Raw genomic sequence first — 54,135 nt, forward strand, 5'->3', positions numbered from 1 at the left:
AGATAATATCAAATATCATCTCGTTCAATACAACTTATAATTCTATAGGTGGTGGATTGTATGGTAGTAATACAGTGAGGTTAGTTGTGGAAAGTAATCGGTTTGTATCGAATGTGACAGCAATTACTTCAAAGACAATTACACTGCACTCAAATATATCATCTCCATGGTCTAACTTCGTAATTAGTCGCAATACATTCATAGGTGGTGGAATCAATCCAGTTGCGATATGGGAACACGGTTCTAATCCTGATGACATAAAAGAACATAGTATTTTAAATAATACTTTTGTTACTAACAGTTATGATAGGTTGTACCGAGACATATTTGGATTTCCAGGGGATATTAGTTCAGATCTCTTAGGGATTAATATTTTGAATACTACTCTAAATATTAATCACGATGCTTCTCAGGCTAGTGGAAATGTTGGAATGTAGTTTGGTTGTCATGTTATGACGATAATTTGCTTATGTACTATGAATATCTTGACATTTTCTTGGACTATATAAAGTCAAATAGGAAATACTCTGAAAACACTCTTGAAGGTTATTCTAGGGATATTGTATGTTTTATAGACTTTCTTGAGGGTAGGGGTATTTCTTTTGAAGAGGTAAACTCAAAGGTGATGAGGGATTTTTCACTCCATCTCAATTCAACCAAAAATCTTAAATCAAGTAGCCTTCGTAGAGTCTTCTCGTCAATAAAATCTTTCTCAAAGTTCCTATACAGAAATGGTATTGTATCAAAAAACTTCGGTAAATACATCGTCTATCCTAAATTGCCAACAAATTTACCAAAGTTTCTAGATGAGGATAGAATTATTCATCTGCTGTCAGAATTAGAAAGCCTAGTTCTAAAAACTTCAAATGAGTACAAAAAACTCGTAAGGGTTAGAAACATAGCCATATTGTTTTCACTTTACCTAACTGGTATGCGCGTTTCAGAATTAAGGAACTTGAGAGTGAGTGATGTTAGTTTGAGTTCTTCAACTATACTCGTAAGAGGTAAAGGGGGTAAGAGAAGAGTAATTCCTATACATCCAGTATTACAAGATAAGTTGAAGAACTATCTTTCTGTAAGAGATAGCCTAAGGTTAAGGAATACTGACCTTTTTTTTGTTGGCAAAGCAAAAGATGGTGGAATAAGTGTAAGACAGATTAGGAACTTGGTTTATAGATACACATCTCTTGTTGGAAGTAGGGTAAGCCCTCACGGAATAAGGCATACATTCGCAACACACCTTCTAAACGACGGTAGCGATATAAGAGTTATACAGGAACTTCTAGGACACTCATCCATAGGAACGACACAACGCTACATCCATACCTCCCTAAAAAGACTCAAGGAAGTCTATAACAAATACCATCCTCACGCCTAGATTTGTTGATGTTTCGTTCTATATACATTAGTTCAGGGTTTCAAATTTTCTTTAAGTTTTTCATCTCCTAAAATAGTTATGTTAACTTGTTTGTTGAACAAAACACTTTTATCTCAAGAAATTCAAACTTTTTTAACTTCCTTTTCTTTACTTAATTATGTTAACTTGTTTGTTGAAAAAAATTGATCACAAAACACCCTAAACAAACACACGAAATTTGAAACTTACATTTAACAGACTTTAATCTAATGGAAAACCGAGGTATGGTCATAGTATTGTTTTTAATGCTTATTCTACTTCTTGTAGGTTGTTCAGGAATAACGGATCTACTGATAAAGATAGATCCGATTGTAGAAGATGTTTCTAGTAATTTTCTAGGTGCTATTATTCCAATTTATTCCTATCCAACTCAAGGTAATCCAGAGTATCAGAATTTGGAGAGTGTTTATGTTTCAAAACGAGTTTATGTTGTGCTCAATCCGAACAACGGTCCGGGGTCTTCAGTTGACACAAACTATGAGAATTTGATAAACAGGTTAAAGTTTAGAAATTACAAACTGATAGGTTATGTCTATACTACTTACGGGAGTAGGAATATAGGTGATGTTACTAACGATATAAATATGTGGTATTCCTTCTACTCTAATATAGACGGTATTTTTGTTGATGAAGCGAGCGATAGTAGTAATCGAATACCTTTTTATCAGGTCATATATGACTATGTTAAGTCCAAAGATTCTTCAGATGTAGTTGTATTAAATCCGGGTGTAGTGCCACATAGTGGATACTTTGGAATCTCAGATATTATTATTGTTGCTGAAATCAATCAGAGAGTATTTTTGGATAGTTGGTCATCTCAAGGTTCTGAAGGAGAGAAGTCTGCCATACTGATATACAATGTAGAAGACAAGGATAGAGTTATAAATAAGGCTATATCAGAAGGTGTTGGTTATGTCTACATAACTGATGAGGAGACGAATAGTTGGTTTAGGATTAGTAGATACTTAAGAGATATAGTCAAGTAATTTAATTTTTGATGTTTAGCATTGGGACTGAAAATCTAATCCTTTCTTCTTTGTATCTAGTGTGTAATCTTTTCAGGAACTCGTGTTTTAGTGGATACTGGTATGTGTATTCTGTAACACGGAGGATTACATTAAATTTGACTGAGTAATCTGTAAAAGCATTATACCTTATGAGTGGTTCCCAGTCCTTTTTTGCTCCTTCAACGGTTTTTTGAACTTCTCTTGCTACTTCCAGAGTTATCGCTTCAACGACTTTTAGGTCATTTTCAATCAAAACCTCAACGGGAACTGCTATTGACATTTCCTGGTCGGGAAGGTAGAAGTTTTTTACTATGCTACTTATGAATTTTGAGTTAGGTATTATGATAATGTTATTGAAGATATCTTTTATCGTTGTGTTCCTCCAGTTAATATCAACTACATATCCTTCTTCACCAGCATCAAGTTTTACATAATCACCAACTCTCACTTGATGGACAAGTAGAACCTGTATACCTGCAAAAAAGTTTGCTAATGTATCCTGTAATGCTATAGCAACTGCTAAACCTCCTATACCGAGAGTAGTAATTAATGGTATCAATGATACGTTCCATATCGCTAAGAGGATTCCAATACCAATTATGACGAACAAGATACTTATTATGTTTGACATTATCGTTACAGAAAACGATATATCAGTTGTTCCTGTTATTTTTCTTACTCTCTCTGCTATCAGTGGATAAACTATGCTACTAATAATCTTACCTAGAATTATTGAACCTACAAATACATAGAGGGATGTAAAAACTTTTGAGACAACTTGAGATGTTTCTTGTGGTAGGGAAGTGGTAAAGTTCATAAGTATATTGATGTAAAGAGTGTATAGAAGTATTCCGACCCAGAGCATTATTGAAGATAATAACTTAGATAAGTCTTGGAAAAGCTTTTCATCTTTTCTTATGAGTATTTCTATTATCTTTCTTGTTGCTTTTACGAATATGAATGCTATTATTACTCCAAGAAGCCCTAGTGGTATCAGCAAAGAATAGTTTATCATATTGAACTTTGATTATTAATGATTTGCAAACTTCCTTGTAAGTTAATTGTAAGTTAATTGTAAGTTAATTTAGATAACTATAATAAATTTCAGGTTGTCAGTGTTTAGTGTTGAAGAATGAACAAAATTATGTTAACTTATTTGTTTAACAAAAAACAACACAAAAAACTCAAAAACCACAAACCAATAGAAACAACAAGAATACTTGTGATTTGACTGAAGTCCTGAGTATAATAACGAAAGTATGAAAATAGGAATCGTCGGATCTGGTAGTTGGGGGCTTGCTTTGTCAATAGTTTTATCCGAAAAGAATGATGTCAGGCTCTGGGTTAGGAGGAAAGAAGTTTTGGACATTTTAAACTCTAGTCGTGAAAGTCCTGACTACCTAAAAGGAGTTAAAATACCAGAATCAGTCTTCTTAACCAACGATCCAGATGATTTCTACGATAGGGAGGTTATATTTTTTGTTGTTCCATCAAAGTATCTTAGAGATGTGGTAAGTATGTTTAGGTCTCGTATAAGTAGTTCTATACTTATAAGTTGTGTAAAGGGCATAGAGATTGATACACTATCTTTTCCAACTGATATTCTCAAAGAAGAGTTTGGTAGTAGTGTTGTAGGAGTCTTATCAGGTCCTAGTTTTGCTGAAGAAGTTGCTAGAAAACTACCTTGTGCTATAACGCTTGCTACCGAGGATACTGGTTTAACGAAAAGAATACAGGAAGCTATAAGCACACAATACTTTAGAGTGTATGCCTGGGATGATGTTAGAGGAGTTGAACTTGCTGGTGCGTATAAGAATGTCATAGCAATATCTGCCGGCATAATAGATGGTCTTCAATTAGGTAATAGCGCTAAAGCTTCTTTAATAACCAGAGGGCTGAATGAGATGTCGAGATTAGGTAAATTCATAGGAGGAAAAGTTGAAACATTCTACGGGTTGTCCGGTGCTGGAGATCTTATACTTACCTGCACTGGGGTATATAGCAGGAATAGGAAACTAGGTGAAGCATTGGCAAAGGGTATAAAACCAACAGACTTTGTATCCTCTTCAAAAATGGTTGCTGAAGGGTATTACACATCAGTATCGGTAAGGAAGCTATCTGAGAGGTATAAAATTGAATTACCGATAGCAAACGAGGTTTTTGAGATACTGCATAACAATAAAGACCCTCTACAGTCTCTAAAAGACCTTATGTCCAGAGATCTAAAGCAGGAATTTTATGTATAACAACCAGAGAACTTTTGTTAAAAAATTTAATAATATGGATTTAGATAAAATAACTGACTTGATCAACAGGACATTCAGCAACAAATTACTACCTTCAGAACCAAAAAGCACTTACGAATTTTCTAGGTTTGTATCACCTTGTGGTGTTTTAGTAGTTTTTAAAAGCGGCAAAGTGTTACTTCAACACAAGGGGCTTGATGATGTTGAAGAATTCCTAATCTCAATAAATAGTTATGGAAACTATAGTATTATGATAGGAGCTGATGAAGTAGGGAAAGGAGAACTATTTGGCGGCATATTAGTTTGTGGAGTCAGGATACTAAGCGATACTTACAAAAAATTGGAAAGATTAGCTTCTGGTATGGACACGAAGAGAAATGCACATCTTGACAGGTTAGAGAAATTTGTTTCGGAAATCAAATCTTTGGGAGTTGAATATGCTTTAGATGAAATACCTGTAGAGAAATTGGAGCCAAGGTCAATGAATAAGCTGCTGACACTGTCATATGTTAAAGTAATAAAGGAAGTTGTAGATAATGTATCACCTGATACTTCTAAAGGTAGCACTAGGATTGTGATAGATGACTTCGGAATGAGTAGAAATGACAGGAACAGCGTATTAGCTAGTTTTAGTTTTGCTGACGTCGTGATTGAACCAAAGGCTGATGATAACTACCTTGAATGTAAAGTTGCTTCTTTGATCTCAAGGTACTATCGTGAAAAATTCTTAGAATACATAAATAGCAAGTATGTAGTTGATGGTATCAAACCAGGCAGTGGCAATCTGTCAGACACTAATACCATTAAATGGATTAGAAAATGGTATGAGAGTTATGGCTCTATACCACCTTTTGTTAGAAGGTGGAAAATTATAGATAACATTCAAAAATCAAGTTAATCCTAGTTAGAAAGGTAAAAGAAAAGTTTTTTTTGAAAGTATTTAAGGAATGTATTATTATATTCCATAGATAAGGGAGGTATCTTATGAAAAGATCAATTCTCATTTTGTTTGTAGCGATGCTAACTGCGTCGTTAATTTTTGGAGGTTGTCCTCAACCTCAGAAGGGGCCCGAGCCTGTAACAAAGCCTCAAGAGTCAAAGGTTAGGTACGAGGTGATACAGGATCAACAGAGTGCATTTACTGGTAGAACAATGCCTCTTCCTGACTGGTTGTTAAATGCTCTACAAGGAAACTTATTGCAGTTCGGCTCTGATCAAGAAGGGAAGAAAGTTGTTTACTTTGTAGCAATACAAAGAGAGAAAAATCTTGAGTCAGCTAAAGTTAACGCTAAACTTAACATCAATGCTAGAGTAGCTGAATCAGTTCAAACTCTTGTAACCTCTGAAGCTGCCAAAGTCTTTGAAGGTGATCAGGATGTTTATGCTCAATACATACAGGGTGCGATAGGTGTTCTAGCAAAGAATGTTAAGGTAGTAGGGCTTGTTCCTGTTAATGAGTACTGGGCTGAGCTCCAAGAATACCTTGGAGACGCTCCAAGAGACAAGTACTTTAGCTATGCCATAAGGTATCAGATGGATCTTTCTACTTGGAAGCAAATGTTATCAGGAGCCTGGCAAGAGACAAAGAAACAACAACCAAACATTCCTGAAAAAGCAAGACAAAAGATGGATAACCTTATTAACAGTTTGTCAGAGGCGTCTCAGTAAATCATCTAGGGGGTTAATCCCCCTTCCATAATAAAAGGAGGTAGTAATGATTAGGAATTTGGTATTCGTTTTTGTTTTTTTGTTTTCTTTGTCTTCAACACTACAATTGTTTTCTCAACAAAACATGCCTGAATGGGTTACAAAACCTACATTCAAGAAGGGTAAAGACATCTATTATGTTGGTATGGGGTCTGATAAGGACATAGTTTCGGCAAGGAATAAAGCAGTTGATGATGTAAAGACAAAAGTTATTGAGTCTATACTGGTTGATGTTGTAAGTGAGACGAGAGGAGAAACATTAATAACTTCACAAGGAGGGGAAGTTGATGTAACTGAGAACATTAGAAAGGATATACAGGTTAAGGGTAAGGCAAGAATATTCGTTCCATCGCCTGATGACGAGGCTTCGTTCAAAAACTCTTCTGGGGAATACGTTGTATATATTCTCGTTAAATTCCCTGAAGCTAAGATACTTGAAGAAAGACAAAGAATAGAGCAGATGTATAAGGATATGATAAGGTCTGTTGACAAGTTTGTAGAAGAGGGAGATAGATTTGTAAAAGAAGGTAAACTCGTTAATGCTATCGGCTCTTTCACACTAGCAGCCAAAAATTCTCTCGCAGTTGAAGAGAGAAAGATGTTTTATCCAGAAATAATCAAAAAGATTGACGACATACTTTCTAGATTAAGTATAGAAGTTGTTGAAGGAAATAACAAGAAAGTTGGAGTAGGGGACAGCGGTGTTATTAAGTTCAGAGTCACATACAACATTGAAGGGCAGAAGATACCTATAAGAGATGCTAACCTTATTTTCAGGGTTTCTAGTGGAGGTGCAGAACTTGATAGCTCAGGAACCACGGATGAAAAAGGTATTGCGACCTGTAAAGTCTCAAGAGTTGCTAGGTTTGATAATAGGAAACTCTCGGTAAGATCATTCCTCAATATTGACTTTTCGTCTCTCTCAGCAGTTGGTCAGGAAGCTAAAAGAGATACAGCGAAGCTGATAGGGAAATCAAGACTCATACAAGCCGAGGCTACCTGGTATATGAGTGAAGCGAAGGCAAAAAGTGCTGTTATTATGCCTCTCAAAGCCAAGGGAGATGGATACTCTTATGATGGAAGTTTAGCATCTTCATTGAGTAGCTATGTAATGAAAAAAGGCTATAAAATCTCCAAACCTACTTCAACATCAATAAATAGCGATGACATTGATAGAATAAGGAAGTTCATTCCAAAAGACTCTGTTGTTGTTCTTGTCAAAATTTCTGAAGCAAGACAGAAGGTTGTTGATTTTGGTGGAGAAAAAATAAACAGAGTAGAATCTGAAGTATCTGTTGAAGTATATGATGAAGAAGGTAATTTGGTTAACTCGCAGTCAAAAAATCTATCCAGTAGCAGTATAAACACTATGAACGCAAACCTACCAAACAACATCGGAGAGATGATTGAGGAACTTGAATTCTAAACATTAGGGTTATTCTATACAATTTTCAGTTTTAGAGTTAATACTAATATGTTTGGAAGCAAGTGGTAAAGTTAGTGTAGAAACCTTGTGAGTGAGTTTTTGGTTTTTCAATGGGTTTGTTATTTATCTATATTTATGCTCTATCATTTTGCCTTCTATTATATAAACAGTATCTTCGGCTATGTTAGTTAGCAAATCTCCAATTCTCTCAAGATCTTTGAAAACAAGAAGTAGAAGAACTGTTTTTTCTGTTGAGTTTTCTTTTTGATTCTCTTGAATTATTCTTCTTATACCTTTGTTTCTTAGTTCGTCAACTTCTTTGTCCATAGTTATTACTTCTCTTGCTAGTTCAGAGTTGTGATCTACGAATGCTCTAACAGTCTTATTGAGCATTACCGTTAGAACATTGAACATCTTATCAATTTCTTCTGGGAACTCTATCTTACCGAGATCTAAAGATTTTATCGTATTGCTTGCTATGTTTACTGCATGATCTCCTATCCTCTCAATATCTTTGTTTATCTTAACCGCCATAACTAGTTTTCTTAACATCTCTGCTTCGGGCTGGTATAATGCTATTGCTCTTATTATCCTACTCTCAATGTCTATCTCCAAGTTATCAGCTTTCTCATCCGACTTTATAACTTTTTCGCAGATACCCTTATCAAAATTTCTAAGTCCTTTTATGGATTGGTACAGCATCTCGGTAACGAGTGAAGCATTGTTTATTATCTCTTCTTCTATTTGTGTTAGTTCTCTCTCAAGTTTTATCATAATCAAACCTCCTAATTAATACTTAATATGATATACATTAACCAAATTTACCTGTTATGTAGTTTTCTGTTCTTTCATCTCTGGGAGATGTAAAGATATCCTCAGTAGGACCAAACTCTACTAACTCACCATTTAACATAAACCCTGTATAATCAGATATTCTTGATGCTTGTTGCATGTTGTGAGTTACTATGACTACCGTGTAGTTTTTTGACAATTCTACTATAAGCTCCTCAATTTTTGCTGTTGAGGCGGGATCAAGTGCTGATGTCGGTTCATCCATAAGTAGAACCTCTGGTTGAACTGCTAAAGCCCTCGCTATACAAACTCTCTGTTGCTGCCCCCCTGAAAGGGATAGAGCAGGTTTGTTAAGTCTGTCTTTGACTTCATCCCATATCCCTGCACCCCTTAGTGATTTCTCTACTATCTCGTCAAGATGACTCTTGCTCTTTATTCCTCTGAGCCTTGGACCAAAGGCAACATTATTGTATATTGAGGTATAGAATGGATTCGGTTTTTGAAAAACCATTCCTATCTTACTTCTTAACTCAAAATCATCTATAGTTCCCTCTTCAACTATGTTTATGCCTTCAAATATTATCTTGCCTTCAACTCTGGCGTCTTCTGATAGCTTATACATCTTGTTGAAGGTTCTAAGCAGAGTAGTTTTCCCACATCCGGAAGGTCCTATAAGTGCGGTTATTTTGTTTTTCTTTATATTCATGTTGATAGATTTTAGAACCTGAAAATCTCCATACCAAAAGTTCAGTTCTTCTGTTATTATTATGTATCCGTTACTCTTATGATTTTTATTGTTCTCTTTCATGTGTTACCTCCGTTACATACTTTGAATTTTTCTTAGTCTTCTTCTTAGGAAGATTGCAAGAAGGTTAAGTATAAATGTTAATAAGAGTAAGACGAGTGTCGTAGCAAACTGTATTGGTAGGGTAGCATCAACATCGACAGATTGAGTGGACATTATGTATATGTGATAACCTAACTCCATAAATTGGTCATTTAGTGATGTTGGAAGGTATGGTAGGAAGTATGCAGCACCTGTGAATAGTATCGGTGCAACCTCTCCACTACCTCTTGATACAGCAAGTATTGAACCTGTAAATACTCCTGTCATAGCTCTTGGGAGAACTACCTTGAAGACTGTCTCGGCTTTCGTAGCGCCGAGTGCAAATGATGCTTCTCTCAGTGATACTGGAACGGCTTCAAGTGCTTCCTTAACAGACACAATAACAACAGGTAGTGTCAGAACTGCCATAGTTATACCCGCCCATATTATAGCAGGCTTGCCCCATACTAGCTTCCCACCATAGAATAGTTTATCAATTCCACCACCTACGAAAACAATGAAAAATGAAAAACCAAATAATCCTATCAGGATTGCTGGTATTCCTGCTATCGTGTTTATTGAGAAATAAACTATCCGGTAAAAAAGAGAATCTTTCTTTGAGTATTCACTTAAGTATATAGCGGTTATAACTCCTATCGGAATACCAAATATAGACATCACTATTACAAGAAAAACTGTTCCGAATATAGCAGGAAATATTCCTCCTTCTGTCATTCCTTCCTCGGGAGCCCCCGTTAGAAACTCCCAAGTTATCCTCTCATAGCCACCTATGAATATTATTACAAGTATGATAGCAAGTATTAGAACAACTATCAGCGCAGACAATCCTAGAAGTATATGTGTAGATATGTTTCCTATTTTGTAGACATTCTTGAGACTTTTAGATTCCTTACTCAGAGATTTGGAAATTTCAGTATCTTTTATAGCAACGTCTTTCATATTTGACCCCCTAGCTAATACCTATTTTTCTTTTTATCCTAGCGGATATATAATTGGCAAGTATATTGAACACCACTGTAACAGTAAGAAGAATTGAACCTATAAAGAATAAAACTGCATAGTGTTCATCACCTATTGCTACCTCTCCCATTTCTGAACCTATAGTCGCAGCCATACTGCGAAGAGGGAGTAGGAAATCAAAACTTAACACAGCAGCATTACCAGTCGCCATCAATACGATCATTGTCTCTCCAAATGCTCTTATCCCTCCAACTATTATTGCGGAGAAGGTGTAGTTTATAGAAGAGGGTAGAATAACCTTCCAAGCAATATGATGTTTTGATGCTCCTAAAGCATAAGCAGATTCTTTCAAATGATGCGGTATGGTATTCATTCCATCTTCAGTTATTGTGAATATAACAGGTAGTATTGCTATGCTAACTCCTATTCCACCTACTATAGCGTTCAGCCTGTAATCCCACTGGAAGATTTCCTGTAAGAAGGATGCTACAACCATCAACATAAAGAAACCAATCACAACAGTAGGCAAGCCTGCTATTAACTCAATTACAGGCTTTATGAACTCTCTAATCCTTCTAGACGCATAAACTGTTACATAGAGAGCAGAAAGCACACCTAAGGGTATCGCTATTATAAGTGCTACTATCGCAACCTTTAGAGACCCTACTATCAAAGGTAATATCCCATATTTAGGTTGAGATGAAACAGGTTGCCATATGCTTGAAAAAAGGTTGTTGAGGTTTGCATATTCGTTAATGTAACCCTTTGAAATTATAAGAAAACTCTCTCTAAATATGAAGAATATTATGAATATAAGCAAAAGTATTGCTAGAAAAGCAACAAAATATATACCTAGTCTAGAAAAAATATCAAACCCTTTTCTTACAGACCTCATAATGACTAAAATTGTGACTGACTAATGTAAAATTTTTGTAAAGGTATTGTAAAGTTTGTAAAAATTTTATACTCGTTTTGAAATTTTTGTTCAAAAATACTTTAACTTAACATAATTAAAATTATGGGAAATAAATTTTGTGTTATTTATCAGAAATTCTCGCTCTAGAACTCTGAAAAATCAGAATTTTCATTTCATAAGTGCATCTAAGGATAGTTATTCAACTAGGTTTAAGGTAGCATCTGGTGTTTTGATCTTCAAGTGAAATCTCTTTTTAAGTATTTAGATTTTGAGTAAGGACTCTATTTCTACCTCTTGGTATGTTTCAATTACGTCCTCAACGAGGATAGGAATTCTGTAGTTTAGTTTTGACATTAGTCTATCTATAAATTCAAAGTCTTCTTTTGTATCAAGTGTAACTCTGTAGTTTTGATAGCTCTTAAGGGCAAATTTAGGTTCTAGCACCTTAAAGGAATCAGGATTTTTGTATATATAAGGAGTTACGTGTTCCCTATCGTAGTTTTCATGTGCCAAGTTTGAAGCTTTGAGTAATGCCACAGGGTTTATGACTTCAACTCCAGTTCCAAGAGGTATTCCCAGAAAGTGAGTTAAATCTGCTTTTTTATCCTTATGGATTCTTAATGCAAGATCAAGCGCCCTAGGACAAGTGAGAGGATTATCAGCAGTTATTCTAATTACTGTATCAACATCATCAAAGATTTGAATAGTTCTAACAAACCTTTCTAAAACATCGTTATCAGGACCTGAAACAACACTAACATCATCAAAGAGCTTGCTAACGAAGGAAGATATTGAGTTAAAAGAGATGTAATTAGTAGCAACAACAATCTTATCAACAGTTTCAGAATACTTAACTTGCTTTATAACCCGCTCCAAAACGCAACTACCATCAGAGAACCTAGCAAAAATCTTAAATGGAAATCTATCAGAATTAATTCTAGCCTGCACTATCGCCAGAACCATTAAGCAACCCCGCTGCTACTTTACTTCTATCAGTTGTTTCATAGATACTAGGTATCCTTTCTCCGTTTTGAGGAATACTTCTCCGTTTTCATTTAATCTAACTCCAACAACCTTATCGCTGTAAGGAGTTCCAGTATCGTTATCAATCCAATCAATGACCTTTGAAATCATAGACAATGAACTGTTTATTGAATTTTGAGACACAAGTGATAGTATGTTGTTGTTTAGGACATTTAGTTCCTTCAAAGTTGTCAGTTGTGCCATTTGCGATATAAAGGTCTTATCATCAATCGGGTTCGTAGGGTCTTGGGTTTTCAGTTGAGTTGTGAGTATCTTCAAAAAGTCTTCCTGACCTAAAACATTTTTACTGCCTTGATTATTAGCCTTGAGTTCTTCATTCAATCTCCTTATCTCTTCCTTTGAAACTTTGTCATCAGATTTCTTTGATACTATGTCAAGGCTGTAGTTTGAGTTAATAATCATATCGCTTCCTCCATAAGATAGTTTCGTCTCCTAATTTTAGTTTTTTAGTTTTGATTAATAATATTTCTTTAATCCTCTAGACTAGGAGATTGTTTTTGTTGTGGCTTGGTTTTTTATGTGTTTTTTTTGGTTTTTGTGTGTGGTTTTTTCTCTTTTTTGTTCTTTTTTTACAAACAAATTAACATAATTTCATAGAGATAGTGAAAATAAAAAAATACACAAAGCACACCCGATTTTACTCACAAAAATTTCTGAATTTCTGAAGGTCAAGCCTATGTGTTATCTATAATCGGTGAGGTATTGTAGTTAGGAGACTCTTTGGTTATTATGACGTCGTGAGGATGACTCTCTCTTAAACCTGCGTTTGTTATTCTAATGAATTTTGCTTTAGTTTGTAATTCACTTATATTCTTAGCACCTACATAGCCCATAGAAGACTTCAAGCCACCTACAAGTTGATATATTATTTCCTTAAGAGGACCTTTGAAAGGAACCATACCTTCTATACCTTCAGGAACAAACTTTCCGGGAATACCTTGAGGATACCTGTTTGAACCTGACATCATAGCGCCGAGAGACCCCATACCCCTGTAAGTTTTATAACTTCTACCCTTGTATATTATCATTTCACCAGGACTTTCTTCAGTCCCCGCTAGAAGATTTCCTAACATCACACTATCAGCACCAGCAGAGATTGCTTTTGCTATATCACCCGAATACTTTATACCACCGTCTGCTATGAGAGGTATGTTTTCACTTTTTGTTGCTCTGTAAGCCTCAAGAATCGCAAATATTTGAGGAACACCTACACCAGTAACAACTCTAGTTGTACATATTGAACCGGGACCTATACCGACTTTAACAGCATCAACCCCTGCATCAACCAAATATTTAGCCCCCTCGTAAGTAGCAATATTTCCTGCAATTACATCAACGTTAAACTTACTTTTCACATACTTTACCATATCTCTAACTCTAGTTGTATGACCATGAGCAGTATCAATAACAATCACATCAACTTCAGCCTTAACAAGTTCATAAACCCTCTCTTTCTCCTGATCACTCGTTCCAACGGCAGCACCAACCCTTAATCTACCCTTCACATCCTTCGTTGAAGTATCATTACTCTTTATCTTCTCCATATCCTTCATAGTTATAAGTCCCTTTACTCTAAAATCCTTATCAACTATCGGCAGTTTCTCAACTCTGTTTTTAAGCATTATATCCCTAGCCTCATCAACTGAAATACCCTCATAGGAAAAAATCAACCTCTCTCTTGGTGTCATAACATCTTTAACTCTACCACCGTTTCTACTCGCTCTGACATCCCTCCTCGTAAGAATACCAACGACTTTACTATCATCATTAACTACTATCAAGCCCGAAATGCTATTTGCTTCCATAAGACTCACCGCAGATTCAAGTGTCTCATTCAAGTTTATAACAATAGGGTCATCTATAAGAATATTCTCAAACCTTTTAACCTTAACAACCTCCCTAACCTGCTCTTCTATACTAAAGTTTCTGTGTATTATACCTATACCTCCGAGTTGTGCAATCGCAATCGCCATCCTAGCATCAGTAACGGTATCCATAGCAGCACTCACAATAGGAATAGACATCTTTATGTTTCTAGTAAGTCTTGTAGTAGTATCAACCTCACTAGGTAAAACATCAGACTCCCCAGGCAGGATCAAAACATCATCAAAAGTCAGTGCAAAATCACCAGTATAAAACTTGTCCATACATTTCTCCTTTTAAGAATTTTAACTTCGTTAAAGATTGGTTTTCAATAACGAGAAAAAACAACTAACTTTTCAAAAACCATCTAACCGCTAACGATAGTATCACAAAAACCATCAAAACCCACCAAGATGAAATATCAATCCTAACAGTATCAACAACTTTACTTGAATATCTCTTTTTAACACTTTCAACTAAATCTCTGCTCAACTTTTCATATACAATTGAATTCCCACCTAAATTCCTCGCTCCACTAAAAGCAGTCTCAAACAAAACCTTACTACCCTCAAACCCACTATCTTTCACAAAAAATCTCAACAAACTACCGAAAAAATCACTAGCAAACGATGAATAAACCCCAACCTTCAAATTATCAACATCAACTTTAGTAATATCTTTAGCAAGAACGAAAATAAACTCTCTTCCCTCATACTTAAGATACACACTAATACCAACCTTATCAAGACTAGCAACCTCCCCAGAAACCTTCGGAAAACTATACCTAGCAACCTCATCAATAACAACTGGATAAGAAAAAGATATGTCAAAAACTCTAGCTCCCTCAACAAAAGTAAAATCACTTTCAGTCAGTTTGACATTCCTAACCTTTGAGAAAGAAAATACCTCCCTCACAAACTCGTCATCCGCTCCCACAACTACTACCTTACTACCTTCTCTAGTAATCCCAAGAATATCTCTAAATCTAAAGACACTACCTCTAGGATACCCAACAACGAGATTATCAAACACTTCATTAACCTTCATATTCTTACCCTTCTCAAAATCTAGAAGTAAATCATATGTATATCCGACCCCCTTAACCGCATTCACAAAACTTCTCAAATCCCTATTAAACTCAAACCACAAAATCAAAAGATTAGGTGTTTTCTGAACCTTGTAGTAAATGTTAGTATTAAGCGAACTTATTAAAATCTCTTCTTTAAGCCTATCAACAGGTATAATATGGTTTTCAGAAGCACCCCCCTTATACAAAACTTCCCTACTCCTGTAGTCAATTACCTTAATCTCACTCTTCGCAATCATACCAATCTTAAGGTAATCAACCTGACCTATGTTTATGATTGATATATTACTTACAAGATGGTTTGTAAATACTCTATTTCCAAGCGATACGAAGATAATGTTAGTTTTATTCTCAAGTTCCTTAGGAACTTGGAAAAGAAAATCAGAAACGACAAAAAAAACATCATTATCATTAATGTTAATGAAATCATCTGGCTTGTTGTAAGGCTCACCAAACCTTCTGATAAAATCAAACCCCATACCCTCCAAACTTCTCTCAACATTCCCAACAATACTTCTAGAACTATCAGAATAATCAAGCATCAGAACAGCGTTAGGATACCTATCAACAAGAGTATCAAAATTCACAACCAATGGCAGCGCAACTAGGAACATAATTACCAAAACAACGGCATATATAAACTCCTTTCTGGCTATAAAGAATGCGATTGATACTATTGCTAGTATGGTGCTTAAGATTATTAGTGTCATGTTTGTTTTATTTTAATTGAGTGGTTTGTTATTGTTCTAACAAACAAGTTAACATAACTTTAATCCTAAATATCCTACCAAACAAATGGGTAGAATTAACATCACAAGCAAACAGAACGAGTATTAACCTTAATCATCCAATTTATCTCTTAAATTTCCTGATAATACAAACTGTTTTAAAGAATGTGCTTAAAGCATCTCTTAGTTGGTCATCCTCAACTCTACTAACGAGTTCATCAATTTTTGCCTTCTCTAACCTAGTAAGACTAGGAATTTCTAGATCACCAATCTCTGGAGTTGTAAGAAAACTTTTAAACTTCAGGAACTTGTTGATATTATAGACTGTCTTTATAGTCTTGACCCTTATATTTGTGAATTCCTTTATTCTATCTTTTAGATTTTTCTGGTTTAGGTATATTTCTGTTGCTATCGTTGGGTCATCACAAGCGAGGTATAACTCCGATTTCTTCACAAAAAACTTGTATGGAACTGAGTGATTGAACAAGAAATTTCCTGATATATCCTTCCAGCGTATTAGAATTGAAAAAGTTATTGAAACACTGGGAGATAAGTTTCTTGAAAGTATCCTTTTAAGGATTTTGGAAATCATTTTGACAACTCTCTTGACTTTTTCGTTGCTTCCCCGACTGCTTTGATAAACGCAAATCTAATCCTGTTCTCTTCAAGAACCTTAAGCCCTTCTGCGGTAGTACCAGCCGGCGACATAACCATATCCTTGAGTTCCTCTGGGTGTATCTTGCCGATATTTTCTATAACCATTTTAGCACTCCCTAGAACCGTTTGTGAAGCAAGAAGCATAGCATCCTTCCTACTCAAGCCCATTCTAACCCCACCATCTGCCAAAGCCTGTATAACAACAAAGACATAAGCAGGACCACTTCCCGAAAGACCAGTTATCACATCCATAAGCTCCTCATTCTCAACGACTATTCCCCTACCAAGCGAATCAAAAATGGAGACTACAATTTTTCTATACTCTTCTGAAACTCCTTCTGGAAAGAAAATTCCGTAAGCCCCCTCCCCTACCAAAGCAGGAGTATTAGGCATAACTCTAACAATCGGCATTTCAAAACCAAGAACCTTAACTATCTTCTCAATCCTAACACCGGCAAGAATAGATACCAAAACCTTGTCTTTCAAACTCCTTCTATATGTTTCATGAGAGTCCCTTATGGCATTAGATACACCTTCAAGCGAAGACTCTAAATCTTTCGGCTTAACTGCCAAAAACACTATATCAGACGAGTTAAAAACATCTATCTCTCTATCCTTTACGATAAACCCTAAACTCCTAGCTTCATCTAACTTTGAAGATAGTTTATCATACACACATATATTTTCTTTGGAAGTAATACCTTTTGAGACAATACCCCTCGCCAAAGCACTACCCATATTACCGAAACCTATAAAACCTACTCTTTTCATACATTCCTAACAAAGTATCAAGAAAAGCAAAGTATTTTTTCAAAAATTATTCCTCAAATATGTAGCAATCTTTTAATCGGCTCATACTTAAAAACAACGAAGTGTAGAAAAATTGTTAGCACATACTTTATCATTATCTTGATGGTAGAATTGAAGGGTGTTTCAATATCAAAAGGAATAAGTATAGGTAGGGCTTACCTAATAGAACCAGTCAGCATAGGGTTTCAGATTGAGAAAATACATCCTGAAGAGATCAAAAAAGAGACACAGATATTTCTATCTGCAGTTGAGAAAACTGAAGAAGACATAGAGAAGATATATTCAAGTTCCAAAGGTTCTGTTAGAGAGTTGAAGGTATTTTTTCTGAATATAATTAAGGACAATACAATAATTACCAGAATTGTTAATTCTATTGCGAATGAAAAGATAAGCGCCAAATCTGCCATATTCAAGACTATGGACATCATAGAAAATCAGTTTAAGACATTACCTAACTTTCCCCAAGAGAAGATGCAAGACATAATATCAGTGTTCTACAGACTAATAAAGAATGTTGAGGAGGTAAAATCTGGACTTAAAACTAATAGAAAGACAGAATTAGAAGATGAAGAGAAGATAGAGGATCACATCCTCGTGGGCGTTGAAATAGACCCTACTCAACTTCTTGAAATACTACAAACCAAGAATATAAAAGGTATAGTGCTAGAAAAAGGAGGTAGTGCTTCACACGCTTCGGTAATAGCACATCAACACGGAATACCTGCTATCTTTGCAGTCAAGGATCTGATGAAAAACACTAGGGAAGATGATATAATACTCATCAACGCTAATGAAGGCAGAATTATAGTAAATCCTGATAGTAAGACATTGTCTCACTTTAGAATTGAAAAGATAAAGTTTGAAACATACAGAGAGCAATTGCTTGACATCCTTGATAAACCAACAAAAACAATAGACAACAAGAAGTGTTATATTATGTTAAACATATCTGAACCCTACGAGGTAAGTGATGAAAACACTAGATACTACGATGGAGTTGGACTTTTTAGAACAGAATTTATTGTTTTGAATAAAGGTAGGTTTCTGTCTGAAGATGAGCAAGTAGAGATATACACATCCGTCGCCGAAAAGTTCGCAGGAAAACCTGTCATAATAAGACTTCTAGATATAGGTGGTGATAAAGTTTTTGAGAAAAACCTTAGTGAATCAAAACCTGCTCTTGGCTGGAGGTCAATAAGGATTCTGTTTAGCCGCAAAGAGGAATTATTAAAACAAATTAGGGCAATCATAAAAAGCAACGTATATAAAAACCTTAAGATACTCGTTCCAATGGTCTCATCACTTGAAGAAGTTAGGAAGATAAGACACTACTTTACTGTCGCTTTGGAACAATTACACAATGAAAATAACAAGGTAAACGGCGATGTGCCAATAGGTATAATGGTTGAGATACCTTCCGTTGCAGTCATGATAAAGGAATTTCTTAAAGAAAGTGATTTCATAAGCATAGGAACCAACGATCTTACACAATACATGCTAGGAGTGGATAGAAATAACGAAACTATAGCAGAATACTACGAACCGCTAAACCCATCAGTTTTGAAACTCGTTCATCACTGTATTCATCTTGCAAATAAGATGGGAAAGTTTGTTTCCGTATGTGGTGAGATAGCAGGAGACCCAAAATACACTAGACTGCTACTCGGTATGGGCTTATCAACATTTAGTATGCCACAGGAGTCTGCTCCTTTCGTTAAAAACATAATAGTAAATACACATTCAATGGAACTAATCAATTTGCTACAAAAAGTAAAAGAAGCACTGACTCCTAAAGAAGTAAAAAAAATCATAGAGGAGGATTACCTAGAATTCCAAAGGAGAATAGGAACCCCTATTATGTCTTAAACTATCTCTTGGTTGGAGTAAGTTAGATAATCTGACAGAAAATTTGGTTTCAAAAATTAGGGAATTTGAAATTACAAGGAACAGATTTTATAATTTTAAACTAACCTATTTTTGTGATTGGGGTATGAAGAAGGTTTTAGTTATAATTTTTTGGTTATTTCTTTACAATATTTATGGAATTGAGATCTTTCTTTATCCTACAAACCATCTGGCTAGGAAGGGCGAAACTATAGGCTTAGTAGTCCGAGAAACAGAAGAGAACAAAGTTGTATCTGTATCTCTGGAAGATAGTTTCAACTATAACATCTACAGAGTAGATAACAACATTGTTTATTCCATCATAGGAATACCTCATACAATTGCAACCAACTTTAATATTGTTCTTACCTTAAGTAATACTATCAGCAATAATATCTGGTATGAATTGATAAACTTTAATGTTTCTTACGATGTTCTATCCTACGCTAAAAGAAAACCAAAAGATATAAAAGATTTTAATATCTATAATGATTTGAACTTCAAAACAAACAGATTTAGATTAAACACCAATTACACCGGTAGAATAAGCCTATTTGTAGTTCCTATACCTGGCGAAATAGGAGATGGGTATGGAGTGAATAGGTCAAGAGGTGGAACACTCTACGGCAGAATACACTTAGGGATAGACATACTGAGAGAACGAGGAGCAAAAGTCTATTCCACATCAGATGGTGTTGTTGCTATCACTTCATACGATAGAAAAGCAGGTAATTATGTTGTCGTTGATCACGGCTACGGTGTAGCTTCAGTGTATATGCACTTGAGTAAGATAAATGTCAGAAAAGGTCAATTCGTGGATACTAATACAGTCATAGGTTTAGTAGGTTCCACTGGTAGGTCTGTAGGTCCTCACTTACACTTCGGAATATCAGTGAATAATGTATATGTTGATCCAATTATATTCTTTGAGAGAGACTATACTGTCCAAAGCATCATATCAAATGGTATGAGAATAATACTATCAAACTCTACATTTGCTGATACTTCCAACAATCTCAACCAACCTTCTTCTTAATCCCCTAATATTTATTCCTTCCTTTGCAGATATAAACACTGAATTTGGATACTTCTCTTCCAGTTCTCTGATAACACCTACATCCTTTAGCAAGTCAATCTTGTTAAAAACATAGAGTGATTCTGGAACTTCAGTTCCATCTGTTTTGAATATAGTCTTTAAAATATTATTCACAGATGCTATCTTATCATCAATGAAATCGGAATTAATATCAACGACATGTAAAAGTAAATCCGAGACCTTGACAACTTCTAGCGTTGAGTAAAATGCCTCAACAAGTTGCGGAGGAACATCTTCAATAAACCCTACAGTATCAGTTATCGTCATAATAAAACCATCTATGTATAGTTTTTTAGTTTTCGTGTCCAGTGTTGAAAAAAGTTTATCCTCCTCCAAAACACCTGCCTTAGTAAGGTAGTTCATAAGTGTTGATTTACCACTATTCGTATAGCCAACTATTGAAATATTGAATATACCTCTTCGCAATTTGAGTTGGTTACGCCTATGTTTTTTTATCTCCTCTATTCTTGACTTGAGTACTCTTATCTTCTCTTTTATGTGCCTCTTCATAACCTCTGTTCTTCTTTCACCAGGTCCTCTCAATCCAATACCTCCCTTGATCTGTTCCATACCTTTACCTATACCATACAACCTAGGTAGTTCAACCATAAGCGATGCAAGTTCAACCTGTAGTTTAGCCTCCATACTCACAGCATGCTCTTTAAATATCATAAGCACTAGATCAACTTTCGTTAAAACTTTCCTTCCTAGTTCGTTCTCAAGATTTCTTATATGAACAGGTGACAGATCATTGTAAAAGATAATGTAATCAACCTCTGAAAGGTATGGTAATAGTTTAATATACTCAACCTTTCCTCTAGTTATGTAGAACGCAGGATCCAGTCGCTTAACTTTTATACTTGCTACTTCGTAGGCCTTCCAACCAAGTGTATTGATGAGACTTCTTATCTCACTTAATCTGTCTTCCAATTTGTTTTCAGGTATGTTTAGTTTATCTTCAACTACAAAGAAGGCTATACACTTAGCATTCCTCACAATCAAATAATACCAACTATCAATGAAGAAATCAAATTTTTATCTGTCTCTCTTAAACGACAGTGACTAGAATTTTGTTGTTGATATGAATTAAAATTTCGTAATTATCAACACCATCTAGAACTAGAGAAGTTGAGTATGAAAAAAGTCTAGAGTCTTGCCTACTTATCTAGTGGGGATCAGAGTTTATTGTCATTCTGAGGTAAAATTGATAAGGATCGGTATTTTTATTTAGGATTTTTTTATGAAGTTAGACCGAACGAAATATATTTTCGTGACAGGAGGTGTTTGCTCGTCTCTTGGTAAGGGAGTAAGCACTGCATCGGTAGGTCTTCTACTCAAGAGTATGGGATACAAAGTAAATATTGTCAAGGTAGACCCATACCTCAATGTAGATGCAGGAACAATGAGTCCTTACCAGCACGGAGAGGTCTATGTAACATTTGATGGCGGTGAAACTGATCTTGATTTAGGAACTTACGAACGATTTCTCAACCAGAGAATGTATAAAACAAGTTCAATAACCGCAGGAAAAGTATATCAGAATGTGATAGAAAAAGAAAGAAGGGGAGATTACCTTGGTCAAACGGTCCAAGTAATACCCCATGTTACCAACGAAATAAAAGAACTGATAAGGACGGCAGAAGACGTTGAAGGTGGCAAGGTAGATATATTACTCGTTGAAGTTGGAGGAACTGTCGGAGACATAGAGAGTATACCTTTTATTGAGGCGATAAGACAGTTTATTATTGATGTTGGAAGGCGTAATTGTCTTTTCATACATGTTACTCTACTACCATACTTACATTCTTCAGACGAGATAAAAACAAAACCTACGCAGCACTCAGTAGCAAAACTACGGGAACTTGGAATACAACCTGACATACTTATATGCAGAGCAGATAAGGATTTCTCAAAGAATGAGATCAAAAAAATAGCATTGTTTTCCAATGTTGAGGAGAAGGCCGTTATCAAATCTCTTAATGTTTCAACGATATACGAGGTTCCGCTATCATACATGGAACAAGAGTTAGACAAAACAATATGCGATTACCTCTCTATCCCTTATACTCATCCTGAACTTTCATCACTACAAAAGAAAATAGACATATTCAAATCAATAGATGAAGAGGTTACAATTGCAATAGTCGGCAAATATGTTAGTTTGAGAGATTCTTACAAAAGCATATACGAAGCATTATTTCACGCAGGAATAGATAATAAAGTAAAGGTAAAAACACTTAATATTGAGTCAGACAAGGTATCGGAAGATGAATTGTATAGTATCCTGTCAAAGGCTGATGGGATACTAGTTCCAGGAGGTTTTGGTAAAAGAGGAATAGAAGGTAAAATACTATCAGTAAAGTATGCTAGGGAAAACAACATTCCCTTTCTCGGAATATGTCTCGGAATGCAGATCATGTCAATTGAGTTTGCTAGGAATGTATTAGGACTTACTGAAGCAAATAGTATGGAGTTTGATAGTAAGACATCACACCCTGTCATATCAATGCTTGATGAACAGAAAAGAGTAGTTATGAAAGGTGGAACAATGAGACTAGGAGCACAAAAAGTTATTATCAAACCGAACACAATCGCTTACCAGAGTTATGGACAACAAGAAGCATATGAAAGACATAGACACAGGTATGAGTTCAACCCCGAGTATATACCTTCGTTTGAAGATAACGATATTGAGTTTTCAGGTTTTAGCGAAAAGGGACTGGTAGAGATAATAGAGAATAAATCAAACGCATTTATGGTAGGCGTTCAATTCCATCCCGAGTTTCAATCATCTATCTTCTCTCCTAACCCTATATTCAAAACGTTCGTAAAATCCGTGATTGAAAATGCTTAGCCATATGTGTTTAATCGTTCAGTCAAACATGTTAGATAAAGCGATCCTTTTGAATTTTGATTGATTTACACTGAAAATAAGTCTTATTTATACTCATTGTATATGAGAGAGAATAGTGAATTTAGAATTGAAAAGGATACAATAGGTGAGATTAAAGTACCGAAAGATGCTTACTGGGGGGCTCAAACTCAAAGAGCAATTGAAAACTTCAGAATAAGTCACTACAAAATGCCGATTGAGATAATCAAAGCAATAGCTATTATCAAGTATGCTTCAGCGGAGACAAATAGAGAGTTAGGCTTGCTTGATTCAAATTTTTCGGAATATATAAAGATTGCTTCAGAAGAGATAATATATTCTGAAGACGATAAGAACTTTCCTGTTGATATCTTTCAAACTGGTAGTGGAACTTCTACAAATATGAATGTCAATGAAGTTATATCAACAAGAGCGAATGAACTTCTCACAGGAGTAAAAAACACAATACATCCAATACATCCAAACGACCATGTCAATAAAGGTCAGTCTTCCAATGATGTAATACCTTCTGCGATAAGGATAGCAGCATCTGTTCTTCTTGATACAGAACTTATACCAAAACTTGAGGTCTTAAGAGAGTCAATATCAAACAAGTCAAAACAGTTTAGGAATGTTGTTAAGACTGGTAGAACGCATCTGATGGATGCAGTGCCAATATCTTTTGGACAGGAATTTTCAGGATGGGAGAGACAGATAGAAAATGGTATTGAAAGGCTAAAATCATCCTATCCCCGGCTACTTGAACTTCCGATAGGTGGAACTGCAGTTGGAACAGGTATAAACACTCATCCAAAGTTTTCTGAACTTGTTGTAAAAGTAATATCTGAAAAAACAGGTATCCAGTTTATGGTTGCAAAAAACAAGTTTGAAGGAATCGCCAGTATGGACATAGCAAGCGAGGTTTCAGGTCATCTCAAAACAATCGCTAGTAGCCTTATGAAGATAGCAAACGATATAAGACTTATGAATAGCGGTCCGAATGCAGGAATAGGAGAGATCACTATTCCTACACTACAGCCCGGATCCTCTATAATGCCTGGCAAAGTAAATCCTGTCATTCCAGAAGCAGTTAGAATGGTGTGTGCTAGAGTTATAGGTAATGATACTACCATCACTATCTCTTCTTCTCTCGGTGAGTTTGAACTCAACACAATGCTACCAATAATAGGTTTTACCCTCGTTGAGTCAATCAAATTACTCTCAAACGCATCTTACCTTCTTGCAAAGAAGGTTATTGACGGGATAAAGATAAACAGAGAGAGAGTTCAGAAAATGATAGAGTCCAACAATATGGTAATCACTCTCCTTTCACCTATACTAGGATACGAAAAATCGGCAGAGTTATACAAAAAAGCGGTCGAACAGAACAAAAGTATAAGAGAAGTCGTGATTGAAAGTGAGTTAATAGAGCCTCAAAAACTTGATGAGATACTGGACTTTCGTAAGATGATTTCTAATCATGATTGAACCTTTCTTACTATAAGTTTTATTCCGTCAATTCCAACAACCTCAACTCTTTCCCCTACTTCAATCGTAATATTAGGATCTTCTGAAATAGCATTCCAATCAAGTATGCCATTTATCGGCATATCCAACCTTACCTTACCTATTTTGGTTTGAGTGATAGTTTGAATAACATCACCTTTCATACCTACATACTTGAATATAGGATCTTGGCTTTGAACTTTTCCAGAAGCACTTTTCTTTCTGTAAGCGAAATAAGACACTATCATAATCACAGAAAGACCTAACCACGCAATTATTTGCATCTCAAGTGTTTTGAGAAATAGAAGCGTAAGGACTGAAACAAACATCGCAGAAAGACCAAGCCAAAAGAATATAGCCCCCGGCACAAAGAGTTCCAGGACGAAAAGCAGAGTACCTATTGACGCCCAAATCCAGTATTCAAGTCCCGGTGTTCCAACTCCTACAACAGGAAGTGGTAGAGTCGTATTTGTAAGCTGGTTGGTAATCTGATTTGTAATGTTTGTGATAGCATTATTGTTCATAGCAATAATATAACCAACTATCAAAAAATCTTTCAACTAGCCTACTAACATTAATCTTAAGATCCTATAGCCCTAAAAATATGGAACATAACTTGTTTTCGCGAATCTGGGCGGTAGAGGATTCGAACCTCTGACCTCTTGCTTGTAAGGCAAGCGCTCTAACCCCTGAGCTAACCGCCCCTCTTTTCCTGTTTCTTCTGCTCTATCCTTGCTTTAGCATAATTCATTATTCCACCATGGTTGAATATTTCAAATAGAAACTGAGGGAATGGTTTTATCCTAAACTCCTTATTCTTCGTTAAGTTTCTAACGACTCCACCTTCAAGGTCTATTTCCAAAACATCGCCAGTATCCGTGCTATCAACTGCTTCAGGTGCTTCTATGATAGGTAGTGCTCTGTTTATTGAATTCCTAAAGAATATTCCAGCAAAAGACTTCGCTACTACTGCACTCACACCTACTGCTTTTATGGATATAACAGCATGTTCTCTTGACGACCCAGAACCAAAGTTCTTACCAGCAACTATAATATCGCCAGGCTGAACTTTTGATACGAACGTTGGGTCTTCATCCTCAAGACAGTGTTTTGCAAGTTCCTTCGGATCTGTTGTATTGAGATACCTTGCGGGTATTATCTTATCAGTATCAATATTATCTCCATACTTCCAAACCTTACCTCTCACAACCATAAAACTACCTCACAAGATTTTCAAATTCTGTAGGATACTATCTCATCATCTCAAATTAGCAATGAGAATTTAATTATGGAATTTATTTACTAACAGATTAAAAGTATCCTATGTTATTAAACTACGAAAACTTTAAAAATCTAAAAAACATTAAGTCTGTTAAAATTTTCCAGAGTTATTCTTCTTCAATTTTTATTCCCAACTCTTTGAGTTGTCTCTTTTCAATCTCTGAAGGAGCATTACTTAACGGACAGAATGCCTTTTGTGTTTTTGGAAAAGCTATAACATCCCTTATGCTATCCATCCGTTGTAGTATCGCAACTAACCTATCAAGTCCTATTGCAAGCCCACCGTGAGGTGGAGCACCGTACTTAAACGCTTCAAGTAGAAAACCAAACTTCTCACTTGCTTCCTCTTCTGAAAGACCTATTAGTTTGAATATCTTTCTCTGTAAATCTTGGTTATATATTCTTATACTACCACCACCTATCTCTGTTCCATTTAGGATTATATCATAACTTTGAGCTCTTACCTTAAGTGGATCAGTATCAAGCAAAGGTATATCTTCATAAACCGGAGCGGTGAAAGGATGGTGTAGCGGGTCTAACCTACTCTCCTCATCGTTCCATTCAAATAGAGGGAAATTAATAACCCAGCAGAACTTGAATTCATCTTTTATCAAGTTCAGCTTATTAGCCATTCTGAGTCTTATTTGTCCCAAAGTTCTAGTTGAGATATCCCACTTGTCTGCTACGATAAGAAGTAATGAACCTTCCTTCGCAGAGGTTTTTGATATGATTTGTTTTCTTACTTCTTCAGAGAAGAATTTTGTAAGGTTTGAGTCAAGGTCCCCATTTTTAACTCTGAACCAGGCAACTCCCTTCGCACCAAACTCCGTAACCCACTCCCTAAGAAAGTCAACCTCACTTCTTGATACTTCATCACCTCTCTCAACTACTATACATTTTATCACACCACCATTCTCAACAGCATCTCTAAAAACCTTAAATTCAGTGTTCTTCGCAATATCCGTTATATCCACAATCTCCATACCAAATCTCAAGTCAGGTTTATCAGACCCAAACCTATTCATAGCTTCTTCATAGGATAGCACAGGGAACTTGTCTTTAAACTCAATTCCATAAACTCTAAACAGTATTTCTTTAATCATTCCCTCAACTGTATCCATAACAGTGTTCATATCAACGAAAGACATTTCAAGGTCAATCTGTGTGAATTCTGGCTGTCTATCTGCTCTCAAATCCTCGTCTCTAAAGCATCTTGCAATCTGATAATACCTATCAAATCCTGCAACCATAAGTATCTGCTTGAATATCTGTGGAGACTGTGGTAAAGCATAAAACTTACCTCGGTTTAACCTACTTGGAACAACGAAGTCCCTCGCTCCTTCAGGAGTTGATCTTATAAGCATTGGTGTCTCTATCTCCAGAAAGTTCTTTGAGTTTAGATAGTTTCTTGCAGTTTGGGTTATCAAGTGTCGCTTAATGATATTTTCCTTCATCATCTCCGACCTTAAGTCTAAATACCTATACTTTAGCCTCTTTTCTTCAGACACAATTTGAGGTTCATCAAAAGGTATAGGTGGTGTTTCTGAAGTGTTTAAGATTTCAAAATCACTAGCCCAAATCTCAACAGTTCCTGTTTTAATATTAGGGTTTATACTCTCCTCTGGTCTCTTTCTAACAATTCCTTTGACTGCTAAAACAAACTCATCCCGTAGTTCCCTTGCTCTCTCGTGAAGTTTTTTATCAACTTCAGGATTAAAGACAACTTGAACAACACCTCTTATATCCCTCAAATCAACGAAGGTAAGCCCTCCGTGGTCCCTCACAGTCTTAACCCAACCATTTACAACAACTTCCTTATTAACATACTTTTCGGTTATCTCGCCGCAGTAGTCAGTTCTAATCCACTCACTCTTCATAGTGCGACTAATTATAACCGATGGACTGAAGAGATTACCAAAAGAGTTATATATCAAGAAAGAAAATCAACTATCACTTAAACGCAATCATCACCATTGAACTCATAACCGTGAAATCACCTATCCTAATCTTACCAAACAAATGATACAACGATGTCTTCAAAACCTTTATATACCTCTGAAATCCAGATGTGTTTAGAAATACCTTCACAACTTTAGGCAATACTCCAAACTCCACTGGGTAAAACTCATATATCTTACTGTACCCTACTTTAGTAAGCAAGTTCCTTAAGGTAGTGTTTGAAAAGTAATGTAAATGCCCAGGTAAATAGTAGTGATAATTACCTCCCCAAAACCTACTCTGAAGTCCATCAATATTAGCAGTTTGGACAAGGAGTATCCCACCGTTTGTGTTAGCATTATAAATTTTCCTCATTACACTCACTGGGTCTTGAAGATGCTCAACAACTTCAATCAAAGTTATTATATCAAACCTATTACTACCTATATCTACATCCGATACATCTCCAACGAAAACTTCAATCCCTCTGCTTCTTGCGTAATTAGCCGAATACTCTGATATTTCAATACCATAAGGCTGAAGACCAAACCTCTTAGCCTCCTCAAGCAAACCACCAAAAGAACAACCTACATCAAGTATAGTTTTAGGTTCTCTTGAGTTCTCCATAGTGTATATCTCTATCAGTTTCTTGATTCTTCTACTCCAAACTAATCTAGAACCTCTTACCTTACGCTCATCTATGTAAGAATATTCACTCTTACCAGAGTAATAGTTTTCTGTATAATAACTGACAATCTCATCTTTTGTAGGCAAAGGAAACCTAAACGCAACTCCACAACTCCTACACCTATACACATCAAACAAATAACTGTTAGACCTAACAAAGAACGATATATCACTACTACCACATACCCTACAACTCATATTCCAAATCTTCGGAACAAGGCAATATACTTTTAGTTAGTTTGGAATCTGGTATTTGTAAGTTTCAGAATTAAGCTTCGTTAGTATCTGGAGGCATCCTGAATATGCGTAACGAAGCTATCGTTCTACACTCTGGTGGGCTTGATAGCACTACCGCTCTATTCTGGGCTAGGAAAAAGTTTGATAATGTAGTTGCACTAAACATAAACTACGGTCAGAAACACAGTATAGAAACATTTATCTCAAGAAAGTTATGCGATGAGTATGAAATCCAGAGAATTGAGATTGACATATCTGGACTAAAGTTTCTTCTCTCTACATCATCACTCGTTGGTAGCAGAGAGATAGCAGAAAAGGAATATCCCGAAAAGGGTATAATATCAACTTATGTTCCAATGAGAAATACACTGCTAGGATTAGTAGCAGGTATTGTAGCAGAGATAAGAGATATAAACAACATAGTTTTAGGAATACATGCAAGCGACTCTCCTAATTATCCTGATACTCGCCCAGAGTGGGCTTCCGCACTTGAAACAGTTCTAACAACTGGGTCAAAATTCGCTTTTGAAGGGAGAAGAGTTGTCGTTCATACACCATTCATAGACCTTAAGAAAAAAGACATAATATTGATAGCCAAAGAACTTGAAGTGCCATTTGAACTTACTTGGAGTTGCTATTCACCCAGACTACTTGGAAACATTGTAAAACCTTGTATGGAGTGTCCATCCTGTAACGCTAGAAAAAAAGCATTTGAAGAAGCAGGCATCCAAGATACACTATCTTACATTGATATTTAAGACAACCTTATGATGCTATCTGTTCTTTCAGCAAGAGATAGATTATGAGTAGCCATAATGCAAGTCTTACCAAGTTCTTTGACTAGTTTATAGAACAGAGAGAATACAATTTCAGAGTTCTTCGGGTCAAGGTTACCAGTAGGTTCATCCGCTATCACAAATTCAGGGTCATTTATCAATGCTCTCGCTATACTCACTCTCTGCCTCTCTCCACCAGAAATCTCATCAATACCTCTATTGACCTTATCTACAATTCCTAGAAAGTCCAGTAGTTCTTTCGCTTTTCTAAATATGTTCTCTTTGTCTAACTTACCCATCACCATAGAAGGTATCACAACATTCTCAATAACAGAAAATCCTTTAAGAAGAAAATGGTTCTGAAACACATATCCTACTTTTTTGTTCCTAAACTCTGCAAGTTCGTCCTCATCCAACTTCGTTATGTCAATACCATCAACAATTACACTTCCACTATCTACCCCATCTATCGCACCTATTATGTTAAGAAGTGTCGTCTTACCAGAACCACTTTCTCCTATTATTGAAACAAATTTTCCCCTGTCCATTGATACAGAAAATCCATCAAATACAACAACTCTGTTACCATTACTCTCAAGGTATGATTTTACAATATTATCTACTACTATAAAACTCATACTACAACACCCTGCACTATCAATAAAATTAACTTCATCTTATCTTGAGGCTTGCTAGAGCTATCACTGCAAATATTACACCTAGTATCCAGAACCTTATAAGAACCTGCGGCTCACTCCAACCACCAAGTTCAAAGTGATGGTGAAGCGGTGCCATCCTGAATATTCTCTTACCTCCTGTAAGTCTGTAATAAACAATTTGTATGGCAGTTGATAGAGTTTCCATCACAAATACCATTCCAACTATTACAAGTAATAGTTCTTGTTTAGTGATTATTGATATAGCACCTAATGTTGCACCAAGCGATAACGCACCTGTATCCCCCATAAATATTTTCGCAGGATGAGCATTATACCAAAGAAAACCTCCAAGTGCTCCAACAATACTACCTGCAACAACCGCAACCTCACCAACCTTGTCTATATAAGGAATGAGTAAGTAATTTGCTATCACTATATTACCTGCAAGGTAAGCAAACAGCCCAAAAACTGCAAAAGCAATCGCGGCAAGTCCAGCAGCAAGTCCATCTATACCGTCAGTAAGATTGACAGCATTTGATGAACCAGTTATAACAAGTATGTAGAAAACAAACGCCAAAGCTAACGGTATAGTCAAAACAACATTGTTAGTGTATGGTATAAATATACTATCAAAATAAGGTTTAAATGGAGGATATAAGTATAGAGAGATAATAAACAAAAAGGAGAAAAAAAGTTGCAGAGAGTACTTTTGAAGAATTGAAAGACCTCTATGACTTCTTCTTACTCTCTTGAGGTAATCGTCCATAAATCCTATGAAACCAAAAGCAAACATCACAGAAAGTATAAGAGGAATATAAATGTTATTCATCCTAGCCCATAGTATTGAAGATATAATACTTGACAAAATAAATAGAAAACCACCCATCGTCGGAGTATTCTGCTTCTTTAGATGTGATTGAGGTCCAAATTCTCTCTCATTCTGTTTAAACTGGAGTCTTGAAACAACCTCAATAAACTTTGGCATAATGATGAAAACTATAAGAAAAGCGGTAAGCGAAGCCATAAGTGTCCTAAAGGTTATGTATCTAAACAAGTTAAATCCAAAAAACCAATCTCTCAATGGAAAGAATACATCATATAGCATCTACATCCCTCCAATTGCTAGTTCTACTGCTCTCAAGACTGCCTTCGCTTTGTTCAGTGTTTCATTATACTCACTTTCTGGAACTGAATCATAAACAACACCGGCACCTGCTTGAACAAAAGCATCATTACCTTTTGCTACCATTGTCCTAAGTATAATAGCAGAGTCCATATTCCCGTTAAACCCTAGGTACATAACAGCACCAGCATAAGGTCCTCTCCTTACATTCTCAAATTCATCAATGATCTCCATTGCTCTTATCTTAGGAGCACCAGTTACAGTACCCGCAGGGAAGAGTGCCTTCATAACATCTATCGGCTTCCTATCCTTATTTACCTTACCCTTAACACTTGAGACTATATGCATAACATGGGAGTATCTCTCTATAACCATATACTCATCAACTCTAACACTTCCATACTCCGAAATTCTCCCTATGTCATTCCTCCCAAGATCAACTAGCATAATATGCTCTGCCAATTCTTTTTGGTCAGATAGAAGTTCTTTTTCAAGTATCTTATCCTCTTCTGGTGTTTTACCTCTTGGTCTTGTGCCTGCTATAGGTCTTGTTTCAACTTCTCTACCCCACACCTTAACAAGCATCTCTGGAGAAGACCCAGAAATCACAACATCACCAAAACTCAAGTGATACATATAAGGAGACGGATTTATCATTCTAAGTCTTCTATAAACCTCAAACGGATCAATCTCTAACTTAAAGTTCAACCTTTGTGATAATACAACTTGGAATATGTCTCCATTGTGTATATATCTTTTTGACTTCTCAACTATCTTTATAAACTCATCTCTATCAAAGTTAGATTTCCAACTAATAGATAGTTCGCTACCACGGTAACCTTGAGATAGATTGAGGGGAGATTTTATAGTCTCAATAACCTCTTCTATTTTTCTACTTCCAGCACTAACTGCTTCAGTTTCATAGGATATCACAGGCTCAATTGAGATGACCTTTATGAATTTTGAAACATTATCAAAACAGATCAGTATGGAAGGGAAAACGAAGTAAAACTCTGGAAAGTCAAAAGGATCTAGGTTCTTATCAGGAATTCTCTCAATATATCTTATAGTATCATAAGATAGATATCCAACTGCCCCACCATAAAAAGGCACATCTAGAGGTATCTCACTCCCCTTCAGAATCTCAACATTTGATAGAGATTGTAAAACCGCAAATGGGTCTTCAGTTGTGTCCATAACCTGCTCAATACCCTCTATTGAATACTCCGCAAGACTTCTACCATTCACCTCACTCTTCTTCTTTGCTTTGAATATAAGAAATGGTTTTATACCAATAAACGAATACCTACCTACAACTTCATTACCTATCACACTTTCAAGTAGAAAAGAGTGTAGTGATAAGTCCTTTAACTTCAGATAAAGAGAAACAGGTGTCTCAATGTCACCCGGTAATGTTTTCTCTAATATAACAACTTTCATAAAATTACTTTGATAGCATCTCTTCAACGATTCTTTTGACAACACTTCCATCAGTCCTACCCTTTACCTTCGGCATAATTTCTTTCATAACCTTCCCAATATCAGAAGGTGAGGAAGCACCAACCATCTCTATTACCTCCTTACACATCTCTCTTATCTCATCCTCTGTAAGTTGTTTCGGTAAATAAGACTCCAGTATCTCAACCTCTCTCCTCTCCTTACCTGCTAAATCTTCTCTACCACCCTTCTCGTAAAGTTCAATAGCCTCCTTTCTCTTCTTGATCTCCTTCTGTATTACCGAAATTATTTCCTCTTCGTTTAGTTCCTTATTATTACTCCTCAACTCTATCTCTCTATACTTTATCGCAGACTTAAGCATATTCAGAGTTTCTCTCTTTGCTTCATCCCTCTCTTTCACAGCATTCTTGTAATCCTCATTTATCTTATCCAGTATCATACCTACCTCCACCATAAGTATGAATACAATTTTAATCTGAATTAACAACATTTTTCTAATTAAATACCCACCACAACAAAACTCTCCAAACACAGAAACATTCCTTGACACATCATAGGGTATATAGTATATTATTTTAAGTTATGGAAGTAGGAATTCCAATAGCATTAATCGCTGGACTACTATCGTTTGTATCACCTTGTATTCTTCCACTAATATTACCCTACATATCTCTGATTTCCGGAATATCCGTCAGTAGTATAAAGGAAGGACAGATAACGAGTAGAGATAGACTAATAATAATCTTATCTACACTTTTCTTCATAATAGGATTTACAACTGTTTTCATAGTTTTTGGTGTAATAGCTGGACAGTTTGGTGGTGTTTTAGCCGACGCGAAAAACATCTTTAGCAGAGTCGCTGGTGCAATCATCATTATCTTTGGACTACACATCCTAGGAATTATCAGAATACCATTCCTTGACTACGAAGCAAGGATAAGAAATTTTCCAACACAGAGGATAAGATTCCTTACGGCCTTTGTAATGGGGCTTTTATTTGCATTCGGATGGACACCTTGTATAGGACCTATTCTAGGTAGTATCATAGGAATAGCATTTTATGGAGGGAATACAACTTACGGAGCAGTACTTCTCGGAGTTTATTCAATAGGTCTGGCAATACCATTCTTCATAGTAGCGATATTCATAAACTCTGCAGTAAGTCTCATTGCAAAGTTGAGGAATGTAATTAAGTTCGTAGAGATTGCTAGTGGTATCATCCTTATACTAGTAGGTATTGCTTTGATAACTGATACCCTAGGTGTAATATCAGGATATCTGCTTGATTTGTTCCCATTTCTAGGATCTCTTGGCTAATAAATTCAATCTTCTTATCCTAAAATACAATTCTAATCTGGTAAGAATTAATGAGGAAGAACCTCCTATCACCTCGTAAAATAAGTGTGTAAAGTAAGAATGTGTGATTTTTATAAACAAACAAGTTAACATAATTAAAAGAATGCTTTTTCGTTGAATTTACTAACTGCCATTCTTAACAATGAAGGGCTCATCTTGCTAAAATTTTCAGTTTGAAAACATTTGATTGTATTTTTATTATACTATGTAGTTGGAGGTATTCATGAAACACATTCACAAGGCACTATTATGCTTGAGTTTAGTTATCTTAGGATTTTTCATAGGAGGTCAAACTCAATCCATAAAAGATGAGGACATAAAACTACAACTCTCAAAGGACTCACCACTTAAAGGAAAAACAGTTCTTGTTTTCCCCTCAGCTTCTGAATACAGAAGTATGGATAAAGATGAGGATCTAAAGTTTCTTGTTGATACCATAAACTCATACCTTGCGGAATTGGATGTTGAGTATGTTGATTACAAAAGAAGTCTTGAAATGAGCAAGAAGTTTATGGCAGTATATGAGGAGAAAAAAGGACAAGCGATGACACTAGCACAGATGTTAGCTAACGAGATAAAAGCACCAGTATATATGGAAGTTGATATCACTGTGAAATCAGAACCACACGAGAAGTATAAGGGATGGACGGTAGTAGAAGGTATAGCAAACATAAAAGCCTACGACTCATCAACTGCGAGAGGACTCGGAAACTCTCAATCAGGTCAGAAACTTGTAAATAACGCAAGCGACGACAGAAACGCAAGAAGAGTAGTCTTAACTTACATAGCGAAGAAAACACTACAGGACCTACTACCGAAGATTGAGAAATATCTAATGAAAGGAGAGAAGATTGAACTTAGAGTTATAGGGCTAAAGGACCTTAAGGCAGTTAAGGATTTTTCAACCTTCCTAAACACTCTACCTGGTATTCAGGAAGTCAAAAGAAAGTCTGTCTCTGGGGACCTAGCAGTTTTTGATGTAACCTACGGTGGTGGTGTTGAATCATTCCTTAACGACCTCGCTGATCTTGCTATTACATACCCAGAATACGAGAAGATGAAAGTAGACCAGACAGGTAACAGTGTTAGTATAAAACTCTAGTCAATAAAGTATATGTAATACGCGACGTTAGGGTGAGGTTTTTTAAAGTTCTTGTTAAGTTCGTAAGTGCCCATATTTTTCCACTTTGTCTCACCTTTCTTATTGGCAACTAGATAATCAACATAATAGGTGTATATCTTTGATTTACCGTATTTATGAATAAAGTCTATGACTTCGAAACTAGGCACTCTCCCTACAACATTGAGATACTTACCATCCTTAAGTTTCACTACATATTCTATTGGATAGAAGTTATACATTATCTTACCATCCTTATCTATTTTTGAAAACTCCGGAAACCAAGTCACAGGATGGATATATTCTATGCTAGTATATGGGGTATCTAATGTTATCTCCACGTTTTTGTCAACATGGTTCATAACCACATTTGAAGTTTTAAAAACTACTTTACCATCTATAGACTTTTTGTTGAAGAATTCAACTCTTGCTTTTATTTCAACATCTTTCTTTAACTCTTGCTTGACAACATTTTGGTTTGTTACCTGACCGTTCGTTCTTTGACTATTTGTAATCTGAAGTGAGCTAGAAACTTGTGATTGTGAGTAGATAGGAAGGAGTAAAATCACAGTAATTGCAAAAGCTTTTATTAAGCTCATTCGCCCCCAACGGGATTTGAACCCGTGTTTCCACCTTGAGAGGGTGATGTCCTAGACCAGGCTAGACGATGGGGGCATTTGTGCTGCGGGAGGAGGACTCGAACCCCCACTAGCTGATCCAGAGTCAGCCGTCCTGCCAATTAGACGATCCCGCAAGACAATTACTTTTTCTTATCTTTAGTGCCTTGAAGTCTTCTTAATTTCTTTTTCATAGCAGCAAGCTTTTCTTTTCTCTCCTCACTCGGTTTCTTATACCTCAAGTGTGCTTTATACTCTGACAGTATCCCTTCCATCTCAACGAACCTTTTAAACTTTTTCAGAGCAAACTCAACATTATCTCCATCTCTTATTTCAACAACCAAAGCCATCTAATCACCTCCCTTATAATTGAATGACTAGCCCGGTGGCCAGGTCATCTGTCTGCCACCAAGTATATGAAAATGTAAATGAAACACGGTTTGTCCACCTTTGTGTAGATAGTTAACAACTACACGAAAACCATCATTCTCTAGATTCTTGATCCTTACAACTTGCTTTATGGTTCTAAATATACTACTCAATAGATTACTATCTTCAAGTTCCATCAAATTCGGTATATGTTTCTTTGGAATCACAAGAGTATGGACTGGAGCTTGAGGATTTATATCATCAAACGCAAGAGTATCTTCATCCTCATAAACAATCTTTGAAGGGATCTCCTTCCTGACTATTTTACAGAATATACAATTCTCTACACCCATCAACCAGCGTATATTTTAAACCACTTACAACTAGCTTTTTCAAATTCAAAAGATGTATACATCATTAACTTCGCAGATTAAAAAATAAATTCAGTAATCACTCTACACTTACCTACCACCACTACCCTAATTTGACATGAGTAAGTTTCTCTTATTTAGAATTCGCTAATATATGACAGAAGCACTACTAGAGGATATAAAAAAATGCACTCCCAATGATCTATTCATAATAGTTTTAAACAAGTTAGGTTTCACAAAATTCAATCACTCTCTTCCACCCCAGTATAGAGACAGGTATGACCCTAGTAACACTCCTAGTATGTTTGTCAATATAACTGAAAAGACATTAAAAACATTATTAGAGATTGACAAGCTACTTCTATACACCAAGGGTATAGAACTCAAACTTTACGGTCCCCACGAACAACGAAGAATAATAGAATATATAACAAACAAAATACTAGACTTCATAGGAAAATCAGATATAGTTCACATAACTAATGTCATAATGGAGTTGGTTGATAACGCAGAAAAAGCAAATTTCATCAGTGTTATAAAAGATAACAAGATTGATATACCAGTAAGCGAAACGGACTTAATACTGAAGAATCGTGAAGAAGTCGTAGAACTATGCCAAAAGTTCAACAAGTGGGTTAAGATATCTTGGAAATTTTCAAAAGATATATTCAAAGTTGAAGTGAGCAATAATGTTGTAATTCCTTCAGATCAAGCAAAAAAACTCAGAGATAAAGCAAGTTCAGATATTACTACTATCGTTGACGGGTTTGTTGAAAATGAAGATGAAGATAAATTAGGAGCAGGATTAGGATTATTCTTTGTAAAATTCTTCATTGATGACCTCAAGCAAAGAGATATAGAAGCAATATTCCGAATATACTCAACAGAAAAGAATACTTACGCTACAATTTCTTTATTCTTTGAGAAATTCCAGTAAGACGCTAAACATCCTTGTCTATTTAACGAAAATATCATTATGAAAACTAGATCAAAAAATTTCGCTGTAACACTATTCGTAATTTTATTGCTTTTCCATAACACTAATACCTTTGCAGAAAACGCACTACTGATGTCTCTAGAATACGAAATAATAATCAATTCCAAGCACAAGATTACAACATCTATTAGATACAATTACGATGAATATCCTGAATACCTTCTTTCAGAAACACTGACAAAGTCATCAAAAAATACTCCTCCAAAGTTAAAAATTACATCAACTACAATATCAAAATATTCATTATCAAAATCTCCTAACCTAGTTTCTCAAGAGATTGACTTCATACAAGGAGATGTGAGAATTATATCAACATCCAGATTATTGAATGATTCTTCGTTAGTCGCAAATGTAATAGTCTTCACAAATGATAAACAAGTTAATACGCTCTCACTCACAAACAAAGCAATCAACCTCTATGACATACCCATAATTATCTTCCTAGTCTCTACCAACAACCTATCATCAATCCCAGAGATACCAATTTTCTACGACAATCAGATTACGAACATAAGTCTGAAAAACACATCAAGCACTAGCCCAAACAGACCAAAAGAAATACTTAAGTTTAAGAAGGTTTCAGGTCTAAATGTTCTTGATAGTTTTAGAGTGAGTAATGTTGTAGTAGGTATATTCACAAATGCATATGTAGAAGGTAAATTAGTTGATTTAAGGATTGTTAGAAGAAGTGAAGTTGAGAGGAAGAATTGACATACCTTTTGGACATTGTTATATTTAATATACTCCTATGGAGTATGTTTTTCAGGGGGTAGATTTATGGATGTAAAGTTTGGTTCTATTCCTACCGTATCAAAGGTATCTGTAGATGATAACAAAATTTACGATCTTATAATAATAGGTGGAGGAGTTGCGGGCTTTTCCGCTGGTCTCTATGCTGCAAGGGCTAGGCTTGATACCGTTCTTATTGAGAAATTAGGTCCTGGAGGACAGATAGCAACAACAGACCTTGTTGAAAATTATCCTGGGATAATAGAGATAAACGGCTATGAACTCTCTATTAGGATGGAAGAACAAGCAAAGAAGCATGGGCTTAAGGTTATTATTGATGAAGTCATATCTGCTTCGCTTAAAGGTGAAATTAAAGAGATTACTCTATCAAATGGTAAAAAACTTAAATCCTATTCTGTCATAATATCAACAGGCGCAAACTACAAGAAGTTAGGCGTTCCAGGTGAAGATAAGTTTTTAGGAAGAGGTGTTTCTTTCTGTGCTACTTGCGATGGTGCTTTCTTCAAAGGTAAGGATATCGTCGTCGTAGGTGGTGGTAATTCCGCACTTGACGAGGGATTATTTTTAACTAGGTTCGTTAATAGTATAACTCTCATACACAGAAGGGATACCTTGAGAGCAGAAAAGGTCCTTCAGGAAAGAGTATTAAACAATCCAAAGTTCAAATTCGTATGGAATAGCGTAGTTGAAGAGATCCTAGGTGATGAAAAAGTTGAGGCTGTAAGAATTAGAAATGTAGTTGATAACAAAGAAAGCATACTGAAAACTGACGGAGTATTCATATTCATTGGCTTGTATCCAAATACATCAATATTTGATGAAGTTGAGAAGAATGAGAATGGTTACATAAAAGTTAACCTTTATGATATGAGCACTAATATACCCGGTGTATTCGCGGCAGGAGATTGTGTTGATAAGTTCCTAAGACAGGCTATAACCGCAGCAGGAGAAGGAGCAACAGCAGCAGTAGCAGCAGAAAAGTATATTGAGAAAATAAAAGTTAAGTCACATTAGAGATTATAGAAATCAATCTACAGACTAAACACTAGCATACAGATTAGACCAAGACTCACTTAAAATTCTTATGAATTTGCCTTAACTAAAATACAGATTGAAATGGTAACGATTCACAGCTAATAGCAGTTTCTTTTTACAGTCTTTTGGCGATTGAGTAAATACTCTACTTGGTAATTACGTGAAATCTGGCTTGATATAAAATCTTTGCATTAACCAGAAGTGAGTAAGTAAAAAGCCTAGAATCCTAACTACTCACTTAGTAGAGAACCCAAATTTGCTATCTTCAATGTCAATCTTTGAATACATACTACTTGAAAGACAGTTACTTTATTAAGATTTTTGTATGAAAACTCAATAGGGCATACATTCCCCTAGTCTCACTATCATTTAACATATCATCATACTCACACCTCTTTTTAGCTCTCTCCATCTCAACTTCAGGATCACAAGTATTACAAGCACTGCATACATTTTTTTGAACCCCCTTGTTAGTGTTTTTGAAAGTTATGTATGTTTTGTATATACTTCCTACGAGGTTTTTGAATGAAGATACTCTCAAAACACTTTGGAGAGATAGAGATAGAAGAAGAACACATAGTAACATTTGATAAAGGCATCATAGCTTTCGAAGAATATAAGCGATATGTATTTATAGAGTTTGAGAAAGATTCTTTCATCTACTGGATGCAGTCAATACAAAACCCTGACCTCTGCTTCTTGGTGGCAAACCCCTACGTTTTTAAACCCGACTACATACTAGATGTTTATGAAGACGACCTCAAATCCATTGACATGGAAAAAGAAGAGGATTTGATGGTATTTGTAATACTTAATGTAAATCTTGAAAATCACACGATAACCGCAAACCTACTAGGTCCTATAATAGTAAATACTAAAAATAACAAAGGTGTCCAAGCAGTTTCAAGACTAAACGATTACCCAACTGACTATGACATAACCTCAAATGTAAAAGTCTAGAGAGGAAGGCGATGCTAGTTCTATCAAGAAAAGAGGAACAGAGCATAATAATAGGAGAAAATATTGAGATAAAGATTCTTTCAATCAGGGGAGACACTGTAAAGATTGGAATTTCCGCACCACCAGAACTAAAAATATACAGAAAGGAAGTTTTGGAAGAAATCCAGAGAGCAAATATTAATGCAGTCCAAAGTTCTAAAAACTTAAAGGATATCATTCTTGGTAAAGTTAAGGAGGCGATTGAAAAGAACCAAACGACAGACAAATAACCTAGCCGGGGTGGTGGAATTTGGTAGACACGTGGGATTCAGGATCCCATGCCCGCGAGGGCGTACGGGTTCAAGTCCCGTCCCCGGCAAAAAATAATAATGATAACTACTATAATCATATCTATAATATATGGGGGTGTCTTATTCATATTCATACACTCCTTACTAACAAATTACTTTTTTACCTCTTTAAGAAAGTCATTCAGAATAGCATATAATACATCTTTGACAACTATCTTTATATCATCAACATCTAACTTTATATCTTTTTTTTTAAATCAACCACTCCACAACGAAGTAAATGAAAACCTAATTACTATATCTGCACTATCAATATCAATACTTATTGGATCCGCTTACAGTAAAAAATACATCTTACCAAAAATTCTGATTATCTTATCAATCATACTATCAATCATCTTCAGTCTTTTCGGAACACACCAACAAAAAATCTTTAACATAATATCACTCTCACAAATTGCGTATATACCTACAATTCTATCAATGAAAATCATACTTGCTGATACTCTTACAGGAGTTATTAGAAATGAAGAAAGGTACTTAAAATCCGATGTGCATCTAAAACACAACTATACACTAGCATTAGTATCTATACCACTGCTTTTGTTTTTAATAAAATTCACCTTACCGTTCGTAATACACAATACAGAAGTTAAACACCTAATACAAGGTATATTCCTATCACTAATGATTATAACATTATTCTATTCAAGAAGAAATTTCGGGATCTTCCTAAAGTCAAAGATAGAAGACGAAAACAGAAAATTTCTAACACTCTACAAAACAGTAGTAGATGAGATAGTAATAGGTAGAGAAATTGTTGAAAAACTACTACCTAACAAAAAGCATATCAAAGGGATCGAGTTCGACAAATATTTCAAACCAGCAGTATTAGTTGGTGGAGACTTCATAGACATCATACCTCTCTCTGAGAGCAAATTCATAGCATACATAGCAGATGTATCCGGACACGGTATATCAGCAGGTATAATCGTATCTATGCTAAAGGCTCTAATTCTTAAGGAAGTAGTAGAAGGATACTCTAACTTAACAGCAGTTATAAGAAACCTAAACTCAGACTTCAACAACCTAATAAGTGAAACTGGTAGGTATTCAACATTGTTCATTACTCTGATAGACAAAAATAAGAGAAAATTTCAATATGTAAGTTGTGGACATATAGACTGCTTATATTGGAGTTCTACACTAAACGAGTTCTTTCTCCTATCCTCAACCGCACCGATACTAGGATTATTAAGCAAGATAGATGCGTATTCCTCTGACATTGACTTTAACTACAACGATTACATAATACTACTGAGTGATGGACTATTCTCAATAACCACCAAAGACGGCGAAATACTCTCAATTGAAAACTTTATGAATATAGTCTCAAAATACATAAATCCACAAATAATGCCAAACGAACTTATGTTTAAAGTATCACAAGAAATAGAAAACATAATTGAAACAGGACATGTAGTTGATGACATAACGATGCTGTTTTTAAAACTTTAACTATAAGGAGATTAGACTATGATATGCGAAACAATCATCAGAGTAAGATACTCAGAAACAGATCAGATGGGAATTGTGTATTATTCAAACTACTTTGTCTGGATGGAAGTTGGCAGGACAGATCTAATTAGAAAATCTGGTATTACATACAAGCAGATTGAAGAAAATGGGTTTTTGCTACCTGTTGTATATGCTTCCGCAAAGTTCATTGGTTCAGCATACTACGATGATGAGATAATAATTCAATCCGGATTGATTGAACTGTCAAAAACCAAATTAAGCATAGGCTATAGAATTTACAGGAAGACTGAAAACGACCGAGAGTTAATATGCATAGGACTTTCAGATCTGGTATTCCTAGACAAAAGCACCAGAAAGATAACAAAAGCACCTGAGTTCTTCACAAAATCCATTACAATAACTCCTCACCAAGAATATTATCAATTCTTAGATGAAATTAAGCGATACCTAAAGATTTAATAAAAACCCACTATACCGATTCTTTAAATTGAGGAGAAAAGAATGATATTCATAATCCTAATAACTTTAATTATACTACCTTTTGGATCATTCGCCAATAACTCACTTGCAAGTGTTAATTTTTCAAAACCAGACAACGTTGTATCCAACGCAATTCAATACTTAATGAACAAAAACTTTTCAAACCTCCTTGAATTGACAGAGTTTTCGGAGAAGAGAAGAGTAGAAAAAATAATAGAAGCATACTTAACAGAAAAAAATCTCATAGACACAGAAATACTGAATATACAATCCTACAAAATACTTAACACCTACTACGAAGGAGAGTTTGCAGTAGTTTCAGTTGAATGGGTAGTTAAAAACAAATATCAAACTAGAGAAGGACCTAAAACTTACAACGCAAATAGGAGAGTTCTTTACCTACTAAAAAAGTTTGATGACAAGTGGAAGATAATAACAAAAAGAGTAGAAACATAGAATCCATTCTTAAGGGTTCTAGTATCTTATCATTAAGTTCTAGCTCTTGAAATACAATCACACCTAGTAGATTAGGTTATGAATATAAGTTAGTGAAAGACTTTGATTAGATTTTATATAATTTAGGTAGTTAGGAGGAAGAGATGGCAAAATATCTAATTACATCCGCACTACCCTACGCTAATGGACCAATACACATAGGACACATTGCAGGAGCATACCTACCAGCAGACATATACTACAGATACAGAAAGATGAAGAAAGATGATGTTATCTTCATATGCGGAACCGATGAACACGGAGTTCCAATCACTATAAGAGCAATGCAGGAGAATACAACACCCGAGGAAATCGTAAAGAAATATCACGAACAAATCAAAGAGAGTTTTAAAAAACTATACATTGAGTTTGACAACTTTTCAGGAACTCACAGGGATGTCCATTTCAAGATTTCACAAGAGTTTTTCTTGAATGTTTTAAACAATGGATATACCGTAGTTAAAGAACAAGAACAATTCTACTGCGATAATGACAAGATGTTTTTACCTGACAGATATGTAACAGGTAAATGTCCAAAATGCGGATATGAATATGCGAAAGGTGACCAGTGTGAAAAGTGTGGTTCAACGCTTGACCCAACCGAACTTATAGACCCAAAGTGTGCTATATGTGGAAACAAGCCTGTAATAAAGAAAACAAAACACTGGTATTTTACACTAAACAAGTTTGAAGAGAATTTAAGAGAATACTTAAATTCAAAAATTGACTGGAAGCCGAACGTTAGAGACTTCGCTCTTTCTTGGATAAACGAAGGACTGAAAGACAGACCTATATCACGAGACCTCAATTGGGGGATACCTCTACCTATTGAAGGGACCGAAGGTAAAGTTATGTATGTTTGGTTTGAAGCACCAATAGGCTACATTTCATCCACGATAGAATGGGCTCAAAAGGTAGGACAACCAGACAAATGGAAAGAATACTGGCTAGACCCCGAAACAAAACTCATTCACTTCATCGGAAAGGATAATATCCCATTCCACGCTATAATATGGCCCGCAACACTTATGGCGCAGAACGGCAACTGGATATTACCATACAACATACCTGCTAACGAATTTATGAACCTAGAAGGTGAGAAAATCTCAACCTCAAGGAACTGGGCTATATGGGTTGATGACATTGTTTCAAAATTCAACCCTGATGCCGTAAGGTATTATCTCTGCATAAATATGCCAGAAACGAAGGATGCCAACTTCTACTGGAGAGAGTTTCAGGAAAAGGTAAATGAAGAGCTAGCAAACGCCTTCGGAAACCTAGTATCCAGAGTTTTGAAGTTCTTGAACTCAAAAAACAACGGTATCATTCCAACACCAATCCCATCTCTATATTCACCTCTTGAGAATACAATCCTCAAAAATCTAGAAGAGATACCTCAAACCATTGGAGAGCTGCTTGAGAAGTTTGAGTTCAGACAGGCAATAAAATATCTAAGAGAAATCGCCTTTCTTGGCAACAAGTATGTTGACGAAGCAAAAATATGGACACTAAAACCTAACACTGATGAGTTTAACACAAAACTATTCATTGCTGTTCAGATAATCTTCACACTCGGACTCTCAATGTATCCTTTCATGCCATCATCATCAGAAAAGATTATGAAGATGCTAGGATACGATAAAGAAATATTAAAACAAATAACTTGGGATGACATCGGTAAAATATTCGTCAGAACAAACACTAGAATATCACCAGACATAGAAACTCTTTTCACAAAAATACCAGATGAGGTTATTGAAATTGAGATAGAAAAACTTAAAGCCTCTGCCAAGAAAGAGAACATAGAGACGATACCAACAGATGAGATAATAGACATAGAATACTTCAAGAAACTTGACTTGAGAGTTGCTAAAGTCAAGGAAGCGTCAAGAATACCAAAATCAAAGAAACTCTTAAAACTTATAGTTGAAATTGGTTCAACAGAAAAGCAGATAATAGCAGGTATAGGAGAACACTATAACCCAGAAGATGTGATAGGAAAGAATATAATAATAGTAAATAATCTTAAACCAGTCACATTGATGGGGGAGAGTTCTTATGGAATGCTACTAGCGGCAAAAGACAATAATGGAAAACTTGTCATAATAACGACCGATGAAGATATTGAAAGTGGTTCCAGAGTATCGTAATGCTATGACTTCCTTGATAGAATACTCCTACCGTAAGTCTCCTCTATTATACTATGGTATATAAACTCTGATAGCATTATCAATTGTCTATTGTCAAGGCCAAAGAACCTGAAACCACAAAATAACCTATCTCTTCTTACCAGAAAAACTTTGGACCTTATAACTATGTTACCAAATATAACCTCACAAGGGTAAGCCTTGTTATTTATGAACATATTCGCTTCTACTTCGGATGAAAAGTTAGCACTAACACCTCCAGCACTGATATCGTATATATTACCTTCAATAAACTTGTTAGGTAAAATCTCCACTCTTATAACTCCATACTCTACCCTAACCCTATAATGCTTTCTTTTATCATTATCACTAATTGGCAATGTTTGCAATATTTCATAAACTTTTTCGGCAACGTCTTCCACCCTCAAAGAACTATCAACTATTCCCTTTACTCCCTTTTGATGGAATTCTTTCAATCTTAAAATATCCTTTTCAGACGTTATCAAAATCAGATACTTTTTGGTATTGACTAGGTTCTCAAATAATACATTAGAACTAGATTCGCTGAATTTTTTAATACCATCATAATCCATCACAAAAACATCAAAACTATCACCACCATCAAAGTCGTTTGGGAATATATGGTTCGCGTAATATCCCTTTGAGATAAGTATTACACCTATCACCCTAGAAGTAACTACACTATTTGATACTATTCCTACTTTTATCATGACTAAATAATATAATAAATTAACTACTAATATTCAAAACCAAATCCAACAAAACCCACCAACTCCTTTAATTCTTAAAATTGAGAAGACCCATAAAAACTTCAGCAAACGACAACCCCCACTATAGTTTGTGTCAAACACAAATATCAAAACGACAATTTCTTAAGTATCTTTTCCATAATTCATCCTAAGTGTATTAACTACTCTCTCCGCATTACCATCTCTAAAAAAGAAACTACCCATAACTAACACACTCGCACCACTCTCTATCAAACGCCACATATTCTCAATATTTACCCCACCATCAACTTCAATCTCCACATCCCTTGATACTTGAGACAGGATTTCTCTAACCTTCTTAACTTTCCCTTCTGTTCCCGGAATAAGAGATTGTCCTGAGAAGCCTGGTTCAACAGTCATAACAAGCACTAAATCAACTAAATCAAGATAAGGTATTATCACATCCGGATGCGTCCCAGGTTTTATTGAGATACCTACTTTCCTACCACTCTCCTTTATAAGATTGAGTATATTCCTTGAAAATCCACCCGCTTCCGTATGAACTGTTATTATCTGAACATTATCAATAAAAAATCTCTCTACCTTACTAGGAGATAACTCTATCATAAGATGAACATCACCCGGTATTGACGTAGCCTTTGCGATTTGCTCAGTTATCAGCGGACCAAAACTTATGTTTGGAACGAAATGATAATCCATTATGTCGTAGTGTATGTAATCAACCTTAAGTCGCTCAATATCCTCAATAACCTTCTTAAGATTCACAAAATCTGCTGCGAATATTGAAGGTGCTATTTTTACACTCTTCATATCGTATCTTCTCTAACTAGTTCTTCATTTACGAATACTTGTATTTTTGCAACACCTCTAACTTTGAGAGGTAAGACAAGAGTTGATAGGTTGTTTAGTGTTTTATCAATTCTTCTATTACCGGAGGAGTCAGTTATAGAAATTCTAATGTAGTAAGTATTCACATCAGCCTTTGAGAAGGAGCGAAGCCCTACTTTGTAAAGTACAAACCTTGTGTTTTGAACAACATTCTCATCACCAAAAACACCTATAAACAATTCTGGAACTACATTCTGAGACACAAACTCATCTTCACGAGGCAGATGATCAAGAACCACTCCATCATTGGCAGGGTCTGTAGTTTGAGTTGTAGTTACCTTAAAACTAACACCCTTTGAGTCAAGGAATAACATCGCTTTGTCATAAGAAAAACCTACCATATTAGGCATAGGAAAACCTACTTGAGGACCACTACTTACATAAACAACAACTTGACTACCAGGCTTAAGTTTTGAACCGAAGGATGGATAAGTCTTTATCACTGTTCCCTGCTCCATCTCTGACTGGACATATTCAACAGAAGATATATAAACACCCTTGGAAGCAAGAAAACTTCTTAGTTCCTCAATCTGCTTACCAGTAAAGTCAGGCAAAACAAATTCACCACTACCCAGACTAACGAATATTTTTATTGACTTTCCCTCCCTAACTATATTACCAGGCGATGGTATCTGTCTTACAACAATACCCCTAGGCTTATCCTCTGATATAACAACTTCCATATTAGGAACTAATCCCGCATTACCAATCTCTACTAAAGCACCAATTATATCATCCCCAACAACATCTGGAACTACCACCGTCTTGGAAGGAGTAAGAAGGATTGCAATAACAATCACAGAGAAAACAAAAAACACTAAAAACGACAGCGAAAGAAGAAACAGAGCCTTCCTAACCTCATTCGTTACAAGGTCTATCTCCGAAGATATTCCAAAAATATTCATAAAAAACTTTGAAACTCTCTCAAACAGAACACCTAAAATTCCTAGAAATGCCTCCCAAATTGACTTTAGTATGTGATACATAAGAATATTCTATATGTTTAAATCCTACCAAAACAATTTAGAAACAGGAATGAAGCATTGTTTATAATTTACTCTGTGTATTTTGCCTTGTATATGACACGATATACAATATTACTCATACCCCTTCTAATGATACTTGGCTGCAATAATCTACCTCAAATAACCGAAGATATTGAACACTTATTCGGTAATTGGATACACGAAAAGATAGAATACTCTAATAGCACTGTAAATGTATCACCTATGACTATATATTCATTCCAGAACAATCTTCTGTTTGTATCAAACAATCTCTCAAACTACAGTGGTAGCATAATTACAATCTCTGGAACTTCTACAAATACTCTCAATACAAGATGGTCGGTTGATTTCAAAGACAACAATTTATACTTAACAATAAGCAATACAAATTTTACATACACCATTAACCTAGTCGCAGTTGACTCAACAAATGTGAATCATATATGGCTTATGAATGGAAGATACACTGTATCCACCCAAACCGTAACGTTCTTCATAAGCAACAAAATAGTTAAATACATTCTCAAAAAACAATAAACCAGCACAATATACAAAACAATTTACAAACCTTACACAACAAGTCCAAATTTCTATCAAGTGATAAGACAAGACTCTAGACTTTTTACTTACACACTCCTTTTAGAAAGTGTTAGTCAATCTTAAAATCTCGCCTTCTAACAGGTCTTAGATACTTGTTAAAAGAATACTTACTCAGTCCCAACAGAAAACCATGAGGTAAAGAAGAAACTTAACTCTATTTGTAAATTTTAGACTTTGCTGTTTAGGTGTTTCTAAAGCAGATATTCATTCATAATTACTAATACTATATTCAAGAGTGAATATTGTGTTATTTCAAACAAGGAGTAGTAGAAGGTTTCTATGACTTCTGATATTAAAAGTAATTAATGGGAGGGATTATGGAGAGGATAATTGAAACAGTCTTGGAGGAAGAGGTAAAAAAATCCTACTTAACTTATGCGATGAGTGTGATAGTTAGCAGGGCTCTACCAGATGTGCGAGATGGGCTAAAGCCAGTCCAGAGGAGAATACTATACACTATGGAAGAACTAGGAGTAAGGAGTAATACTCCTTACAAAAAGTGCGCAAGAATCGTTGGAGATACACTTGGTAAGTACCATCCACACGGAGATGCTTCGGTATATGAAGCACTGGTAAGAATGGCACAAGACTTCAACATGCGTTATCCTCTGATTGATGGACAGGGGAATTTCGGTTCTATTGATGGAGACCCACCCGCCGCAATGAGATATTCAGAAGCAAGACTGGAAAAAATAGCAGAAGAGATGCTAAAAGACATTGATAAAAACACCGTTGATTTCAGACCCAACTTTGACAACTCACTGGAAGAACCAACTGTACTACCATCAATGCTACCAAACCTTTTACTCAACGGTGCAACGGGAATAGCAGTAGGTATGGCTACCAATATACCAACTCACAACATCAAAGAAGTCGCAGATGCTATCTCATACTACATAGACCATAGAAACTGTTCCGTGAGAGACCTGATGAAGTTTATCAAAGGACCAGATTTTCCAACAGGTGCGGTAGTAATAGCCAACGAAGAGATGTTCAAGGCTTATGAAACCGGAGATGGTAAAATCGTGATAAGAGCAAAAATGAAGTTAGAAAAACTCAAAAACGGTAAAGACGCAATCGTAATAACAGAAATACCATACCAAGTCAGAAAATCAGCAATCATTGAAAGAATCTCTGACCTCGTGAGAGAAGGTGAAATTGATGAGATATCCGATATAAGAGATGAATCAGACAGAGATGGAATAAGAATAGTAATAGAACTCAAAAGAGGCATCAACCCCAAAATCTTAATAAACAAATTATACAAACACACCCAACTCCAAGAAACATTTAGCATTAACATGGTAGCACTAGTGAATAATGAACCTAAAATACTGTCACTAAAAGACCTAATAAAGTATTATGTTGATCACAGAGTAGAAGTTATAATAAGAAGAACAAAGTTTGACCTAAACAAAGCAGAAGAACGGCTACACATAGTTGAGGGACTTCTAATAGCACTCAACAATATTGACAGAGTAATTTCTATAATAAAATCATCAGAATCGCCTTCTAACGCTAGAACAAATCTGATGAAGGAGTTTAAACTAACAGAGGTTCAAGCAAACGCAATACTGGATATGAAACTTCAAAAACTTACCTCAATTGAAGTTAAGGATCTCAAAGAAGAGCATAAATCACTTGTTGGGACAATTAAGGATCTAAAAGATATCCTTTCAAATGAAAATAGAGTTTTCAAGATCATTAAAGATGATTTGAAATATCTTGCGGAAAAGTATGGAGACGAGAGGAGGACAACGATTGAGTATGGCGAGATTGAAGAAGTTGAAGAGAAAGAACTAGTTCAGAAAGAAGATGTAACAATAATACTTACAAACCTTGGAATGATAAAGAGGATGCCACTTTCTGTTTATAGGTCTCAAAGGGCTGGTGGTAGAGGTGTTTCCGCTACTTCTACGATGGAAGAGGATTCTATTGAACACCTTGTGATAGCAAATACACACGAAGAGTTACTTATATTCACAGACAAAGGTAAGGCATACTCATTGGATGTTTATAAAATTCCTGAAACTTCAAGGGTTGCTAGGGGTACTAACATAAGAACACTACTTAATATAGGTAATGAAGAGACAATCAGGTCGCTTGTGGTGTTTGACAAGGAAGCGAAAGGGTTTATAACTATAATCTCTAGAAAAGGCATGGTAAAGAAAGTTGATGTTGATGAGTTTAAGAACATAAGGTCAACAGGTATCATCGCACTCTCTACCGAGAGTGGAGATGTTTTGCAGGATGCTGTATTCACAAGAGGTGATGATGATATTATAATAGCAACAACAAACGGACTTGCGTTAAGAACATCTGAAAAGAACATAAGACCTATGGGTAGGTCTGCTAGGGGCGTTGTAGGAATTAGATTAAGAAACGACGACTATGTTATTGGACTTATAAAGTATAGTGAGGATAAAGAAATACTAGTAGTCACAGAAAAAGGATATGCCAAAAGAGTTAAAATGAAAGAATTTTCTATCAAAGGTAGAGGTGGGAAAGGAATGATATACTTTGGTGTAAGTGAAAAAACTGGTAAAGTAGTCAGAACACTGAGTGTATCCGAAGATAATGATGTTGTTATAATAACATCAAAAGGTATGATAATAAGAATGCCTGCTAACAACATATCACTTATGGGACGACCAGCGAGAGGTATAAGAGCGGTTAATCTCAAAGAGAACGATACTGTTGTAGATGTAGAGGTTCTTGAATAAGATGGATAAAATTATTCAAGTTAATTCAGTATCCCAAAACTTTTTCGTAAAAGACCCAAATAGACTTGCGTATTATATACCTGTCAAAGCACTTGAAGATATAACTTTTGATGTTATTAGAAATACAACTTTATCTATCGTAGGTGAAAGCGGTTCAGGTAAGACAACGATAGGAAACATCGTTCTAGGTGCGATTAAGCCAACAAAAGGAGATGTCCTATGGTATGGAAAATCAATATTCAATAAACAAGTTAAGAAAGATTACCTTAAAATCATACACACAGTTTCCCAAAACCCTCTGAGTTCCCTTAACCCCAGAATGAACGTAAAGAGCATAATAACTGAACCCCTACTCTTCAGAGAAAAATTGTCAAACAAAGAGGCTGAGGACAGAATAGCAAAAGTTGTTGAAGATGTGAAATTGAGTAAAGACATACTTTACAAATATCCACACGAGTTAAGTGGAGGAGAAAAGCAGAGAGTAAGCATCGCAAGAAGTATCATATCACAACCATCTATCATAGTTCTGGATGAACCAGTATCTTCTTTAGATGTATCTATAAGAGCACAGATACTCAACCTACTTGTTGACATCAAGGCAAGGTATGGACTTACCTATATCTACATATCTCACGACATTTCAACCACAAGGTTCATATCAGACTACCTTCTAGTTCTGTATAAAGGTAGGATAATGGAAATCGGAAACTCAGAGAGTATCTTTTCAAATCCTACAAACCCATACACCAGGTTTCTTTTATCTTCTGTCCCTAACCAGAAAATTGTAGAAGAGTTCAAAACTCTTGAGCGAGAAGAAGAAAGTAAAGGTTGTCCATTCTACAATCGCTGCCCTATAGCAACTTCAATCTGCAAAACCACATTCCCAGACAAGAAAATAATTAAGGAAAACCACATATCTTACTGCCACAACATATAGAAATATAATAACCCTCTCAAGACAAGATTTTTTTCTTGATAAACTAAACATTATATTTGATAATTAATCATGTTATGAGAAAACTAGGTTTGGAATTATACAAAATAAGATCAAGTAAAACAAACTTAGAGGTCCTACTTAACCTTGATAGGATAAGAAACCACGATGACTTTATTAGCCTACCCTTTGTAAACTGGTTTGTAAGCAATACAAACATAACATTTCAAAAACTGTGGAATTTCTTCTTCTTTACACCTATACTTGAGGCTTGGAAGAAGGATGGGAAAATTATTTCAGAATTTCTGATAAAGAATAACAAATTCAGGAAAACATATGGTGAAGAACACATTGAGCTTTTCGTTAATGAAAGACTAGTAACACTTGATATACTACCATCAGAAGCATTTGACTTCTTAGAGATAGAATCGTCTCAACAACTTAGAGTTTGGGACCATAACACCATATTAGTTTCAAAGAATATCATTCATTGCCAGTCATGCCATAACAGATTCCTTACAAGCGAGATAGTTGAACCTTTAGATAGTAGCAGTGGTATATGCTGGTATTGTGCTGAAAGACTAACTCCTCACGAGAGAAGGATACTGGAAACACCAAAACTATTCAGAAATAGGATAGATGAAACTTGGAAATTACTAGATAAAAAACAGAGAGAGAAGATCGTGTTTGACATTCTAAGAAACACTAGAACACACTACAAAATATCTGACATTCATGAACTGAAAGTTATATCAAGAGAGGTCGCTTCAGAAAACAGTATCTACAACACAAACAAACTAACCAAGAGAGAGTTAGAAGAACTTATAAAAACATTGGATAGAGATTATTTTATTGATTGGTGGGGTAAGATATTATGAGACCTCCAAAACCATCTAAAAACAAAATGTTTCACAGGTACGCCAAAAAACAGCATATAATCAATAATAACACCCACCTACACGATATAACCTTTAAATGTGATGAAACTGTAATAACAGGTGTTTGTCCAATATGCAGACAAAACACATACTATGATCCTTCAAACATCATAGTCGGTAGTAACATTTTTCATTTTGATTGTGTGTTTGAGTGGGTAAGAGATAATTTTGGAGTTGATAAAGACAAAAAGATTTACTACATTGGTTCTAAAGCATTTGGAATATTCTGGGAGAGCAAAAATGGCAAGAAATTAGAAATGTTAAAAAGGATAAACCTTGAAGAGTATCTAAATACATATGCTAGATAGAATATTTAACCTAATAAATACACTGGAAGAGATATTATTAGCCGAAAGTGATATATACTCTGTTGATTTCAAAAGTATATGTCTTAAAACACTATCTAACGATATAGATTTCGGTATATACTCAGAGACTCACAAAGGATTTCTAATTAGTTTTAGATCCAAAAATACGAAGATCCTCAAGGATGTTATAACTCCTAATGAGATTTCAAAGTCCCCAACTATTCACGATGATAATACAGTCTATGCTGATCTACTTGTATTCACTAGAAAGTTTCACAAAAAGATAATAATAAGGCTTGCCTTAGGACCTTTGGATAACGACCAAAAATCATTGATAAACAAGATTATCAAAAACTTTTACTCTTTTCAAGAAATGTATGATAAAAACTATGTATTCCAAGAACTCCTTGAAATACTAAAAGAAACAACAGAAGT

General features: G+C 35.5%; 56 protein-coding genes and 4 tRNA genes. 30 read left to right on the forward strand and 30 right to left on the reverse strand.

Going from position 1 to position 54,135, the window contains the following annotated elements:
- The 3 genes from NZ579_04960 to NZ579_04970 all read left to right on the forward strand — a co-directional run.
- Positions 1–437, forward strand: a 437-nt coding sequence (locus NZ579_04960; GenBank protein ID MCS7299293.1) for a hypothetical protein, incomplete at its 5' end; no start/stop codon positions are given.
- 32 nt (positions 438–469) lie between these two features.
- The gene (locus NZ579_04965; protein MCS7299294.1) at positions 470–1,378 is read left to right on the forward strand and encodes a tyrosine-type recombinase/integrase; all 909 of its coding nucleotides are present in this window, start codon (positions 470–472) and stop codon (positions 1,376–1,378) included.
- A gap of 263 nt (positions 1,379–1,641) precedes the next feature.
- Positions 1,642–2,403, forward strand: coding sequence for a spherulation-specific family 4 protein (locus NZ579_04970; GenBank protein ID MCS7299295.1), 762 nt, complete (start codon positions 1,642–1,644; stop codon positions 2,401–2,403).
- Between the two features lies 1 nt (position 2,404).
- Here NZ579_04970 and NZ579_04975 read toward each other — a convergent pair whose 3' ends face one another.
- Positions 2,405–3,439, reverse strand: a complete 1,035-nt coding sequence (locus NZ579_04975; protein ID MCS7299296.1) for a mechanosensitive ion channel family protein — start codon at positions 3,437–3,439, stop codon at positions 2,405–2,407.
- Positions 3,440–3,683: 244 nt separating this feature from the next.
- Here NZ579_04975 and NZ579_04980 point away from each other — a divergent pair, with 244 nt between their 5' ends.
- The 4 genes from NZ579_04980 (at position 3,684) to NZ579_04995 (ending at position 7,803) form a co-directional block, all read left to right on the forward strand.
- On the forward strand, positions 3,684–4,670 hold the full coding sequence (locus NZ579_04980; protein MCS7299297.1) for an NAD(P)-dependent glycerol-3-phosphate dehydrogenase: 987 nt from the start codon (positions 3,684–3,686) through the stop codon (positions 4,668–4,670).
- Positions 4,671–4,704: 34 nt separating this feature from the next.
- Entirely contained in the window at positions 4,705–5,568 is an 864-nt protein-coding gene (locus tag NZ579_04985) for a hypothetical protein (GenBank protein MCS7299298.1), read from the forward strand.
- A gap of 86 nt (positions 5,569–5,654) precedes the next feature.
- Positions 5,655–6,338 carry a hypothetical protein gene (locus NZ579_04990; protein ID MCS7299299.1) on the forward strand — a complete coding sequence of 228 codons (684 nt, stop codon included), beginning with the start codon at positions 5,655–5,657 and terminating at the stop codon, positions 6,336–6,338.
- 46 nt (positions 6,339–6,384) lie between these two features.
- A complete protein-coding gene (locus NZ579_04995) occupies positions 6,385–7,803 on the forward strand; it encodes an Ig-like domain-containing protein (protein ID MCS7299300.1) in 1,419 nt (472 codons plus the stop codon).
- Positions 7,804–7,926: 123 nt separating this feature from the next.
- Here NZ579_04995 and phoU read toward each other — a convergent pair whose 3' ends face one another.
- From phoU to proC, 10 genes are all read right to left on the reverse strand, one after another.
- Complete coding sequence (phoU, locus tag NZ579_05000; GenBank protein MCS7299301.1) at positions 7,927–8,577, reverse strand: phosphate signaling complex protein PhoU; 651 nt, start codon at positions 8,575–8,577, stop codon at positions 7,927–7,929.
- A gap of 37 nt (positions 8,578–8,614) precedes the next feature.
- The gene (pstB, locus tag NZ579_05005; GenBank protein ID MCS7299302.1) at positions 8,615–9,403 is read right to left on the reverse strand and encodes a phosphate ABC transporter ATP-binding protein PstB; all 789 of its coding nucleotides are present in this window, start codon (positions 9,401–9,403) and stop codon (positions 8,615–8,617) included.
- Positions 9,404–9,415: 12 nt separating this feature from the next.
- A complete protein-coding gene (pstA, locus tag NZ579_05010) occupies positions 9,416–10,381 on the reverse strand; it encodes a phosphate ABC transporter permease PstA (protein ID MCS7299303.1) in 966 nt (321 codons plus the stop codon).
- A 10-nt stretch (positions 10,382–10,391) separates the two neighbouring features.
- Positions 10,392–11,297, reverse strand: a complete 906-nt coding sequence (gene pstC / locus NZ579_05015) for a phosphate ABC transporter permease subunit PstC (GenBank protein ID MCS7299304.1) — start codon at positions 11,295–11,297, stop codon at positions 10,392–10,394.
- Between the two features lie 282 nt (positions 11,298–11,579).
- Positions 11,580–12,281 carry a hypothetical protein gene (locus tag NZ579_05020; protein ID MCS7299305.1) on the reverse strand — a complete coding sequence of 234 codons (702 nt, stop codon included), beginning with the start codon at positions 12,279–12,281 and terminating at the stop codon, positions 11,580–11,582.
- A gap of 15 nt (positions 12,282–12,296) precedes the next feature.
- The gene (locus tag NZ579_05025) at positions 12,297–12,764 is read right to left on the reverse strand and encodes a hypothetical protein (GenBank protein MCS7299306.1); all 468 of its coding nucleotides are present in this window, start codon (positions 12,762–12,764) and stop codon (positions 12,297–12,299) included.
- Between the two features lie 272 nt (positions 12,765–13,036).
- The gene (gene guaB, locus NZ579_05030; protein MCS7299307.1) at positions 13,037–14,509 is read right to left on the reverse strand and encodes an IMP dehydrogenase; all 1,473 of its coding nucleotides are present in this window, start codon (positions 14,507–14,509) and stop codon (positions 13,037–13,039) included.
- Between the two features lie 64 nt (positions 14,510–14,573).
- Positions 14,574–16,022 (reverse strand): hypothetical protein, encoded by a 1,449-nt coding sequence (locus tag NZ579_05035; GenBank protein ID MCS7299308.1) that lies wholly within the window; start codon positions 16,020–16,022, stop codon positions 14,574–14,576.
- Between the two features lie 142 nt (positions 16,023–16,164).
- Positions 16,165–16,632: a DUF721 domain-containing protein gene (locus NZ579_05040; GenBank protein MCS7299309.1), complete on the reverse strand. Its 468-nt coding sequence runs from the start codon at positions 16,630–16,632 to the stop codon at positions 16,165–16,167.
- Positions 16,629–17,468 carry a pyrroline-5-carboxylate reductase gene (proC, locus tag NZ579_05045; GenBank protein ID MCS7299310.1) on the reverse strand — a complete coding sequence of 280 codons (840 nt, stop codon included), beginning with the start codon at positions 17,466–17,468 and terminating at the stop codon, positions 16,629–16,631. The genes NZ579_05040 and proC overlap by 4 nt, the downstream gene beginning before the upstream one ends.
- 141 nt (positions 17,469–17,609) lie before the next feature.
- Between proC and ptsP the strand changes: the two genes are divergently transcribed.
- Both ptsP and NZ579_05055 read left to right on the forward strand, forming a co-directional pair.
- A complete protein-coding gene (ptsP, locus tag NZ579_05050; protein ID MCS7299311.1) occupies positions 17,610–19,373 on the forward strand; it encodes a phosphoenolpyruvate--protein phosphotransferase in 1,764 nt (587 codons plus the stop codon).
- Between the two features lie 124 nt (positions 19,374–19,497).
- Entirely contained in the window at positions 19,498–20,427 is a 930-nt protein-coding gene (locus NZ579_05055) for a M23 family metallopeptidase (protein ID MCS7299312.1), read from the forward strand.
- Here NZ579_05055 and hflX read toward each other — a convergent pair.
- Complete coding sequence (gene hflX, locus NZ579_05060) at positions 20,374–21,483, reverse strand: GTPase HflX (protein ID MCS7299313.1); 1,110 nt, start codon at positions 21,481–21,483, stop codon at positions 20,374–20,376. The two genes, NZ579_05055 and hflX, sit on opposite strands and share 54 nt — an antisense overlap.
- A gap of 244 nt (positions 21,484–21,727) precedes the next feature.
- Here hflX and NZ579_05065 point away from each other — a divergent pair, with 244 nt between their 5' ends.
- Both NZ579_05065 and NZ579_05070 read left to right on the forward strand, forming a co-directional pair.
- Entirely contained in the window at positions 21,728–23,341 is a 1,614-nt protein-coding gene (locus NZ579_05065) for a CTP synthase (GenBank protein MCS7299314.1), read from the forward strand.
- A 102-nt stretch (positions 23,342–23,443) separates the two neighbouring features.
- A complete protein-coding gene (locus NZ579_05070) occupies positions 23,444–24,847 on the forward strand; it encodes a class II fumarate hydratase (protein ID MCS7299315.1) in 1,404 nt (467 codons plus the stop codon).
- Here NZ579_05070 and NZ579_05075 read toward each other — a convergent pair.
- The 5 genes from NZ579_05075 to NZ579_05095 form a co-directional block, all read right to left on the reverse strand.
- Positions 24,838–25,425: an NfeD family protein gene (locus NZ579_05075; GenBank protein ID MCS7299316.1), complete on the reverse strand. Its 588-nt coding sequence runs from the start codon at positions 25,423–25,425 to the stop codon at positions 24,838–24,840. The genes NZ579_05070 and NZ579_05075 overlap by 10 nt on opposite strands.
- A gap of 71 nt (positions 25,426–25,496) precedes the next feature.
- Positions 25,497–25,569 (reverse strand) — tRNA-Val (locus NZ579_05080).
- Positions 25,560–26,078: a 3-isopropylmalate dehydratase small subunit gene (gene leuD / locus NZ579_05085; GenBank protein MCS7299317.1), complete on the reverse strand. Its 519-nt coding sequence runs from the start codon at positions 26,076–26,078 to the stop codon at positions 25,560–25,562. The genes NZ579_05080 and leuD overlap by 10 nt, the downstream gene beginning before the upstream one ends.
- 175 nt (positions 26,079–26,253) lie before the next feature.
- A complete protein-coding gene (aspS, locus tag NZ579_05090; protein MCS7299318.1) occupies positions 26,254–28,023 on the reverse strand; it encodes an aspartate--tRNA ligase in 1,770 nt (589 codons plus the stop codon).
- A 73-nt stretch (positions 28,024–28,096) separates the two neighbouring features.
- On the reverse strand, positions 28,097–28,969 hold the full coding sequence (locus tag NZ579_05095; GenBank protein ID MCS7299319.1) for a class I SAM-dependent methyltransferase: 873 nt from the start codon (positions 28,967–28,969) through the stop codon (positions 28,097–28,099).
- A gap of 104 nt (positions 28,970–29,073) precedes the next feature.
- On the opposite strand from NZ579_05095, the gene queC reads away from it, so the two are divergent.
- The gene (gene queC, locus NZ579_05100; protein MCS7299320.1) at positions 29,074–29,766 is read left to right on the forward strand and encodes a 7-cyano-7-deazaguanine synthase QueC; all 693 of its coding nucleotides are present in this window, start codon (positions 29,074–29,076) and stop codon (positions 29,764–29,766) included.
- Here the strand turns inward: queC and NZ579_05105 are convergent.
- The 4 genes from NZ579_05105 to NZ579_05120 are packed head-to-tail and all read right to left on the reverse strand — an operon-like array spanning position 29,763 to position 33,463.
- Positions 29,763–30,422, reverse strand: coding sequence for an ABC transporter ATP-binding protein (locus NZ579_05105; GenBank protein MCS7299321.1), 660 nt, complete (start codon positions 30,420–30,422; stop codon positions 29,763–29,765). The genes queC and NZ579_05105 overlap by 4 nt on opposite strands.
- 34 nt (positions 30,423–30,456) lie before the next feature.
- Entirely contained in the window at positions 30,457–31,548 is a 1,092-nt protein-coding gene (mraY, locus tag NZ579_05110) for a phospho-N-acetylmuramoyl-pentapeptide-transferase (GenBank protein MCS7299322.1), read from the reverse strand.
- Positions 31,549–33,006: an anthranilate synthase component I gene (gene trpE, locus NZ579_05115; protein MCS7299323.1), complete on the reverse strand. Its 1,458-nt coding sequence runs from the start codon at positions 33,004–33,006 to the stop codon at positions 31,549–31,551. It lies immediately after the preceding gene.
- Between the two features lie 4 nt (positions 33,007–33,010).
- On the reverse strand, positions 33,011–33,463 hold the full coding sequence (locus NZ579_05120) for a GatB/YqeY domain-containing protein (protein MCS7299324.1): 453 nt from the start codon (positions 33,461–33,463) through the stop codon (positions 33,011–33,013).
- Positions 33,464–33,606: 143 nt separating this feature from the next.
- Here NZ579_05120 and NZ579_05125 point away from each other — a divergent pair, with 143 nt between their 5' ends.
- Both NZ579_05125 and NZ579_05130 read left to right on the forward strand, forming a co-directional pair.
- Positions 33,607–34,341, forward strand: a complete 735-nt coding sequence (locus NZ579_05125; GenBank protein MCS7299325.1) for a cytochrome c biogenesis protein CcdA — start codon at positions 33,607–33,609, stop codon at positions 34,339–34,341.
- 262 nt (positions 34,342–34,603) lie between these two features.
- On the forward strand, positions 34,604–35,482 hold the full coding sequence (locus tag NZ579_05130) for a DUF6175 family protein (GenBank protein ID MCS7299326.1): 879 nt from the start codon (positions 34,604–34,606) through the stop codon (positions 35,480–35,482).
- Here NZ579_05130 and NZ579_05135 read toward each other — a convergent pair.
- The 5 genes from NZ579_05135 to NZ579_05155 all read right to left on the reverse strand — a co-directional run bounded on the left by NZ579_05135 (position 35,479) and on the right by NZ579_05155 (position 36,839).
- Positions 35,479–36,099, reverse strand: coding sequence for a hypothetical protein (locus NZ579_05135; GenBank protein MCS7299327.1), 621 nt, complete (start codon positions 36,097–36,099; stop codon positions 35,479–35,481). The two genes, NZ579_05130 and NZ579_05135, sit on opposite strands and share 4 nt — an antisense overlap.
- A 1-nt stretch (position 36,100) precedes the next feature.
- Positions 36,101–36,175, reverse strand: a tRNA-Glu gene (locus NZ579_05140).
- A gap of 7 nt (positions 36,176–36,182) precedes the next feature.
- Positions 36,183–36,254 (reverse strand) — tRNA-Gln (locus NZ579_05145).
- 6 nt (positions 36,255–36,260) lie between these two features.
- The gene (rpsU, locus tag NZ579_05150) at positions 36,261–36,467 is read right to left on the reverse strand and encodes a 30S ribosomal protein S21 (protein MCS7299328.1); all 207 of its coding nucleotides are present in this window, start codon (positions 36,465–36,467) and stop codon (positions 36,261–36,263) included.
- 27 nt (positions 36,468–36,494) lie between these two features.
- The gene (locus tag NZ579_05155; protein MCS7299329.1) at positions 36,495–36,839 is read right to left on the reverse strand and encodes a histidine triad nucleotide-binding protein; all 345 of its coding nucleotides are present in this window, start codon (positions 36,837–36,839) and stop codon (positions 36,495–36,497) included.
- A 172-nt stretch (positions 36,840–37,011) separates the two neighbouring features.
- Here NZ579_05155 and NZ579_05160 point away from each other — a divergent pair, with 172 nt between their 5' ends.
- The 3 genes from NZ579_05160 (at position 37,012) to trxB (ending at position 39,618) form a co-directional block, all read left to right on the forward strand.
- A complete protein-coding gene (locus NZ579_05160) occupies positions 37,012–37,794 on the forward strand; it encodes a hypothetical protein (GenBank protein ID MCS7299330.1) in 783 nt (260 codons plus the stop codon).
- Positions 37,795–37,833: 39 nt separating this feature from the next.
- On the forward strand, positions 37,834–38,565 hold the full coding sequence (locus NZ579_05165) for a hypothetical protein (protein ID MCS7299331.1): 732 nt from the start codon (positions 37,834–37,836) through the stop codon (positions 38,563–38,565).
- A gap of 126 nt (positions 38,566–38,691) precedes the next feature.
- Positions 38,692–39,618: a thioredoxin-disulfide reductase gene (trxB, locus tag NZ579_05170; protein ID MCS7299332.1), complete on the forward strand. Its 927-nt coding sequence runs from the start codon at positions 38,692–38,694 to the stop codon at positions 39,616–39,618.
- A 325-nt stretch (positions 39,619–39,943) separates the two neighbouring features.
- On the opposite strand, the gene NZ579_05175 is transcribed toward trxB, so the two are convergent.
- Entirely contained in the window at positions 39,944–40,180 is a 237-nt protein-coding gene (locus NZ579_05175; GenBank protein MCS7299333.1) for a hypothetical protein, read from the reverse strand.
- On the opposite strand from NZ579_05175, the gene fliW reads away from it, so the two are divergent.
- The 7 genes from fliW (at position 40,165) to metG (ending at position 45,553) form a co-directional block, all read left to right on the forward strand.
- Entirely contained in the window at positions 40,165–40,599 is a 435-nt protein-coding gene (fliW, locus tag NZ579_05180) for a flagellar assembly protein FliW (GenBank protein MCS7299334.1), read from the forward strand. The two genes, NZ579_05175 and fliW, sit on opposite strands and share 16 nt — an antisense overlap.
- A gap of 11 nt (positions 40,600–40,610) precedes the next feature.
- On the forward strand, positions 40,611–40,868 hold the full coding sequence (csrA, locus tag NZ579_05185; GenBank protein ID MCS7299335.1) for a carbon storage regulator CsrA: 258 nt from the start codon (positions 40,611–40,613) through the stop codon (positions 40,866–40,868).
- A gap of 4 nt (positions 40,869–40,872) precedes the next feature.
- A tRNA-Leu gene (locus NZ579_05190) sits at positions 40,873–40,957 on the forward strand.
- A 10-nt stretch (positions 40,958–40,967) separates the two neighbouring features.
- Positions 40,968–42,407: a SpoIIE family protein phosphatase gene (locus NZ579_05195; GenBank protein ID MCS7299336.1), complete on the forward strand. Its 1,440-nt coding sequence runs from the start codon at positions 40,968–40,970 to the stop codon at positions 42,405–42,407.
- Positions 42,408–42,425: 18 nt separating this feature from the next.
- Positions 42,426–42,887 (forward strand): acyl-CoA thioesterase, encoded by a 462-nt coding sequence (locus NZ579_05200; GenBank protein MCS7299337.1) that lies wholly within the window; start codon positions 42,426–42,428, stop codon positions 42,885–42,887.
- Positions 42,888–42,929: 42 nt separating this feature from the next.
- Entirely contained in the window at positions 42,930–43,364 is a 435-nt protein-coding gene (locus tag NZ579_05205) for a hypothetical protein (GenBank protein MCS7299338.1), read from the forward strand.
- 143 nt (positions 43,365–43,507) lie between these two features.
- The gene (gene metG, locus NZ579_05210) at positions 43,508–45,553 is read left to right on the forward strand and encodes a methionine--tRNA ligase (GenBank protein ID MCS7299339.1); all 2,046 of its coding nucleotides are present in this window, start codon (positions 43,508–43,510) and stop codon (positions 45,551–45,553) included.
- A gap of 2 nt (positions 45,554–45,555) precedes the next feature.
- On the opposite strand, the gene NZ579_05215 is transcribed toward metG, so the two are convergent.
- The 3 genes from NZ579_05215 to NZ579_05225 form a co-directional block, all read right to left on the reverse strand.
- Positions 45,556–46,281, reverse strand: a complete 726-nt coding sequence (locus tag NZ579_05215; GenBank protein ID MCS7299340.1) for a PilZ domain-containing protein — start codon at positions 46,279–46,281, stop codon at positions 45,556–45,558.
- 162 nt (positions 46,282–46,443) lie between these two features.
- Positions 46,444–47,112 (reverse strand): ribulose-phosphate 3-epimerase, encoded by a 669-nt coding sequence (gene rpe, locus NZ579_05220; protein MCS7299341.1) that lies wholly within the window; start codon positions 47,110–47,112, stop codon positions 46,444–46,446.
- Positions 47,109–48,176, reverse strand: coding sequence for a PASTA domain-containing protein (locus NZ579_05225; protein ID MCS7299342.1), 1,068 nt, complete (start codon positions 48,174–48,176; stop codon positions 47,109–47,111). The genes rpe and NZ579_05225 overlap by 4 nt, the downstream gene beginning before the upstream one ends.
- Positions 48,177–48,251: 75 nt before the next feature.
- On the opposite strand from NZ579_05225, the gene NZ579_05230 reads away from it, so the two are divergent.
- From NZ579_05230 to NZ579_05255, 6 genes are all read left to right on the forward strand, one after another.
- A complete protein-coding gene (locus NZ579_05230; protein ID MCS7299343.1) occupies positions 48,252–48,734 on the forward strand; it encodes a hypothetical protein in 483 nt (160 codons plus the stop codon).
- A gap of 380 nt (positions 48,735–49,114) precedes the next feature.
- Positions 49,115–51,520: a DNA gyrase subunit A gene (gyrA, locus tag NZ579_05235; protein MCS7299344.1), complete on the forward strand. Its 2,406-nt coding sequence runs from the start codon at positions 49,115–49,117 to the stop codon at positions 51,518–51,520.
- A 1-nt stretch (position 51,521) separates the two neighbouring features.
- Positions 51,522–52,457, forward strand: coding sequence for an ATP-binding cassette domain-containing protein (locus tag NZ579_05240; protein ID MCS7299345.1), 936 nt, complete (start codon positions 51,522–51,524; stop codon positions 52,455–52,457).
- 74 nt (positions 52,458–52,531) lie between these two features.
- The gene (locus NZ579_05245; protein ID MCS7299346.1) at positions 52,532–53,332 is read left to right on the forward strand and encodes a hypothetical protein; all 801 of its coding nucleotides are present in this window, start codon (positions 52,532–52,534) and stop codon (positions 53,330–53,332) included.
- Complete coding sequence (locus NZ579_05250) at positions 53,329–53,700, forward strand: hypothetical protein (GenBank protein ID MCS7299347.1); 372 nt, start codon at positions 53,329–53,331, stop codon at positions 53,698–53,700. Before NZ579_05245 ends, NZ579_05250 begins: the two co-directional genes overlap by 4 nt.
- Positions 53,690–54,135: hypothetical protein (locus NZ579_05255; GenBank protein MCS7299348.1), on the forward strand; the 446-nt coding region annotated here is incomplete at its 3' end. The genes NZ579_05250 and NZ579_05255, both read left to right, overlap by 11 nt.

The sequence above is a fragment of the Spirochaetota bacterium genome, assembly GCA_025061835.1.
Lineage (GTDB): Bacteria > Spirochaetota > Brevinematia > DTOW01 > DTOW01 > SKYB106.

What these genes read in the sequence shown, in the direction of transcription:
- pstA (MCS7299303.1), bottom strand. Translation starts at nt 10,381, where the DNA reads ATGAAAGACGTTGCTATAAAAGATACTGAAATTTCCAAATCTCTGAGT.
- NZ579_05120 (MCS7299324.1), bottom strand. Translation starts at nt 33,463, where the DNA reads ATGATACTGGATAAGATAAATGAGGATTACAAGAATGCTGTGAAAGAG.
- NZ579_05105 (MCS7299321.1), bottom strand. Translation starts at nt 30,422, where the DNA reads ATGAGTTTTATAGTAGTAGATAATATTGTAAAATCATACCTTGAGAGT.
- NZ579_05130 (MCS7299326.1), top strand. Translation starts at nt 34,604, where the DNA reads ATGAAACACATTCACAAGGCACTATTATGCTTGAGTTTAGTTATCTTA.
- rpsU (MCS7299328.1), bottom strand. Translation starts at nt 36,467, where the DNA reads ATGGCTTTGGTTGTTGAAATAAGAGATGGAGATAATGTTGAGTTTGCT.
- NZ579_05205 (MCS7299338.1), top strand. Translation starts at nt 42,930, where the DNA reads ATGATATTCATAATCCTAATAACTTTAATTATACTACCTTTTGGATCA.
- NZ579_05065 (MCS7299314.1), top strand. Translation starts at nt 21,728, where the DNA reads ATGAAGTTAGACCGAACGAAATATATTTTCGTGACAGGAGGTGTTTGC.
- trpE (MCS7299323.1), bottom strand. Translation starts at nt 33,006, where the DNA reads ATGAAAGTTGTTATATTAGAGAAAACATTACCGGGTGACATTGAGACA.
- queC (MCS7299320.1), top strand. Translation starts at nt 29,074, where the DNA reads ATGCGTAACGAAGCTATCGTTCTACACTCTGGTGGGCTTGATAGCACT.
- NZ579_05095 (MCS7299319.1), bottom strand. Translation starts at nt 28,969, where the DNA reads ATGAGTTGTAGGGTATGTGGTAGTAGTGATATATCGTTCTTTGTTAGG.
- NZ579_04990 (MCS7299299.1), top strand. Translation starts at nt 5,655, where the DNA reads ATGAAAAGATCAATTCTCATTTTGTTTGTAGCGATGCTAACTGCGTCG.
- NZ579_05055 (MCS7299312.1), top strand. Translation starts at nt 19,498, where the DNA reads ATGAAGAAGGTTTTAGTTATAATTTTTTGGTTATTTCTTTACAATATT.
- NZ579_05225 (MCS7299342.1), bottom strand. Translation starts at nt 48,176, where the DNA reads ATGTATCACATACTAAAGTCAATTTGGGAGGCATTTCTAGGAATTTTA.
- NZ579_05070 (MCS7299315.1), top strand. Translation starts at nt 23,444, where the DNA reads ATGAGAGAGAATAGTGAATTTAGAATTGAAAAGGATACAATAGGTGAG.
- NZ579_05125 (MCS7299325.1), top strand. Translation starts at nt 33,607, where the DNA reads ATGGAAGTAGGAATTCCAATAGCATTAATCGCTGGACTACTATCGTTT.
- leuD (MCS7299317.1), bottom strand. Translation starts at nt 26,078, where the DNA reads ATGGTTGTGAGAGGTAAGGTTTGGAAGTATGGAGATAATATTGATACT.
- NZ579_05195 (MCS7299336.1), top strand. Translation starts at nt 40,968, where the DNA reads ATGATAACTACTATAATCATATCTATAATATATGGGGGTGTCTTATTC.
- csrA (MCS7299335.1), top strand. Translation starts at nt 40,611, where the DNA reads ATGCTAGTTCTATCAAGAAAAGAGGAACAGAGCATAATAATAGGAGAA.
- NZ579_05020 (MCS7299305.1), bottom strand. Translation starts at nt 12,281, where the DNA reads ATGGTTCTGGCGATAGTGCAGGCTAGAATTAATTCTGATAGATTTCCA.
- pstC (MCS7299304.1), bottom strand. Translation starts at nt 11,297, where the DNA reads ATGAGGTCTGTAAGAAAAGGGTTTGATATTTTTTCTAGACTAGGTATA.
- mraY (MCS7299322.1), bottom strand. Translation starts at nt 31,548, where the DNA reads ATGCTATATGATGTATTCTTTCCATTGAGAGATTGGTTTTTTGGATTT.
- rpe (MCS7299341.1), bottom strand. Translation starts at nt 47,112, where the DNA reads ATGAAGAGTGTAAAAATAGCACCTTCAATATTCGCAGCAGATTTTGTG.
- metG (MCS7299339.1), top strand. Translation starts at nt 43,508, where the DNA reads ATGGCAAAATATCTAATTACATCCGCACTACCCTACGCTAATGGACCA.
- NZ579_05200 (MCS7299337.1), top strand. Translation starts at nt 42,426, where the DNA reads ATGATATGCGAAACAATCATCAGAGTAAGATACTCAGAAACAGATCAG.
- NZ579_04995 (MCS7299300.1), top strand. Translation starts at nt 6,385, where the DNA reads ATGATTAGGAATTTGGTATTCGTTTTTGTTTTTTTGTTTTCTTTGTCT.
- NZ579_05245 (MCS7299346.1), top strand. Translation starts at nt 52,532, where the DNA reads ATGAGAAAACTAGGTTTGGAATTATACAAAATAAGATCAAGTAAAACA.
- proC (MCS7299310.1), bottom strand. Translation starts at nt 17,468, where the DNA reads ATGAAAAGAGTAGGTTTTATAGGTTTCGGTAATATGGGTAGTGCTTTG.
- NZ579_05135 (MCS7299327.1), bottom strand. Translation starts at nt 36,099, where the DNA reads ATGAGCTTAATAAAAGCTTTTGCAATTACTGTGATTTTACTCCTTCCT.
- phoU (MCS7299301.1), bottom strand. Translation starts at nt 8,577, where the DNA reads ATGATAAAACTTGAGAGAGAACTAACACAAATAGAAGAAGAGATAATA.
- NZ579_05155 (MCS7299329.1), bottom strand. Translation starts at nt 36,839, where the DNA reads ATGGGTGTAGAGAATTGTATATTCTGTAAAATAGTCAGGAAGGAGATC.
- guaB (MCS7299307.1), bottom strand. Translation starts at nt 14,509, where the DNA reads ATGGACAAGTTTTATACTGGTGATTTTGCACTGACTTTTGATGATGTT.
- NZ579_05160 (MCS7299330.1), top strand. Translation starts at nt 37,012, where the DNA reads ATGACAGAAGCACTACTAGAGGATATAAAAAAATGCACTCCCAATGAT.
- NZ579_05250 (MCS7299347.1), top strand. Translation starts at nt 53,329, where the DNA reads ATGAGACCTCCAAAACCATCTAAAAACAAAATGTTTCACAGGTACGCC.
- NZ579_05025 (MCS7299306.1), bottom strand. Translation starts at nt 12,764, where the DNA reads ATGATTATTAACTCAAACTACAGCCTTGACATAGTATCAAAGAAATCT.
- NZ579_04970 (MCS7299295.1), top strand. Translation starts at nt 1,642, where the DNA reads ATGGTCATAGTATTGTTTTTAATGCTTATTCTACTTCTTGTAGGTTGT.
- ptsP (MCS7299311.1), top strand. Translation starts at nt 17,610, where the DNA reads ATGGTAGAATTGAAGGGTGTTTCAATATCAAAAGGAATAAGTATAGGT.
- NZ579_04985 (MCS7299298.1), top strand. Translation starts at nt 4,705, where the DNA reads ATGGATTTAGATAAAATAACTGACTTGATCAACAGGACATTCAGCAAC.
- gyrA (MCS7299344.1), top strand. Translation starts at nt 49,115, where the DNA reads ATGGAGAGGATAATTGAAACAGTCTTGGAGGAAGAGGTAAAAAAATCC.
- NZ579_05240 (MCS7299345.1), top strand. Translation starts at nt 51,522, where the DNA reads ATGGATAAAATTATTCAAGTTAATTCAGTATCCCAAAACTTTTTCGTA.
- NZ579_05165 (MCS7299331.1), top strand. Translation starts at nt 37,834, where the DNA reads ATGAAAACTAGATCAAAAAATTTCGCTGTAACACTATTCGTAATTTTA.
- NZ579_04975 (MCS7299296.1), bottom strand. Translation starts at nt 3,439, where the DNA reads ATGATAAACTATTCTTTGCTGATACCACTAGGGCTTCTTGGAGTAATA.
- NZ579_05035 (MCS7299308.1), bottom strand. Translation starts at nt 16,022, where the DNA reads ATGACACTAATAATCTTAAGCACCATACTAGCAATAGTATCAATCGCA.
- fliW (MCS7299334.1), top strand. Translation starts at nt 40,165, where the DNA reads ATGAAGATACTCTCAAAACACTTTGGAGAGATAGAGATAGAAGAAGAA.
- NZ579_05040 (MCS7299309.1), bottom strand. Translation starts at nt 16,632, where the DNA reads ATGATTTCCAAAATCCTTAAAAGGATACTTTCAAGAAACTTATCTCCC.
- NZ579_04965 (MCS7299294.1), top strand. Translation starts at nt 470, where the DNA reads ATGTACTATGAATATCTTGACATTTTCTTGGACTATATAAAGTCAAAT.
- pstB (MCS7299302.1), bottom strand. Translation starts at nt 9,403, where the DNA reads ATGAAAGAGAACAATAAAAATCATAAGAGTAACGGATACATAATAATA.
- NZ579_04980 (MCS7299297.1), top strand. Translation starts at nt 3,684, where the DNA reads ATGAAAATAGGAATCGTCGGATCTGGTAGTTGGGGGCTTGCTTTGTCA.
- aspS (MCS7299318.1), bottom strand. Translation starts at nt 28,023, where the DNA reads ATGAAGAGTGAGTGGATTAGAACTGACTACTGCGGCGAGATAACCGAA.
- NZ579_05215 (MCS7299340.1), bottom strand. Translation starts at nt 46,281, where the DNA reads ATGATAAAAGTAGGAATAGTATCAAATAGTGTAGTTACTTCTAGGGTG.